The sequence below is a fragment of the Chitinophaga sp. genome, from assembly GCF_039596155.1.
Lineage (GTDB): Bacteria > Bacteroidota > Bacteroidia > Chitinophagales > Chitinophagaceae > Chitinophaga.
On record NZ_JBCNKF010000021.1, the window covers coordinates 57,672 to 115,342 of the forward strand.

General features: G+C 46.4%; 41 protein-coding genes (2 of these 41 cut by a window edge). 18 read left to right on the forward strand and 23 right to left on the reverse strand.

The features are described from left to right. Positions 1 to 1,054, forward strand: partial view of a sialate O-acetylesterase gene (locus ABDW33_RS19980; RefSeq protein ID WP_343691862.1) — the 3' portion only. Its footprint begins 341 nt before the window's first position; 1,054 of the gene's 1,395 nt are visible here — the last part of the coding sequence; the start codon falls outside the window, past its left edge; the stop codon is at positions 1,052 to 1,054. A gap of 195 nt (positions 1,055 to 1,249) precedes the next feature. Here ABDW33_RS19980 and ABDW33_RS19985 read toward each other — a convergent pair whose 3' ends face one another. Beyond that, positions 1,250 to 2,329: a metallophosphoesterase gene (locus tag ABDW33_RS19985; RefSeq protein ID WP_343691863.1), complete on the reverse strand. Its 1,080-nt coding sequence runs from the start codon at positions 2,327 to 2,329 to the stop codon at positions 1,250 to 1,252. Positions 2,330 to 2,581: 252 nt separating this feature from the next. On the opposite strand from ABDW33_RS19985, the gene ABDW33_RS19990 reads away from it, so the two are divergent. From ABDW33_RS19990 to bioA, 7 genes are all read left to right on the forward strand, one after another. Beyond that, entirely contained in the window at positions 2,582 to 3,571 is a 990-nt protein-coding gene (locus tag ABDW33_RS19990) for a histidine kinase (RefSeq protein ID WP_343691864.1), read from the forward strand. Beyond that, positions 3,552 to 4,304: a LytTR family DNA-binding domain-containing protein gene (locus ABDW33_RS19995; protein WP_343691865.1), complete on the forward strand. Its 753-nt coding sequence runs from the start codon at positions 3,552 to 3,554 to the stop codon at positions 4,302 to 4,304. The genes ABDW33_RS19990 and ABDW33_RS19995 overlap by 20 nt, the downstream gene beginning before the upstream one ends. A gap of 108 nt (positions 4,305 to 4,412) precedes the next feature. Further along, the gene (locus tag ABDW33_RS20000; RefSeq protein WP_343691866.1) at positions 4,413 to 5,753 is read left to right on the forward strand and encodes a TolC family protein; all 1,341 of its coding nucleotides are present in this window, start codon (positions 4,413 to 4,415) and stop codon (positions 5,751 to 5,753) included. Positions 5,754 to 5,761: 8 nt separating this feature from the next. Next, positions 5,762 to 6,820, forward strand: coding sequence for an efflux RND transporter periplasmic adaptor subunit (locus tag ABDW33_RS20005; RefSeq protein WP_343691867.1), 1,059 nt, complete (start codon positions 5,762 to 5,764; stop codon positions 6,818 to 6,820). A gap of 12 nt (positions 6,821 to 6,832) precedes the next feature. Further along, entirely contained in the window at positions 6,833 to 9,952 is a 3,120-nt protein-coding gene (locus tag ABDW33_RS20010; protein WP_343691868.1) for an efflux RND transporter permease subunit, read from the forward strand. Beyond that, on the forward strand, positions 9,936 to 10,922 hold the full coding sequence (locus ABDW33_RS20015; RefSeq protein WP_343691869.1) for a DUF6268 family outer membrane beta-barrel protein: 987 nt from the start codon (positions 9,936 to 9,938) through the stop codon (positions 10,920 to 10,922). The genes ABDW33_RS20010 and ABDW33_RS20015 overlap by 17 nt, the downstream gene beginning before the upstream one ends. Before the next feature lie 186 nt (positions 10,923 to 11,108). Beyond that, positions 11,109 to 12,371, forward strand: a complete 1,263-nt coding sequence (gene bioA, locus ABDW33_RS20020) for an adenosylmethionine--8-amino-7-oxononanoate transaminase (RefSeq protein ID WP_343691870.1) — start codon at positions 11,109 to 11,111, stop codon at positions 12,369 to 12,371. Here bioA and ABDW33_RS20025 read toward each other — a convergent pair. From ABDW33_RS20025 to ABDW33_RS20035, 3 genes are all read right to left on the reverse strand, one after another. Next, entirely contained in the window at positions 12,346 to 12,921 is a 576-nt protein-coding gene (locus tag ABDW33_RS20025; RefSeq protein WP_343691871.1) for a Crp/Fnr family transcriptional regulator, read from the reverse strand. The genes bioA and ABDW33_RS20025 overlap by 26 nt on opposite strands. A gap of 61 nt (positions 12,922 to 12,982) precedes the next feature. After that, positions 12,983 to 13,654 carry a type 1 glutamine amidotransferase domain-containing protein gene (locus tag ABDW33_RS20030; protein ID WP_343691872.1) on the reverse strand — a complete coding sequence of 224 codons (672 nt, stop codon included), beginning with the start codon at positions 13,652 to 13,654 and terminating at the stop codon, positions 12,983 to 12,985. 869 nt (positions 13,655 to 14,523) lie between these two features. Beyond that, complete coding sequence (locus ABDW33_RS20035) at positions 14,524 to 14,901, reverse strand: helix-turn-helix domain-containing protein (RefSeq protein WP_343691873.1); 378 nt, start codon at positions 14,899 to 14,901, stop codon at positions 14,524 to 14,526. A gap of 135 nt (positions 14,902 to 15,036) precedes the next feature. Here ABDW33_RS20035 and ABDW33_RS20040 point away from each other — a divergent pair, with 135 nt between their 5' ends. The 3 genes from ABDW33_RS20040 to ABDW33_RS20050 all read left to right on the forward strand — a co-directional run bounded on the left by ABDW33_RS20040 (position 15,037) and on the right by ABDW33_RS20050 (position 21,625). Then, entirely contained in the window at positions 15,037 to 15,897 is an 861-nt protein-coding gene (locus tag ABDW33_RS20040; protein ID WP_343691874.1) for an SDR family oxidoreductase, read from the forward strand. A gap of 974 nt (positions 15,898 to 16,871) precedes the next feature. Continuing rightward, positions 16,872 to 20,009, forward strand: coding sequence for a TonB-dependent receptor (locus tag ABDW33_RS20045; RefSeq protein ID WP_343691875.1), 3,138 nt, complete (start codon positions 16,872 to 16,874; stop codon positions 20,007 to 20,009). Between the two features lie 65 nt (positions 20,010 to 20,074). Next, complete coding sequence (locus ABDW33_RS20050) at positions 20,075 to 21,625, forward strand: RagB/SusD family nutrient uptake outer membrane protein (RefSeq protein ID WP_343691876.1); 1,551 nt, start codon at positions 20,075 to 20,077, stop codon at positions 21,623 to 21,625. A 230-nt stretch (positions 21,626 to 21,855) separates the two neighbouring features. Here ABDW33_RS20050 and ABDW33_RS20055 read toward each other — a convergent pair whose 3' ends face one another. Both ABDW33_RS20055 and ABDW33_RS20060 read right to left on the reverse strand, forming a co-directional pair. Beyond that, positions 21,856 to 22,863 carry a glycoside hydrolase family 43 protein gene (locus tag ABDW33_RS20055; protein ID WP_343691877.1) on the reverse strand — a complete coding sequence of 336 codons (1,008 nt, stop codon included), beginning with the start codon at positions 22,861 to 22,863 and terminating at the stop codon, positions 21,856 to 21,858. Positions 22,864 to 22,955: 92 nt separating this feature from the next. Beyond that, positions 22,956 to 25,505, reverse strand: coding sequence for a glycosyl hydrolase 115 family protein (locus ABDW33_RS20060; RefSeq protein WP_343691878.1), 2,550 nt, complete (start codon positions 25,503 to 25,505; stop codon positions 22,956 to 22,958). 218 nt (positions 25,506 to 25,723) lie between these two features. On the opposite strand from ABDW33_RS20060, the gene ABDW33_RS20065 reads away from it, so the two are divergent. Further along, the gene (locus ABDW33_RS20065) at positions 25,724 to 26,851 is read left to right on the forward strand and encodes a tetratricopeptide repeat protein (protein ID WP_343691879.1); all 1,128 of its coding nucleotides are present in this window, start codon (positions 25,724 to 25,726) and stop codon (positions 26,849 to 26,851) included. A 104-nt stretch (positions 26,852 to 26,955) separates the two neighbouring features. Here the strand turns inward: ABDW33_RS20065 and ABDW33_RS20070 are convergent, their stop codons facing one another. The 9 genes from ABDW33_RS20070 to ABDW33_RS20110 all read right to left on the reverse strand — a co-directional run bounded on the left by ABDW33_RS20070 (position 26,956) and on the right by ABDW33_RS20110 (position 41,790). After that, positions 26,956 to 28,404 (reverse strand): TlpA disulfide reductase family protein, encoded by a 1,449-nt coding sequence (locus ABDW33_RS20070; protein ID WP_343691880.1) that lies wholly within the window; start codon positions 28,402 to 28,404, stop codon positions 26,956 to 26,958. A gap of 26 nt (positions 28,405 to 28,430) precedes the next feature. Continuing rightward, entirely contained in the window at positions 28,431 to 29,783 is a 1,353-nt protein-coding gene (locus tag ABDW33_RS20075) for a RagB/SusD family nutrient uptake outer membrane protein (protein WP_343691881.1), read from the reverse strand. Positions 29,784 to 29,798: 15 nt separating this feature from the next. Further along, positions 29,799 to 33,107, reverse strand: coding sequence for a SusC/RagA family TonB-linked outer membrane protein (locus tag ABDW33_RS20080; RefSeq protein WP_343691882.1), 3,309 nt, complete (start codon positions 33,105 to 33,107; stop codon positions 29,799 to 29,801). A 215-nt stretch (positions 33,108 to 33,322) separates the two neighbouring features. After that, the gene (locus ABDW33_RS20085; protein WP_343691883.1) at positions 33,323 to 34,273 is read right to left on the reverse strand and encodes a FecR domain-containing protein; all 951 of its coding nucleotides are present in this window, start codon (positions 34,271 to 34,273) and stop codon (positions 33,323 to 33,325) included. A 231-nt stretch (positions 34,274 to 34,504) separates the two neighbouring features. Continuing rightward, positions 34,505 to 35,053 (reverse strand): RNA polymerase sigma-70 factor, encoded by a 549-nt coding sequence (locus tag ABDW33_RS20090; protein WP_343691884.1) that lies wholly within the window; start codon positions 35,051 to 35,053, stop codon positions 34,505 to 34,507. A gap of 229 nt (positions 35,054 to 35,282) precedes the next feature. Further along, positions 35,283 to 35,852 carry a lipocalin family protein gene (locus tag ABDW33_RS20095; protein ID WP_343691885.1) on the reverse strand — a complete coding sequence of 190 codons (570 nt, stop codon included), beginning with the start codon at positions 35,850 to 35,852 and terminating at the stop codon, positions 35,283 to 35,285. 192 nt (positions 35,853 to 36,044) lie between these two features. Then, positions 36,045 to 37,571 (reverse strand): RagB/SusD family nutrient uptake outer membrane protein, encoded by a 1,527-nt coding sequence (locus ABDW33_RS20100; protein ID WP_343691886.1) that lies wholly within the window; start codon positions 37,569 to 37,571, stop codon positions 36,045 to 36,047. Between the two features lie 23 nt (positions 37,572 to 37,594). Next, a complete protein-coding gene (locus ABDW33_RS20105; protein ID WP_343691887.1) occupies positions 37,595 to 40,669 on the reverse strand; it encodes a TonB-dependent receptor in 3,075 nt (1,024 codons plus the stop codon). Between the two features lie 497 nt (positions 40,670 to 41,166). After that, positions 41,167 to 41,790, reverse strand: coding sequence for a response regulator transcription factor (locus tag ABDW33_RS20110; RefSeq protein ID WP_343691888.1), 624 nt, complete (start codon positions 41,788 to 41,790; stop codon positions 41,167 to 41,169). A gap of 841 nt (positions 41,791 to 42,631) precedes the next feature. On the opposite strand from ABDW33_RS20110, the gene ABDW33_RS20115 reads away from it, so the two are divergent. Further along, complete coding sequence (locus tag ABDW33_RS20115; RefSeq protein WP_343691889.1) at positions 42,632 to 43,045, forward strand: EamA family transporter; 414 nt, start codon at positions 42,632 to 42,634, stop codon at positions 43,043 to 43,045. Positions 43,046 to 43,606: 561 nt separating this feature from the next. Here ABDW33_RS20115 and ABDW33_RS20120 read toward each other — a convergent pair. The 3 genes from ABDW33_RS20120 to ABDW33_RS20130 all read right to left on the reverse strand — a co-directional run bounded on the left by ABDW33_RS20120 (position 43,607) and on the right by ABDW33_RS20130 (position 46,552). After that, positions 43,607 to 44,872: a HAMP domain-containing sensor histidine kinase gene (locus ABDW33_RS20120; protein ID WP_343691890.1), complete on the reverse strand. Its 1,266-nt coding sequence runs from the start codon at positions 44,870 to 44,872 to the stop codon at positions 43,607 to 43,609. After that, positions 44,869 to 45,546 carry a response regulator transcription factor gene (locus ABDW33_RS20125; protein ID WP_343691891.1) on the reverse strand — a complete coding sequence of 226 codons (678 nt, stop codon included), beginning with the start codon at positions 45,544 to 45,546 and terminating at the stop codon, positions 44,869 to 44,871. Before ABDW33_RS20125 ends, ABDW33_RS20120 begins: the two co-directional genes overlap by 4 nt. A 586-nt stretch (positions 45,547 to 46,132) precedes the next feature. Next, complete coding sequence (locus ABDW33_RS20130; RefSeq protein WP_343691892.1) at positions 46,133 to 46,552, reverse strand: hypothetical protein; 420 nt, start codon at positions 46,550 to 46,552, stop codon at positions 46,133 to 46,135. A gap of 426 nt (positions 46,553 to 46,978) precedes the next feature. Between ABDW33_RS20130 and ABDW33_RS20135 the strand changes: the two genes are divergently transcribed. From ABDW33_RS20135 to ABDW33_RS20145, 3 genes are all read left to right on the forward strand, one after another. After that, positions 46,979 to 48,820 carry a sugar-binding domain-containing protein gene (locus ABDW33_RS20135; RefSeq protein ID WP_343691893.1) on the forward strand — a complete coding sequence of 614 codons (1,842 nt, stop codon included), beginning with the start codon at positions 46,979 to 46,981 and terminating at the stop codon, positions 48,818 to 48,820. A gap of 56 nt (positions 48,821 to 48,876) precedes the next feature. After that, on the forward strand, positions 48,877 to 49,125 hold the full coding sequence (locus tag ABDW33_RS20140; RefSeq protein ID WP_343691894.1) for a hypothetical protein: 249 nt from the start codon (positions 48,877 to 48,879) through the stop codon (positions 49,123 to 49,125). 149 nt (positions 49,126 to 49,274) lie between these two features. Next, the gene (locus tag ABDW33_RS20145) at positions 49,275 to 50,213 is read left to right on the forward strand and encodes a VOC family protein (protein ID WP_343691895.1); all 939 of its coding nucleotides are present in this window, start codon (positions 49,275 to 49,277) and stop codon (positions 50,211 to 50,213) included. On the opposite strand, the gene ABDW33_RS20150 is transcribed toward ABDW33_RS20145, so the two are convergent. From ABDW33_RS20150 to ABDW33_RS20165, 4 genes are all read right to left on the reverse strand, one after another. Next, positions 50,199 to 51,800, reverse strand: coding sequence for a sigma-54 dependent transcriptional regulator (locus tag ABDW33_RS20150; RefSeq protein WP_343691896.1), 1,602 nt, complete (start codon positions 51,798 to 51,800; stop codon positions 50,199 to 50,201). The genes ABDW33_RS20145 and ABDW33_RS20150 overlap by 15 nt on opposite strands. 53 nt (positions 51,801 to 51,853) lie before the next feature. Further along, on the reverse strand, positions 51,854 to 52,747 hold the full coding sequence (locus ABDW33_RS20155) for a helix-turn-helix transcriptional regulator (protein WP_343691897.1): 894 nt from the start codon (positions 52,745 to 52,747) through the stop codon (positions 51,854 to 51,856). A gap of 453 nt (positions 52,748 to 53,200) precedes the next feature. Further along, on the reverse strand, positions 53,201 to 53,914 hold the full coding sequence (locus tag ABDW33_RS20160; protein ID WP_343691898.1) for an SDR family oxidoreductase: 714 nt from the start codon (positions 53,912 to 53,914) through the stop codon (positions 53,201 to 53,203). Positions 53,915 to 54,042: 128 nt separating this feature from the next. Further along, on the reverse strand, positions 54,043 to 55,134 hold the full coding sequence (locus ABDW33_RS20165) for an alpha/beta hydrolase (RefSeq protein WP_343691899.1): 1,092 nt from the start codon (positions 55,132 to 55,134) through the stop codon (positions 54,043 to 54,045). A gap of 96 nt (positions 55,135 to 55,230) precedes the next feature. Between ABDW33_RS20165 and ABDW33_RS20170 the strand changes: the two genes are divergently transcribed. After that, the gene (locus tag ABDW33_RS20170) at positions 55,231 to 56,049 is read left to right on the forward strand and encodes an SDR family oxidoreductase (protein WP_343691900.1); all 819 of its coding nucleotides are present in this window, start codon (positions 55,231 to 55,233) and stop codon (positions 56,047 to 56,049) included. 41 nt (positions 56,050 to 56,090) lie between these two features. Beyond that, positions 56,091 to 56,981, forward strand: coding sequence for an AraC family transcriptional regulator (locus tag ABDW33_RS20175; RefSeq protein ID WP_343691901.1), 891 nt, complete (start codon positions 56,091 to 56,093; stop codon positions 56,979 to 56,981). On the opposite strand, the gene ABDW33_RS20180 is transcribed toward ABDW33_RS20175, so the two are convergent. Next, positions 56,961 to 57,671: the 3' portion of a hypothetical protein gene (locus tag ABDW33_RS20180; RefSeq protein ID WP_343691902.1), read on the reverse strand. 75 nt of this gene lie beyond the right edge of the window; 711 of the gene's 786 nt are visible here — the last part of the coding sequence; the start codon falls outside the window, past its right edge; the stop codon is at positions 56,961 to 56,963. The genes ABDW33_RS20175 and ABDW33_RS20180 overlap by 21 nt on opposite strands.

A 57,671-nucleotide genomic window follows, 5' to 3' on the forward strand; every position in this document is an offset into this window, starting at 1 on the left:
GGAGCGGCAGCTGGGGCCCCGCCCGCCGCAACAACCCATCTATAACTGGGAACAGGAAAGGGATGCCGCTAATTATCCCCTCATAAGAGAATACTATGTGCCCCTGAAGTACGCCAAAGAACCCATCAGTGATGTCAATGATCACTGGACTGTCTGTAGTCCGCAAACGGTGAGCGATTTCAGTGCTGTCGGCTATTTCTTTGCTAAGAACCTGTATGCAAAAATGCAGGTGCCAATTGGTATCCTCTTTTCTGCTTTTGGCGGCACGCCCGCGGAAGACTGGACCAGCCTTGCTGCCAGTGAGGAGAATCCTAAACTGAAAGATATGGTCGCAAATTATACGAAGACAATGTCCGGTCCGGGCTGGAAACCACAAGGGCAGTGCATTGGTGGGTTGTACAACGGGATGATAGTTCCTCTCCTGCCATATGCCATCAACGGGGTGGCCTGGTACCAGGGAGAGTCCAATGCCGGCCGCGCGACAGAATACCAGGAAATTCTGCCTACGATGATCAACAACTGGAGAACCGCTTTTAAAAGGCCTGATTTAGCCTTTTTAATAGTACAGATTGCCCCTTACAAGGGAATGGGGCCTGAGATCAGAGAAGCACAGCTTTTGGTGGTAAAAAAGGTTAAAAACACCGCTTTGATAGTGACCACTGATTGCGGAGATTCTGCCGATATCCATCCGGCTTATAAACAACCGGTAGGAGAGCGGCTGGCCATTGCGGCAGAAGGACTGGTGTACGGCATGAAAGGAGAGTACAGCGGACCCATGTTTGAGCACGCCAGCCAGGAGGAAGATAAGATAACCGTCACTTTTTCTCATACGGGGAAAGGACTGGTCGCCAAAGATGGCCCTTTGAAAGGATTTGAGATCAGTAACGGAGAGAAATGGTGGCCGGCAGAAGGAGTGATTCACGGTAATAAAGTCACTTTAACCAGCGCCCAGGTACCCCATCCAACAATGGTCCGATACGGATGGAGTTATGTACCGCAGGTGAATTTATACAACAAGGAAGGGCTCCCCGCTTCGCCGTTCAGAAATATGTAGACCTGTAGAAAAAAGAAAGCGTCTGAAAAAAAATCCATGATACCACTGCATACAGTCAGCGCACCCGAAGAATAAACTCATATATAGTTCAAAATTGCCTGACCAAGCAGTCTATCAACACCCCTCCGCAGGTACCGGGAACAGTTCCCACGAACTTCTTCCGGTACCTGCTTCTAATTCCGGCAATATTTAATTCTAAGGCAACTTTATCCTGAACTCATCTTCCATTGTCACTTTCCCATCATCTGCCACCGCATAATAATTGCCTGACAACTCCAGCTGTTCTCCCGTCTTTTCTATTTGAAACCGCAGGAACCCATGCGTTTGATAATAATAACTCTCCAACGTCACCTGCTGAAAGAGTGCCAGTTCATTTGTAAACCTGTTATCTGTTAGCTCTGCTATCGGATGTAATTCATCATATCCGCCCCCGCCAGCTACAATATAGCACACCGGCCGTCCACTGTCATATCGTTTTAACAGCCGCTGGTAGTTGTGTACATGCCCGCTGAATACAATGTCCGGTCTTACCCCCGTCTCTTCATAGATCCCTTCCAGCAGCGTGATCATGGGAATACTGGAACCATGGTTGATATCAGCAGAATAAGGCGCATGGTGAATACAAAGGATCAGGGCTTTCCCCGGCCGTTCTCCATCAGCCCTGCGTAGTTCGCTCTTCAGCCATTCCTGCTGCTCAGGTGTGACAATACCGAATTTAGGTACATTGCTATGCATGCCGATAATATTTGCCAGCGGTGTATTCAACGTCCAGTATACATTCGGTTGTATCATACTCTTACGGGAAGACCCATTACTGAAAGGTACTTCCTGTGGCACCGTATCACAGAACACTTTTACAAAAGGCTCCAGGCTGTGATAAGGCGCGGCTGCAGGATTCACATCACTATCGTGATTCCCCGCTATCGCAAATATCGGCGCCGGGTAGTGTTGAAAAGGACCAAAGAATTGCCGGTGGTATTGACTGGCCTCGCCATGGTTGTATACGACATCACCCAGATGAAAAAGAAACTGTGGAGGATTGTCATGTTCGAACTGTGCCTGCATGGCTGTGATCACCTTTCGCTGAAAATCTATACTTCTGAGGCTTCCCGTATCGCCGGCAAGGTGAAAGGTCATTTTTTGAGTATTGATATCCGGGATGACCTGCGTAATATCAAGGTGGTAGGGGAATTTTCCTGTTGGGGCTGGCAATGGCTGAAATTTATAAGAATCGTCTGGCTGGTCTTTCTTCTGAACCGGTGTACTATATTTCATGTCACAAAGATAATTAATAAATGACGGGGTAGGTTTAAGGGAATATTATAAATTTATGGCCGCCGCAATGCAACTTTCATTGCCCCTCCTGAGCATACCTGCCTATCAGCGCCCCGTAGAACATTTCACTATCCCTCCCGGCTCACTTCACCCTCCATTATGTGCATTTGAATCCATAAATTCCCCTGCAATTCCATTTTGTATGTACATTTGCAGATGTCACACAGATACCAGTTGAAATGGTGTTTCATCATGATATTCGTCCTCGCGGGCGGAACTATCCTGATGAGACTAAACGATTTTAGCATCCACAATTATAGGTATTACCTGCAGTACATTTCTATGGTTACCATCAATATATTCTGTTGCTGGATGGTCCATGGTTACCTCAGGGTACACGAACCCCAGGGAGTCAGTAAACAACTCCGTCCTATCGTTCGAATAGCACTTGCCATGGCAGTGTCATTTTGTATTAGTTACATGTCGGCACTCTTCATGCCACATAAGTACTTATTCCCGGAATACGTATTTAACCACACCTATGCAGATTTTCTGCGTATCACTATCGGTGCATTCTTTATCAGTATGATCTGCCACATAGTATGGAGTTCCCTGGCAGTGAGCATCATGCTGCAAAACGCACAGCTGGAAAATGAACACCTGAAGCAGGCACACCTTCGTGCACAGCTGCTCTCCTTACAACAGCAGATCAGCCCTCACTTCCTGTTCAATTCTCTCAGCACGCTCAAGCACATCGCCCACGATAAAGGTACCAAAGACTTTGTAGTGCAGCTCTCCCATGTATACCGTTACCTGCTGAACATCAATGAACAACAGGTTACAAAACTCTCGGACGAACTGCATTTTATCGATTCTTATTTATACATTCTTTACCAGCGTTTTGAAGGGGATCTGAAAGTACAGATCGACATCCCGGAGCAATATCACAATTACCTGATACCGCCATTAGCTATTCAGCTCCTGATTGAAAATGCGATCAAGCATAATGCGTTATCACCGGAGATGCCTTTAGTGATAGAGATCTTTATTCAGAACGAAACTGTAACAGTAAAAAATAGACTGCAACCTAAAAAGATTCCCGTAGAGAGTACTAAATTAGGCCTGCAGAACATCAACGAACGATTCCAGTTACTGTTCAATAAGCAGATCAGCATAGCGCATTCAGACGATAGCTTTACTGTACATTTACCAGTTATTACCCATGAACGTTATTATCATTGAAGACGAGCGTAAGACAGCCAGAGAACTACAAGACATTCTTACCAGTATAGACAGCGAGATCCGCATCATGGAAGTGTTGCCCTCTGTGGCCTCCGCTACCCGCTGGTTCAGGGATAATCCTGCACCTGACCTTATATTCTCTGATATACAGCTGGGCGATGGACTCTGCTTTGAGATCTACCGGGAAGTCGCTGTCAATGCCCCCATTATTTTCTGCACAGCTTTTGACCAATACGCCATTCAGGCCTTCGAATCTAACAGCATCGACTACCTGCTGAAGCCACTGGAAGAAGCAATGGTAGAAAAGAGTCTGAAGAAATACCACCGGATCAAAGAGCACTACAGCACCTATCAGCAAAACCTTACGAAGGCCATGACCCAGATGGAAAATGCCTATCGCCAAACGATCCTCGTACACTACAGAGAGAAAATGGTTCCTGTCAAGGTCGCAGATCTGGCCTATATTCATGCCGCCAATGGGGTGGTGACCCTCCATACCCGCAATGATCAGGATTATAGTGTGCAGTATACCATCGACCAACTGGAGAGCATGTTGAGCCCCAGCGACTTCTTCCGGGCCAACCGGCAATTCATCCTCCACCGCGAAAGCATCACCGATATCGAGCATTACTTCAATCGCAGATTGATCATCAAAACGAACTGTAAAACACCCGGGAAGATCATCGTCAGCCGCCTCAAAGCACAGGACTTTCTGCGCTGGATAGAGCAATGACACTTCATTTCCCCTTTTGCTCATTTCATTTACCTATTTGTTCCGTTCATTCATATTTAAATAATTGACTTGTGGGATGTAGGTAGTTTTGTCTCATTGCATAGTTATATGATGAAGAAAAAACTACTTATTGCAGTATTTATTTTAATCAACGGTGCCTCCTATGCCCAGCAAAACTGGACGCTGAAGAGCTGCATTGAATACGGTCTGAAAAACCACCGTAGCAATGTCGTGTACGCCAATGAGAAGAAAGCTGCCGACGCCAAAGCCCGGGAAGCATTGGCCGCCTACCTGCCAAGTGTCAATATCACAGGTTCTATCGATGACAACCTAAAAGTACAGGAGACCGTTATTCCTGCCGGTGTTTTTAGTGACCATGACATTCGCGTTGCGTTTACTAAAAAGTTCAATACCAATCCAGCGGCACAGCTGGACCAGACGATTTTCGACCAGTCCCTGCTCACCGGCCTTCAGGCTAACAAATACAATAAAGAATCTGCCGAACTGAACTTACAGCAGAACAACGAGACGATTATCTATAACATCAGCAGCGCCTTCGCCCAGATATTTGTTTACAGGGAACAGCTATCACTCCTGCATACCAACCTGGTCAACTACCACGAACAGATGGATATCACCAGTCTGCAGGTAAATAAAGGAACCGTATTGCAAAAGGAACTGGATAAAGTAACCGTGGACTACAATAACACTGTTTCGAAAATACACGTTGCCGAAAGCAATCTGACCCTGTCTTACAATCAACTTAAATACGCAATGGGTTACCCTCTCACTGATACGATTACAGTAGACAGTGTGGAAGCGGCGCAAACCTTTCGCAGCCTTGCTATTGCTACACCGGATGCCAATACCTTTGCTGCTGCGAACCGGCTTGACTTCCGCATCTCCCAGGTCAATGAAAAATTACTGGCTATCGATGAGCAACGCCTGCGCAATGGCATTTACCCAAGACTTACTGCCTATGCCCGTTATGGTGCTATCGGCTTCGGTGATAACCTCAACGAGTCTTTCAAATCACTGGCCACCTATTCTGCCGTAGGTATCAAACTCAGTATTCCCATCCTGGATTTCTATAAGCGCAATGCCCAATCTACCCAGGCAAAGTATAAACACCTGAATGCCATTGAACAATTAAAAATAGACGAAGGTAAATATGCGCTTGAATACCAGAACGCCCGCACCAAAGTAATACAGGAACAGGGTAATATGGACAACAACCGGCGTAATATTGAACTGGCACAATCTGTATTCGCCACTACAAATCTGCAATACCAGAAAGGTACCACAGATATGACGGATTGGCTCAATGCCCAGAACTCACTCAAAGAAGCACAGAACAATTACCTGAGCGCTCTATACAATTTCTTCCTCGCCCGCATCGATCTCGAAAAGGCAGGAGGCTCACTCAAGACCTTTTACCTGGCTCTATAAATAGCAATATGAAAACGAAGTACATCGTAAGTTTAGTCGTTATCCTGATCATTGGATTGATCGTTTATAAACTGGCTGTCAATAAAAAGAAGCTGAATGAAAAGAATAAACAGGCGCCTGTTACCCAGGTTCAGATTCCGGTAAAGGTTGCAGTAGCTGCCGAACAACTACAGGAAATCAACATTATAAAGACGGGTAACATTGCCCCGTTCAAAGAGGCAAAGGCCGTAGCGATGAGTGCCGGTACCCTTACTCAGGTACGCTTCGAACTGGGCGACCAGGTCAAACAGGGACAGGTACTCGCCATTACAGATACACGACAGGCACAACTGGAACTGCAGAAAGCAGAGACTGATGCCGCCAAACTTCGCAATGATCTCGATACTTACACGGAACTGCTGAAAGGAAAAGCCGCCACACAGGAGAAAGTGAACGATATCCGGAACAATTACCAGAATGCCCTCAACCAGGTAGACCAGGCCCGTAAAAAGCTCTCCGATGCTGCCATCAAGGCACCCACCGGTGGTATTATCAGTGCAAAACCGGTTGAACAGGGCATGTTTGTAAACGCAGGTACTGATATCGCAACCATTGTCAATCTGAATAAAGCGAAGGTACAGGTCAATCTTACCGAAGCAGAAGTATACAAGGTGACCGCCGGGCAGAAAGTAAAGATCACGACCGATGTATATCCGGGAAAAGAATTCTCCGGAACTGTCAGCTTTATCAGTCCACAAGCCGACCAGACACACAACTACCTAGTGGAGATCATGACCGGCAATGCCACTCAGTCTATCCTCCGCTCCGGTACTTTCGTATATGCCGACTTCTCCAGGAAGACGCAGGAACAACTGCTGGTGATTCCCAGAGAAGCCCTGACAGAGAGCGTGAAAAACGCATCTGTCTATATAGTGAAGAACAACGTTGTTCATCAGCAGGCCATCCAGACAGGTAGTGAGATGGGCGCCATGATCCAGGTAATCAGTGGTTTGCAGGCAGGCGACTCGATTGTCACTTCCGGTCAGATCAATCTGAAAGATGGTACACCTGTCACTGTGTCAAAATAAAAAAGCACCCTCATGTCAATAGCAGAAATTGCCGTAAAACGGCCTCTATTAATACTTGTAATATTTACGGTGCTGATACTTTTCGGACTGGAATGTTATCATAGCCTGAATTATAACCTGCTGCCCAAAATGGAAGTGCCTACAGTTACTGTGAGCACAGTCTATGCTGGGGCCTCTGCATCTGAGGTGGAAACATCCGTTACAAAAAAACTGGAAGATGCCTTTGCTTCTGTTGAAGGATTGGATAAGATCACCTCCAAATCTCAGGAAGGGGTGTCACAGGTTGTCATTTCCTTCAAGAGCGGTACCAATATCGACGAGGCAGAAGCCGATATCCAGCGTAAAGCTGATCAGGCGCAGAATAACCTGCCCAGGGATATTGACAAGCCGCTGGTCAATAAAGTGAACCTGGAAGAAGCCCCGGTAGTGAAGGCCGGTGTCACTTCTACACTTGCACCGCGTGCGCTCTACGACCTGGTAGACAAACAACTGCGCCCCATCCTGCAAAACGTAGCAGGCGTAGGGCAGGTGAATATCATTGGTGGTGATGAACGGCAGATCCAGGTGAACGTAGATCAACGTAAACTGAACGCTTACGGTATTACCATTACACAGGTGACGGACGCAGTGAACTATGCGAACCAGTCATTTCCTGCTGGTAGTATTGAAACCCGGAACCAGCAGGTGACCATTCAGTACGATGCAAACGTAACATCCGTATCACAGATCCGGGATCTGATCATTCTACAAAGGCCGGGTGGTGGCAGTATATATTTAAAAGATGTAGCCGAGGTGATTGATGCTACTGCAAAAGCAACTGCTATCAACCACATCAATGGCCTGCCTTCTATCGGTATCCAGATCGTAAAACAATCGGATGCGAACACGGTGAATGTAAGCCGGGATGTGAAAAAGGCGTTTGCCAACCTGGAACAACAGTATAAAGACAGCAATGTAAAATTCACCATATCTTCTGACCAGTCTACCTATACCCTCCGTTCTGCTGATGCAGTAATGGAAGACCTGGTGCTGGCCGTATTCATCGTAGGTATCGTGATGCTGGCCTTCCTCCACAGCTTCCGCAGTTCTATGTTCGTGATGGTGGCATTGCCATCGTCTATGATCCCAACATTCATCGCCATGTACCTGATGGGATTTTCCCTGAACCTGATGACGCTGATGGCACTCTCACTGGTAGTAGGTATCCTGGTGGATGACTCCATCGTGGTACTGGAAAACATCTATCGGCACCTGGAAGCAGGCACTGACAGGAAACAGGCCGCATTGGATGGTCGTAACGAGATCGGCTTTACTGCCATGGCGATCACACTGGTAGACGTTGTGGTATTCCTGCCACTGGCCCTGTCTGGCGGAATTATCGGAATGATCCTAAGGGAGTTTTCTTTGGTGGTTGTTATATCCACTTTAATGAGTCTGTTCGTTTCCTTCACGGTAACGCCTATGTTAGCCAGTCGTTTCGGCAGACTCGAACACCTGACTAAAGAGACCTGGTGGGGCCGTTTGAATCTCGGCTTTGAGCATATCATCGATGTGATTAAGGAAAATTATGGGAAAGCCCTGAAGGTAAGTCTGCACAAAAAGCGTTACCTGTTATCAGGTGTGATCGTGCTGATCATCGGTTCTATCATGCTGGTTGCCAAGGGGTTTGTAGGTGCTGCTTTCATTCCTGCAGGAGATCAGGGGGAGCTCATGATCAATCTGGAACTCTCACCGGATGCTTCCATTTACCAGACAAATATGCTTACCCAACAGGTGGAGAAACAGCTGATGGCCAGACCAGAAGTGGACAAGGTTTTCTCCTCCATCGGATTCCTGACAGGTGGTGTCGCCGGGACAGGTAATAATAGTAACAGGGCCGAACTGACCGTCACCCTTGTAGATGCGAAGAAAAGAAATATGACGGCAGAGGAATTCGGGCTCATGATGCAACGCGAGTTGACCGCCAGTGTGCCTGGTGCAAAAATAACAGCATCTCCTACCTCTATTACCGGTAACGCCAGCACGGCACCTATCCAGATCGCCGTAAAGGGTGTGAACCTGAAAGATGTGCGTAGTGTGGCGGAGCAGTACATGCAGATCACTGCCAGTGTACCCGGCACGCAGTTCGTGCAGTTGTCAGTAAAAGATCCGAAGCCACAGATCGAAGTTAAACTCGATCGGGAGAAGATGACATTGTTGGGTTTGAATGCAAGTCAGGTAGGGGGCGCTTTACAGAATGCATTCAGTGGAAATGACAAAAGCAAATTCAAACAATCCGGGAACGAATACGACATCCTCGTCAGTCTGGATCGCTTCAACCGTTCAGATATCAATAATGTAAAGAACCTTTCGTTTACCAATAATGATGGAGAGAGCTTTAATTTGAGCCAGTTTGCCGAAGTGAAGCAGGGGATAGGGGAAAGTGTGCTGGAACGTAGTGACAGGCTCAATTCCATTACCGTAAATGCGAACGTAGCAGGTAGACCGACAGGTACCGTTGCTGCGGAGATCAAAGAGAAGGTAGCCCGCGTAAAATTGCCGGAAGGTGTATCCATCGAATACCTGGGAGACGTAAAGAACCAGGGTGACGCATTTGGCAGCCTGGGACTGGCATTGATCACAGCGATATTGCTGGTATACCTGATCATGGTGGCACTGTATGAAAGTGTGATCTATCCGTTTGTAGTATTATTTTCTATACCGGTGGCGTTGATCGGTGCACTGCTGGCGCTGGCATTAAGTATGGAGACCCTGAATATCTTCTCCATCATCGGTATGATCATGCTGCTGGGGCTTGTATCCAAGAATGCAATCCTGATCGTAGACTTTACCAATCACCTGAAAGAAAAAGGTGCAACGGTCGAAGATGCGCTGGTAGAAGCAGGAGAGGAGCGTTTACGTCCGATCCTGATGACAACATTGGCAATGATCTTTGGTATGTTGCCTATTGCGCTGGCCAGGGGAGCAGGTTCTGAGGTGAAGAACGGGATGGCATGGGTGATCATTGGTGGGTTGACCAGTTCTATGATCCTGACCTTATTCGTAGTCCCGGCCATGTACCTGATTATTGATAGACTCAAGATACGTCTACAAAAGAAAAAACAACCCGCATACCATGAAGCTCATCAGTAGTACCCTGATTTGTACGTTGGCATTCGCTGTTACGTCAAATGCGCAGGACTCGCTTACAAGAGCCCGGATGGCCGATTCTATCAAAAAAGCCATCATCGTGGATGCGCTCCTGAAGAATCCGGGCCTGAGACCAGCGATGATCTCCACGACATTCATCAGCAGGGGACAACTGGAAGGAAGCTATAAAGGCAGGAATATATTGAGTGGGGATTTTGGCCAGCGGCGAACAGAAGTTTTGCTCAATCTCCCTGTCAAAAACTGGGGGAAGCATGGAATGGTAGTGTCAACTATCACCTATGTGCGTACGAATTTTGAGCTCTCTCATGTAAAAGGTGTGGAGGTCCAGGAACCGTCTCTCTTCAAAAATACAGTTGGCCTCTCGACCACTTATCGCCGGATAGATTCTTTGTTCGGCCGGGTGTTTGTCTCTTCTGCCAGTTTGGTCTTGCTGGCGGGTGATGGGGGTGGCATCAATAAGTATTCGGTGATGGGAAATGGTATGTTTCTCTTAAGGAAAACACCTCGAACTACATTTATGCTGGGCTTGCAGGTGATCATAGACCCCACAGTGACCATGCCGGTGGTTCCGTTGATAATATATCAGAAGCAGTTGCAGAATGGATTTGACCTGAATATTATGATGCCGCAACAGGTGACATTGAGGAAGACGATCAATAAGAATTGCTGGGCTAGTTTTGGAACGATCTTATCATCATCTGTGTCTTTCTTTAGCTTTAGTTCTCCTGAAATACCGCGTTATGCGAATTTCAATTCACTGGATTTGAAGACGGGACCGGGCATAGAATATAAACTGAATAAGTTACTGCTGGTAGGGGTGAGTGCGGGATTGTGGACGCCGTTGATGTACAGGCAGTATGGCAGGTGGGAGAAGTCGAATCATTATTTCTTTGAGGGAAAAGTGGATACGACACCTTTTATCAATCTTAATTTATCGGTTATATCTTTTTGATAGTTACAAATGTGTAACGCAGTTGTAGGTTTAAGCTATGAGCCCGGTAGTCATACCGGGCTCTTTTTGTGAATTGAAATTAGAAAACAGCATCCTGGAATCCCCGTAATGCTCCGATGCTACCAAAAGAAGCACCACTATTTTCGGCAACTATTCAGATACTTATAAAATAGTACATTTGTGCCCATGAAATTATGGTATCCCTACAAGCAGATGAAGGATCTTGGACAGGTCCCTGTAATGGTTGCCGGACAAGGCACGCAGATGATGCTGGAAGATGGCCGCAAGCTAACAGATGGCATTTCTTCCTGGTGGGCGGTGATCCATGGGTATAACCATCCTGACATCAATAACGCGCTGGTAGACCAGATCAATAGCTTCTCGCACGTCATGCTCGGCGGACTCTCGCATCCTCCTGCACTGGCGCTGGCCGATAAATTAGTAGAGATTTCACCCGCAGGGTTAAATCATGTATTCTATTCCGATAGTGGCTCCGTAGGTGTAGAAGTCGCACTCAAGATGGCATTACAATTCTGGAAGAATACAGGACACACCGGCAAAACAAAAATAATCTCCCTCCGGAATGGCTACCACGGTGATACTTTCAAAGCAATGGAAGTGGGAGACGATTCTGATTTCTCTAATGCTTTCGTAGATGTACTACATCGCGGCTATTTTTTAGATACTCCATCCGGTGGCTTTGATGCAGATGCACCTACGATACAAAAAGAAGCTGCAAAACTCGAAGCCTTGTTGCAGGCACACAGTCAGGAAATTGCCTGCTTCATACTGGAACCCATCGTACAATGTGCCGGTGGTTTCCGGATCTATTCACCATTATACCTGAAAGCAGCACGGACACTCTGTGACCAATATAACGTACTTTTAGTCCTGGATGAAGTGGCTACCGGCTTTGGCCGCACCGGCAAATTATTCGCTGCAGATCATGCCAATATTACTCCCGATATCATGATCGTAGGAAAAGCCCTTACGGCTGGTTATATGGGACACGCCGCCACTTTGGCCACCACCCGTATATTCAACGGGTTTCTCGGAGAATCTTATGATAAGGCCCTGATGCACGGCCCCACATTTATGGGTAATCCACTGGCCACCACTGTCGCGCTAAAGAGTATAGAGATTATAGAAAGAGATCATTACATCACCCGCATTGCAGCCATCAATGCGCTGATCCGGGATGAATTTTCGAAGATCGCCTCAACGGCCATCGCCGACAAAAGGGTAGTAGGAGCCATTGGTGCGATCGAAGTGAAAGAAGAGAGTATGATGGTCGGCTTCCGGGATTTTGCCATGGCTAACGGTGCATGGCTGCGGCCTATCGGGAAAGTGATGTATGTAATGCCTGCTTATATCATTACTGATGAAGAGCTGATTCACCTGATCGGCATTATGCGTGACTGGATCAGTCGTATTTATGCAAACGGCTAAGGGTTTCTCTGGACACGCCCAGATAGTGGGCGATCATCTTTTTAGGCACCCGCTGAAATAATTGCGGATATTGGTCTAAGAGCAATTCATACTTTTCCTTTGCGGAGTTACGCAGCAGCGAAAGCACTCTTTTCTGGGTGGCTACATATCCGCTAAGTGCTTTTCTTTCCCAGAAGGTCATCATCTGTGGTACCTTTGTAGCCAGCTCCGCCCGTGCTTCCATGCCTAATCCCAATACGAAGCTGTCTTCCAGTGCCTGGACATCCATTTCCGCATTCCCCTTTTTTACATAGGCAGGATAGTCGGATACCCACCAGTTCTCCATGGCAAACTGCATGATGTGTTCCTTATCGGCATCGTCATAAGCAGCTGTTTTCAGGCATCCTTTTACCACCAGGTATTCTGCACTCACTTTCTGACCGACACTGATCAGGTATTCCTTTTTAGAAAGGGTATGCGGCACGAAAGCATTGAGCACGATCTCAAAGGCTTCGTCGGAAAGTGGTACCAGATTTTCGATATGTTCACGTAAAAAAGAGGCATATTCCATTTTGTAAAAGTACAAAAAGAATATGCCTCTCTAAAAAAGTCTGCCTTCAAAACAGTCCCGTCTATTTCTTTAATGCGGCTTTGATGGCTTCACCCACTTCCTTTGCAGACTGGGGATTCTGCCCGGTGATCAATCGCTGATCTACCGTCACATGCTGCTGCCATGGGCCTGATTTTTCATAGATCCCACCTCTTTCTTTCAGCTTATCTTCCAGCAGGAATGGTACCACCTTTGTCAATTTCACTATCTCCTCTTCCTCGTTAGAAAACCCATTGATCTTTTTTCCGGCTACCAGGTACTGTCCATTACTCAGCCTGATATTCACTAATCCTGCCGGTCCGTGACAATCTGCTGCTACCACACCTTTGGCTTCGTAGATCTTCGCCGCAATCGCCGCTAATTCCTTATTCTCCGGCAAATCCCACATGGCTCCATGCCCACCTGCATAATAGATGGCCGCATATTCCTCCGGAAGTACCTGAGCAGGCTTCATGCTATGAGAAATCTTATCCTGGTATTTCCCATTTTCCCAGAATTCCTTATTGACCGGATCATTCAGATCAAACCCATCGACCGGCGGATTTCCACCTTCCGGGCTCACAAAATCAATTTCATATCCTGCCGCCGTCAATACCTTCCAGGGATGGGAGACTTCACCTAAATAGTACCCTGTTTTTTCACCAGTGCTACCCTTGGTCGCGTGACTGGTCACTACAAATAATATTTTTTTCATCTTTTGTGCTTTTAAGAGACCGCTGCTCATCATTAAAAGGGCGGCTAATAACCATTTCATTTTCATTGTATGTATTCTTTAGCGGCTTAACCCGCATTGAAAATTTATAATGCAAAGTTGAGGCGCCGGCACTCAAATAAAAGTGATGTAGGTCACCAATCTGGCCCGGGGCATAGTGCTTCTGAAAAATGTAATACACACTTGCCGCAGGGGAGGCATACCTTTCTCATCTGGTCAATTTCATGCGGGCATCACTGGCAGATCATCAAAAGAAAATAGCAAGTTTGTCCCTTCTTTTTCCATACAATCGTTGATAGAAAATGCTATCAAACATAATGAAGTAACCGAAGCATCTCCATTGAAAATCAGGATTTACCTTGAAGAGGGGAGGATCATTACGCAGAACAATTTACAGCTCAGAAGAGTGATTCATGGTTCCAGTGGGAAGGGGTTGATCAACCTGATGGAGCGGTATCGGATCTTTTCGGATCGGCTCCAGGGTAGTGTATCAATTTTAATTTCCTGTAAAAAAGCCTGATTCCTAAACAGCCACTAACGTTAACCCGTGGGAGTTTAGTAATAGCCTGCCGCCAGCTGAATTCATTCAGATTGATACACCAAAGCCTGTAGGTTACTTTTGAGTTTGTATGTTTGAAAAAGAAACATGGCCTTGAGATAGCCTCTTTTTTTTCTAATTTTACAGAATGAGATCATTTATCACCACATTCATTTTCTGCATTATTGTCGGCATTATTTTCAAATGGATACTCGACCCACCACTTACCTGGGCCAAGATACCACCTATCATTACCGTTTCTCTGCTCATGTCGTTATTTTTCACCCTGCTTCTCAGGCCCAGAAAGAAATAACTACTTCTCAAACAATTGTTTCCGGTAGTTGATGCCCCATTTAGCCATGGCCTCAATTACCGGGTAGAGACTTTTTCCCTGCGCTGTCAGGTCGTATTCTACCGTAATCGGCATTGTATCCAGCACAGTTCTGCTGATCAAATGGTTCATCTCCAGGTCCTTCAGCTCTTTGGACAATACTTTCGGTGCGATCCCTGACAACTGCCGCTTCAAGTCCATAAACCGCAATTTGCCTCTGTAGTATAGGGCACCAATGATCTCGGTTTTCCATTTACCGCTCAACAACTCCTGTGTATCCCTGATTCCAGTGATCATTTGCTGACATACAGGCGTCAATGAAGGAGAAGGAGTTACTGACTGCGAGAGAGCTGTTTTCAAGGTGTCAATTTTTGCCACAAAAATAAGAACATTACCAATCAGTTACAAATTAGTAACTAGTTACCAGAAGGTAATGAGTAACTATTTGTAATCAGCTTGTACTACTTTTGATTAAACAAATTTAAAAACTGGAATATGATACTAATAACAGGAGCAGCCGGACATCTTGGCTCAGCTATTATCAATAGCTTATTAAAGACGTTCCCTGCCAGTCAGATCGCCGCATTTGTAAGAAGCGAACAGAAAGCTGAACAGCTGAAAAAACTTGGCCTGAATATCCGTATTGGTGACTATAATGATATTGCCTCCCTGGACAATGCTATGAAGGGCATTGAAAAGGTCCTCCTGATTTCCGGGCTATCTATGGAAAGATTGAAAGAGCATACCAATGTAGTGGATGCGGCAAAGAAAGCGGGTGTAAAACACATTGTTTATACCGGCGTAACCATGAAGGATGCGGCAGCCAGTCCTTTGAAAGCACTCATGATATCTCACTTCCAGACAGAAGATTATATTAAGGCAAGTGGTATTCCTTATACCTTTCTGCGCAATACACTGTATGCAGAAGTGATTCCTTTCTACATCGGTGATCAGGCGCTGAATACTGGTATTCATTACCCTGCGGGTGCTGGTAGAGTACCTTACGTTTACCGGCCGGATCTGGCTGATGCGGCAGCTGTAGTCCTGGCAAATAAAGGCCATGAAAACAAGACCTACCAGCTGACCGGTGATCAATTATATTCATTTGCAGATGTTGCAGGCATGTTGTCAGAAGTATCTGGTAAACATATTGCCTATACAGATGCAGATCCGGTAGCATTTGAAAAGCACATGAAGGAGATTGGCGTGCCGGAAGTTGGAATAATGATCAGTACAGGTTTTGCTGCGGCAATTAAGCAAGGTGATTTTGAGGTGGTGACAAATGATCTTGAGAAATTGCTGGGCAGGAAGCCGACGCCGGTGAAGCAATATCTGAAAGCGCATTATGTAGGATAAGATGAAATCATGGAAAAGCGATCTGTCAGGCAGATCGCTTTTCCATGAGTTGTGCAATACGCAATTGTAGTCATCCTGGTGTAAGGGTAAATATGATAGTGTCTCCCCGACATTTACAGCGTAAACGTTTACATAACAGTTACGCACAGCATCTTCTCAACAGAAATAATCCCCTGCATAAGTGCAACTATCCCATTTGCACTACTAAATAAAGGATAGTGTCTCCCCGACATTTACAGCGTAAACGTTTACTTATCGGTTAATCGCATCATTTCTTAAGCAAAACACTTCTCCTTCTTAACTGCAACCATCCCATTTGCACTGCTAAATAAATTATAGTGTCCGTCCGACATTTACAGCGTAAACGTTTACTTAGCAGTTAAGCGCATCATTTCTTAAGCAAAACACTTCTCCTTCTTAACTGCAACCATCCTATTTACACTGCTAAATCAATGATAGTGTTTACCCGACAATTACAACGTAAACGTTTACATACCTCCTGCCAACAAATTTTTCTTATTATTTAAACAGAAATTTTCCCATTTTTAATTCCATATTTTCATCATTAGAAAGGTGCGTTTTTTCCAACTATCTGTAAGAAAAATTGCCTGCTACTTACTTTTAACCTACCCTTTTTTGTAGTCGGATAATCTCATGAAACGTAATGTCAGTAGGCGTTATAGCAGATCTTAATTAAGCCCTTTCCGATGTTGTAATCTCCACTTGATATTTAGTCATCTGAAAGCAACCTACTCTTCCATCATGCTTTGCTTCGTAATGGAGCTTTTAAAATTAGGACTCCTTCCAAAATAATCATAGTGTCCAACCGACATTTAAATCAAAAAAAAACTAAATTGCACCACGTCGTATCTGATGTGACAATTCCCGTTAGAATAACTGTAGCCGGTAATAGGACCCTGATAGACCCGATTCATTGTCACATCCTCATTTATTTTTTAAACCCTTCAAGCGTTATGAATCAACACCCTTTGCCACTGGCATTGAAGAGGATCCTGTGTGTTCCTATCTTCTTACTTTTCCTGTTCCCGTTGACCACCTTTGCCCAACGTGCCATCAAGGGTAAGGTCACCGATGAAGCAAAAAATCCACTTGCCGGGGTCTCGATAGCGATCAAAAACACCCAACGTGGTACCGTCACTGCGCCCGACGGTTCTTATACTATCACAGCTGCTAACGACGAAGTCCTCGTATTTACCTACATCGGTTTCAATAACCGCGAAGTCGTAGTCAGTAATACCACCGATTTTAACATCGCGCTTTCTCCCAATGTCAGAAACCTGGAACAAACTGTAGTAGTTGGTTATGGTGTTCAAAGAAAGGCAACCGTTACCGGGTCCGTTGCTTCTGTAAACGGTAAGACACTCAATGAGTTGCCCGTAGCCAGCGTACAACAGGCCCTGCAAGGCCGCGTACCAGGTCTGACCGTTACCAACAACGGCTCTCCGGGTGCTGACCCCATCGTCAGGATCAGAGGTATCAGCTCTATCAGCTATGCTTCCGATCCTTTGTATGTGATCGATGGTTTCCCGACCTCCAATCTTGCCAGCTTTGACAGCAAAGATGTATTGTCTGTCGAAGTCCTGAAGGATGCGAGCGCCGCCGCCATCTATGGTTCCCGTGCTACGAACGGCGTTATCATCATTACTACTAAAAAAGGTAATAGTCTTGGTAAACTGGACGTCAGACTTGACACCTACACGGGTGTACAGACTGCCTGGAAAAAGATAGACCTGCTGAACACGCAGCAGTACCTGCAATACGAACGCGCCCTCAATGGTGCCGCCGGCATTGCAAAGCCTCCACGTCTTGAAGATGCAAACTGGAATTCTCCTATTTATGATGGTACTTCACAGACCTACGCGCAAACCAATACTGACTGGCAGGATGCTTATTTCAAAAGCGGCCTGATCACCCAAACCAATCTCTCCGTTAGCGGCTCCAGTGAGAAGTCAAGTTTTTATATGTCCAGCGGCTACTTCAAACAGGACGGGATTGCTCAGGGCGTGAACTATGAAAGAGGTAATTTCCGCATCAATTCCGAACATCATATCAGCAATGTGTTTACAGTAGGAGAGAACCTGCTCCTCGCTTTTTCCAACCAACGGTATGATAACACTTCCGGCAACAGAACCCGCCTCGCAAACGTAATCCGTTCGCTGCCTTACCTGCCGGTTCACGATCCTACTACACAAGGTGGTTTCCGCAACGCAGAAAACAGTGTTGATGGTGCAGACCCAACCAACCCCGTAGAAGATGCTTTGCTCCTCGGAGATGCACATCGTAAAACATTTAAACTCCTGGGTACTGTTTACGCACAGGTGAACTTCACGCCATGGCTCAGTTTCCGCTCTGTATTCGGCACAGACTACGTTGGCCAGTTCCAGCATGAGTTTGCCCCTATCTATAATGATAAAGGACGGAATGCCACTGTTGCCACTATTACAGACCAGCGTTCTAACAGAACGACCTTACTCTATACAGAACAGTTGACCTTCGATAAATTGTTTGGCAAACACCATCTCAATGCCATTGCTGTATTTGAAAGACAACCCTCTAATAGTTTCGGAGAATCCCAAAAAGGAAACCAAAGTACCAATGAACTCGAAACGCTGGTAGGCGCGACCAACGTGTCTGCCTTTACTGCTACAACAGCCACCCTGATACAGTCTTATATCGGACGTGTGAGCTACGATTATAACAGTAAATACCTGTTGACCGCGGCCATTCGCCGTGATGGTTTATCAGTATGGGCGCCAGGCAAGAAGTTCCAGAACTTCCCTTCTGTATCTGCCGGCTGGCGGGTGCACAAGGAAGCGTTTATGCAGTCTGTCAACGCCATCTCAGAACTGAAACTCCGTGGTGGTTGGGGTGTCACCGGACTAAATGCGATCGGTATTTTCCCGGCTCTGCAGAACTCGATCCTGGCAAACGAATATCCATGGCAGGCGGTCGTACAGGCTAACGGTGCCACCTATCCGTTTGGCAATACGATCAACGTGGGCAATGCGTCTTATTACAACCAGCTGACCAGCGCAGACCTGGAGTGGGAAAAAACCAAACAGGTTAACGTAGGTCTCGACCTGGGTCTCTTTAATAATAAGATCACCTTTACTGCTGAATGGTACCGTCGTCTTACTGACAACCTGATCCTCACCATTCCTACACCGCTCAGTTTCGGTTACGGTGGCGCCGGTTCTTACCTCAACGCTGCCAGTATGAAGAATACAGGTGTTGACTTACAGATCGGGTACAACCATACGCAAGGGCAATTTACTTACAACGTAACCGGTAACATCGGTTTTATCAGGAACAAGATATTGAGCCTGAATACACCCAATGCGACCATCGATGCAGGTGCTGACGCTGACTTCGGAAATGGTAACATGACCCGCACAGTGGCAGGTCAGCCCATCCAGTCATTTTATGGCTATGTTACTGACGGCATCTTCCAGAACCAGGGAGAAGTGGAAAAAGGACCTGTTCAGTTGCAGGGCACAGATCCGGCCAAGAGTACCGCACCTGGTGATATCCGTTTCAAAGACCTGAATGGAGATGGTGTGATTACCTCTGCAGACCGTACTTTCCTTGGGTCTTATATTCCTAAGTATACTTATTCCCTGAACTATGCTGCTAACTGGAAGCAATTTGATCTCTCTGTCTTTTTCCAGGGGGTACAGGGCAATAAGATCTTTAATGGTACCCGTGTACTCCGTGAAGGAATGGCCCGCTTATTTGGTGCAGGCACAGAAGTACTGAACGCCTGGACACCAGAGCACACGAATACTGATGTGCCACGTGCCATCAGTGGTGACCCCAATTCAAACCTGCGTGTATCTGACAGATGGATTGAAAGTGGCTCCTACCTGCGATTGAAGAACCTGATGATAGGTTATACATTGCCCCGCAATTCAATACACTTCATTAGTAGTCTCAGGATATATGTGTCTTCCCAGAACCTGCTCACCTTTACAAAATACAAGGGCTGGGATCCTGAAATCGGTTCCAAGAATACCACACTGACAAATGGTATAGACTATGGGCAGTATCCGGCAGCGAGGTCATTCCAGTTGGGCTTACAGGCCGGTTTTTAACCGGCAGGTGTAGCGACCCGCATGTGGAAACATCCATCTAACTCTATTATATAAAAACAGAAAACATGTACAAATACATATTCATCGCTTGTCTACTTCTGGGTGGTATAAGCTGTACAAAAGACCTGGACAAAAACAACCCGTCTTACGTGCCCCTCGATAAATATTTCAAGAACAGTTCAGAACTGCAAAGCGGTACAAATGCTATCTATTCCACTTTTCACGCCAGCACCCTCATTGGTCGTGAATGGTTCTTTGTGCACGACCTCCGTAGCGACGACGTCTCCTCGGGCGGCGGCCAGCTGGAAGTACCCCGTGGTCAGATCCTGAACGGCGCAACCACTGCCGATAACCCGGTTATGAGTTCAGTATGGCAGGGATTGTATATCGTTATTCATCGTGCCAATACGGTGATCGGTAGTGCACCAAATGTAACCGACAACGATGCGTTACGTGACCAGTGTGTGGCACAGGCTAAATTCTTCCGCGCCTGGGCCTATTTCGAACTTGTCACCCTTTGGGGACCTGTTCCTATTTATACGCAGTCGGTAAGCCTGTCAAATCAGTTCCAGGCACGCGCTGCGGAAACTGCTGTGTACGACCAGATCATCAAAGACCTGACAGATGCGGCAGGTGTGTTAAGCGCCACCTATTCAGCTGCTGACCAGGGTAAAATTACTGCCGGTGCTGCCAATGCAATGCTGGGGAGGGTATACATGCAGAAAGGGGACTATGCTGCTGCCAAAGCGGCTTTGTTGAAAGTAGTCAACTCTAACCTTTATCGTTTGGTTGACAATTATAGCGATAACTTCCTTGAAGAAACAGAATTCAATGCTGAATCCATCTGGGAAGCGGTTTTCGTGGACAAGGGTGACAATGCCTTTGACTGGGGCGGTACCGGTGATGGGGCTGCCAACTCACAGTCTACAATTCGCAACCAGGAGTATTCCCCGGTAGCATGGCGTAACCTGATTCCATCTAATAAATTCCTGAACGAATTTGAAAATACAGCAACAGGCGCTGCTAAAACAGATCCCCGCTATAAATCGACAGTGTATGAAACAGGTGATCGTTTTAATAATGATGCAGATGTGCTGACTGATGCCATGCAGAATGGTAACTCCTCTACAGTGAACGGTGTGACAAAAAAGATCAGCTGGCGTAAGTTTATGCTGATTTATAAGCAAAGTCTTTCTACGGCATCTTATCACCCCGGCGGGAATAATCAGCGCATTATTCGCTATGCGGATGTACTGCTGATGTTGGCAGAATGTGCGAACGAAACGGGGGATCTGGGAGGTGCGGTCGCGTACCTTAACCAGGTAAGAGATCGGCCGAGCGTAGCAATGCCACATTATCCCACTGCCCAATTCCCTGTAGGATCAAAAGACCAGGTGACGAAGGCGATCATGCATGAGCGGAGTGTGGAATTGGGAGATGAGGAAGTGCGCAACAGGGATATTTTAAGATGGCGTAAGATGGGGTATTTTACCACGGATCCAATTAGTTATTTCAGGAAGAACCGTGATGAATTGTTGCCTATTCCCCAGGCGGAGATAGATAATAACCCTGCATTAGCCGATGGCGGAATTGCTGCGCAAAATACAGGTTACTGATGATGGCCGGTTTTTTGAATAACATGCCCTCTGGGAACTCACAAAGTTGCTTATTGTCTATATGAAATTAAAAGGAAGTAAATGTTAAATGTTGTGACGTGCGCCGATGAGCAATCGTTTCAACATTTAATATTTACTTCCTGCTTTTTTATCCTATCTCTGAGCCAGATCTTGTTTTTTATTCCTGCTCTTTGTTCCTTTTGATTTACTTCAGCCCGATATAAGCCTTATTACTTGCTGTCCGGGTGTATCGTCTCAATACTTCCATCTGCCTTATAATGTAACTCCGTCACCTTCACATTTCTCAGATAAGTTTTGCCAGATAACTCTACATCGTGGTAAAACAAATACCACTTTCCATCTTTTTCAACAATAGAATGATGGGTTGTCCAGCCGGTAACGGGTGTCATGATCACTCCTTTATAGGTAAATGGTCCGTAAGGTGAATCTCCTGTAGCATAACAGAGGTTATGGGTATCTCCTGTGGAATAAGAAAAGTAATATTTTCCCTTGTACTTATGTACCCATGAAGCTTCAAAGAACCTTTTATCATTATCCTTTTCGTAAAATGGTTTCCCGGTTTCATCCAACAATACCACTTCTTTTACCTGACCATCAAAACCAGTCATGTCTTTTTTCAGCTTCGCCACTCTTGGTAGCGCTGCTGCCTGATCAGCGGCGCGGTTCCCGGCACTGCTGTTGTATTTGTTGTGATCCCATTTCTGTAACTGTCCTCCCCATATGCCTCCGAAGTACATATAGTAGCTGCCGTCTGCATCTCTGAATACACAGGGATCGATACTATAACTTCCTTTAATAGGTTTAGGCAGTGCTTTAAAGGGCCCTTCTGGTTTCCTGCTGGTAGCAACGCCAATGTGAAACACGCCCGCACTGTCTTTCGCCGGGAAATACAGGTAGTAAGTATTATTTGCATAAGCGGCATCGGGCGCCCACAATTGTTGCTTTGCCCAGGGTACGTCTTTGATGCTTAATGCAACGCCATGATCTGTTACTTTACCGCCTACGTGATCCAGGGATAATACATGGTAGTCTTTCATATCAAAGTGACTGCCCAGATCATCTTCCGGTACACCGGTGGCGGTATCATGCGAAGGGTAGATGTAGATCCGGCCATTGAACACGTGAGCAGAAGGGTCTGCTGTGTAGATGTGCTTTACTAATGGTTGCGCCGTTGCCTGCAGGCATGCGCAGAGACAAATAATTAAAATACGGGTCATGGTTTTTTATTTCGTGGATGCAAATTTTATTGTTGGATTCAATGGTTTGAGTTGAAATTAATATTATTTGATGAATTTGAAATTACTCAATATTATTTCGCCACTGTAGTGTTTTCAAGTTCAATACTTTGCAATACAATTCCCGGCGACCGCTGGGAATAGACCAATCGATGCAGTCCGGGTTTGAATACAGGTGACATCTTTATCTGAATAATATTATTCGCTACCCATTTCTCCCACGCCTTTTTATTATCATCATTCGCATTAATCGGGATCTGCACTTCATGCTCCCCATCAATAGCTACTGCGATTGTCAACCCTTTCCCATGCGTGAAATTCAGGGTAGGAGAGAAGTTCAGATAAATATTTGTGTTCCCCGTTGCCTGGAATTCATACGTCAATTCGTTTGTCAACGCAGACTGGCCAGCGTTGTCCGTCTCGTCAGTCCTATTAGTCCCTGCATCGCTATGAGCGTTCCCATCCTCAACAACTGCAAAGCTGGTCACCCCATCTCCAAACTTCCCGATCCCCTTGATCACGCTCCAGTCACCCCGTTTCGCCACATATCCTGTAGCAGGAATCGTTTTGTAGATATCAGGAAATACAGGTGGCGTATATGGGCCCGCCAAATCAGGCATTTTATTAGTTTCAGGTTGCTGCCAACCAGTATATCCTATATGTGTCTGGTCCATCATATGATTCCACTTACCATTTGCGATGTGATGATAAGCGATTGTCAGTAATGAATCCTGCAGATAATACTTCCTGGCACTATCTGCCCACGTTTTATTTTGAACACGATCGCTTTTATACAATGCAACCGCATAATATAACCTGTGTAGATTGTACATTGCCTCTACAGGGTATTGCACCAATTGGTAATACGCATCGGAAGACTTGTGAGCGCATACTTTTTCAGCCAACGCCGCCCATTCAGCTACAATCTCCTTATACTGCTTTAATGAATAACTATACTCATCCAGTAACTCCGGCTTACGCCTTGCTGCCATCTCGCTGTATTGCCTCAAATAGTCGCCTATCAGCTCTTCCCCAAAGTTTTCCCTGGCAAACGCTGTATACCCATTCCTCATCGTATCTCCTCCCGACCAGGCATAGTCCATGAAAAATGAGATTGGTAATTCCATTGGCTTCAGGTCCCCCACATTTACAATCCACACTTTATCTGCCCCATATATCTTTGCCAGATGCAGCTGTTCCCACACGCGCGCCAGGTTATTTGTATTCACCCATTTATAATTCCTCGGATCACCGACATAATCAAAATGATAATAAATTCCATATCCACCTTTTCGTTTCCCTGTTGTTGAGCCATTCGTGTTGGGGCCCAGCCCGTCTCTCTGTACTGCACTTACGTCGTCCGCTGTACTGACCTTCTTTCCCTTACTCACTTTCTTCCCCGCTCTTACATTCGTCACCGTACCCGCCATCTTCACCATACCCACGTTTTTCACTGCCCCCACGTTTTTCACTGCCCCCACATTCTTCACCATACCGTGCTCCGGCAATCTCCTTATATTCCCCCAATTATCATCACACAATAACAAGGTCACATCATCCGGCACGCGCATTCCCTTATCATAATAGTCCTGCACCTCCTTATACAACGCCCACATCTGCGGGGTCTCCTCCGCCGGCCGGCCGGTCACTTCGCTGATTATCTTCCGCTGGTCCTTCACGATCCGCTCCAGCAACTCCGTCGCTGTTTCATTGCTCATGGGCATGTCGCCATCTCCCCGCATTCCCACTGTGACTATGCTCTCATGCTTTCCCATATGCTCAATTCCCTTTCTCCAGAAATCCCGCAACACGCTATCATTCGTTACATAATCCCACGGACCTTTACCGTACCGCTTCCACTCCGCCTGTGCCCTCAGCATCGGCTCATGATGACTCGTCCCCATCACAATACCCCACTTATCCGCCAATACAGGATTCAATGTATCATCATCATTAAACGCATTTCCCCACATCGCCGGCCATAAATAATTCCCTCTTAACCGCAGCAACAATTCAAACACCTTCTCATATACCAGATGATTAAACCCGCCAAATTTCTCATGCGTCCACCTGGAGAATGCCGGTGCCTCATCATTGATAAAGATCCCTCTGTACTGCACCGATGGCGGCCCGAAATCATACCGTCCTTCCTGCACATATACCCGGTCCTTCGTCTTTACCGGTACATCCGCCCACCAATACCAGGGTGATACCCCCAATTGCCTTGACAATTCCAGCGCGCCATATGCCGCACCTCTCTTATCACTGCCCAGTATCACAATCCTTCCGGGAGAAGCCACTATGCGATACGCTTCCCATTTACCACTTAAATCAGTAGTATCCAGCTGTAATTGATGAACAAATGAAGATTTTACCGTGCCAATAACGATCAATGGCGAAGACGATATCGCTGTTTTAATGGCAGGTCGTTTACCAGTGACCGCAAATATATCATCCCTCAATAATTCTGCAGCCTTTCCGACGAGCCAGTCATCCTGCTGATCGATACAAATAATTCCCGGTAATGGAAAACTATGCTGTGATGCCTGTACGGTTATCATATGCTGCGCACGTACATAGGTTCCCGCGCACAACAGGATTAACAATGGTATTAGTTTTTTCATAACGATAACCAATATAATAAATATTCTGACGCTTCACGGAAATAGGAGAGATATTTTTCTTCAGGTAGGTGGTTTTGCTCACTATTGTAGGCCGTCTTTCCAAAAAGGGCAATATCGGTTTGGAATGAACTTATGATAGTCGCCCCCGGTTCGCATTAAAAGAACATTTCTTTATATAAAACTAATTACTTAGTTTTGAAACTAATTAATTAGTTAATATGCGTAAAACCCTTTTATTGCTATTGTTCCTGCCGGCCGGTTCACTTTGGGCACAACAGGCGGACTCCGTGATGGAATACCTGCAGGAACAGGATTATCCACGTGCCATTGCTTACCAGCAGGCCCACTCAGACACGAATAATATTAAACAGCAGTCATTACTGGCATATACTTTTTACCAGTCAGGAAATAATAACGAGGCCATTAAAACTTATCAGCGGGTATTGACGCTGGATAGTAACAATGTGTCCGCGCATCAGTATATTGCAAATATCTGCCTGGCGAAGCATGCGGACATCCTCGCTATTCCTCACCTTCGCCGTATTGCCGCTTTACGGCCTCAAAATTCAATTGTTATCCGTCAACTGGGCTTCGCCCTTTTGGACAATGATCAGACTGAAGAAGGCCGCGCTTTATTGTTACAGGCTTATACAATGAATCCCGATGATCCGAAAACCGTTAACCGGCTTGCTGATGAACGCATCGGGCAGGAAATGTATATCGCTGCGGATTCCATTCTCAATGCCTGCCTGCAAAAAGATTCGACCCGGTTTTACCTGATCGGTACTGCCATCAGGGCTAAATATTTTCTTAAGAATTATAAGGACTGCCTTGCCCTTGGCAAATACCTGATGGCGCATGCAGTCGTCCTGCCGGGTGCCATGAGCTATGTGACCGCTGCCAGTTTAGCGCTGAAGGAATACCAGTACTGTATTGACATCAACACCTACCTGGAAAATCATAACAGTCCTTCTGAGCAGATCATGTATTACGCAGCGCTGGCGCAAACGAAATTGAAACACTATGAGGAAAGTAACCAGTTGTTGAATGCCTGTATAGATCTGGCGCGGTCTAAAAATCTGCCGGACTACTATGCTGCCATGGCTGCCAATGATGAAGAATTGAAAATGTATAAAACAGCTATTGCCAATATGGATACCGCTTACTACCTGGGCCGGGCGCCCATGCACTTATACAGTATCGGAAGAATGTATGATGTGAATATGAAGAATGCAGTAGTGGCGAAGCGATATTATAAGCGATACTTACAGGAAGGGGATAGTACTGACAAACAGGAAGCGATGATTTACAAATATCTGAAAGAGACTTACTTCACAACTAAGTAAAAGAGAAAGAGCCTGTATCAGGTGATACAGGCTCTTCTTATGCAACTACCTGATGGATACAGGTACCGTTTTTAATGAAATATTCCGGGCAGATACGGTTGTTATTATCCCCTGATCAGTGAAATCATCGCGGAGATCTCTTCCAGCGCTGCATCTTCACCACCTGAGAACCCGGAGAACTTAAACCGGATATTCCCTTCTTTGTCTATCACAAATTTTGCAGGAATACTGCTGACCTTATAAGCTGTCGCAGCTTTGTGTTCATTCAGGTCCATCAGCACTTCAAACGGGTAGCTATGATCAGCAATAAACTTTTTAGTATCTGCTACTGCCTTGTCATCCCTTTCCCAGGTATGAATAAACAGGAACTGTACATCGTTGTCTTTTTGATAGCGCTCTACGGCCTGTTTCATGACAGGGAAGGATCTCTTACAAGGTCCGCACCAGGTAGCCCAGAAGTCCAGCACTACGATTTTACCTTTCAGTTCACTTAGTGATACATTCTTTCCGTTCAGGTCAGTTAAGGTGAAGTCAGGCGCCGGTGTATTGATCATCTGTTTGGTCAGGTCCTTTTTGATCTTCGCCACCAGCTGCCGGTTCAATTCCGCCATATATGCATCGTAGCCTTCATTGCCCTTTACTTTTGTATACAACGTTTTCAGCTCTGCCTTCATACTTTCGTTTCCCTGGCCAGCTCTCACTGCTTCATCGATCTTTTCAAAAGCTTCTTTATCGCGGCCCAGGGCGATCAGTGCTTTGGAATAGATGCCCATTACCTCACCATTTACCTCATCACTCTCTTTGTATGCTTTATAGGCATTTTCTGCATATTTCAGCGATTCTTCATAGTTCTTGTCGTCATACAGTATCCTGGCCAATAGCGCATTATAGGAACGGTATCCGAGTGCTGCAAATTGCGCCCCTTGTTCCTTTGCCCTGGTTGTTCTGAATGAGTTAGCAGTATCTATTGCCTTTCTCATGAGCATTTCCGCTTCTTTGAAGTGGCCTTTGTTGGCCAGTACCCTGGCCACACCAACGGATCCTTCTGCTTTCCAGGCGGGGGTCTCTATCATATTCGCAAACTTTACAGCTTTGGCTACGCTATCGACATCAGCATATGCCGTTCCTATGGCATTCCTGACGTAATCGTACGTAATCCTGTTGTCCTGGCCAAATTTAGCAGGAGGGAAGCGTTTGATCAGCTCGTGATACATAGCTTCTTTCTTTACAGGATCCTTCTGATCGTAAATGAGTCGTGCATAATCTTCCCGTACTAAGAGACCTGCAGGAAACTTTTTCTTTTCGGCCTTTGTAATAGAATCTACGACATCCTTTTTATTCAGGCGGTAAAAAGTATTCGCAGCCAGCTGCCAGTCAGTTTCCTTGTTGCTTTGCAGATGTTTATATAACTCAGCTTTTAAGTAAGCCTGGTCTTTTTCATCTTTTGAAGCAGCCAGCTTGTCATAAGCTTTGTAAAGGCTATCCATACGCTGTGCCTTCACCGAGGCACAACTGATAGCAGCGATAACGCACAATGTTGTAATCTTTCTCATTTGAATACTTTTTAGCAAATAGATCTTTAGTAACCCGGGTTCTGGGTCAGTTTTTGGTTAGTCAGGATTTCTCCTGCAGGAACCGGCATCAGCGTATCTCTTGGTACCCAGGTTGATTTTGCCTGGCTGAGTACTGCATTTGCCTGCCCGGTACGTACAAGGTCGAACCAGCGATGTCCAAACTCGCCAAACAGTTCAATTCTGCGCTCCTGTGCAATGGCCGTGAGCAGATCGTCCTTAGTGGCAGCAGTGGTATTCCCCAGACCTGCACGGTTACGGATGGCATTCAGATCGGCTTGTGCTGCTCCTGTATTATTCAGTTGTGCATTGGCCTCTGCACGAATCAGGTATTGTTCTGCAAGACGCAATACGACATTGTACTCGTCGCCTGCAGTGGCAGAGCCCAGTTTGTATTTATTTACACGGCGATAAGTAGTACCTCCGGTCACAAGACTGTCGGTCCACGATGTTTTCCTGTTATCTCCTGTCTCAAACTGGTTCATGAAAGAGTTGTACAGGTAGTAGTTAGGAATCGTAGTTGCGGAAGATGCCCTATAACCAAAGCTGCTTAAACCATAGTAGGTAGCAAACTGTAAAATAGTTTCTGTGCTGGAATTCTTAAACGTTGTGGCAAGGTCAGAAAGTGTATAAGTGACATCTGTCGCGCCGATCACTTTGGTCGCATAAGTTACCGCATCTGCATAATCTTTCTGGTACAGATATACCCTTGCCAGCATGGCTTCCACGGCATGTTTGTTCACTCTTGCATGGAAGTTGCCGGTATAGGTGCCTGGCAGCAACGCTTCCGCGGCTTTCAGGTCACTGATCACCTGGGCATATACTTCAGCTTTTGTAGCTCTTGGCAGGTTCGCATTGTTTAATGCGGTCGGATCGAGTGACAATGGTACACCGCCAAAGAAATTTGCCAGGTAAAAGAAATGAAAGGCCCGCATAAAGTAGCTCTCACCCAGTAGCTGGTTCTTTACAGAAGACGTCAGGGTTGTCGATTTGGAGAGTCCGTCGATCATGGTATTGGCCTGGGCCACGACATAAAACGGATAATACCACTGGTAATTACGAACGTTGTTATTGGTCGTTGTAACATTCCCGTTCTGGAACTCTGCCATGAGGGGGGTGGAGCTATAATAGCGGTATTGTATATTATCTGCCAGCAGTTCTGCCGTCCAGGTGTAATACTGCAGGCAGTTGGTGGTAATATAGTAGGAATACATGGCGACTACAGCGCTGGTAGCTGTCCCGTCAGCTGCAAACACGTCAGACGAAGCCAATGAATTTGGTGCGTTGTCTATTGTTACAAACTTCTTGCAAGATGTGGCGGTAAGCCCCAATGCGAGTAATATATATGATAGTTTCTTCATTATCTCTCTGCTTTTTTATAATGATAAATTCACACCTACAGTCATCGTACGCAGCTGTGGTACGGCAATATACTGACCAGTACCCAGGCCTGCACCTGTACCAGGTTGAGTGGTTTCCGGGTCCAGTGTATACTTTTGCTTTGTCCATGTGTAGAGGTTCTGACCTCTTGCATAGATAGATGCATTGGCGATTTTCACCTTGCTTAACAAGGCTCTGGGCAGATTGTAAGTCAGGCTCAAAGTTTTGAACTTGATGAAAGATGCATCCCCCCAGTTTGCATCAGAGTTAGCATAGTAGTAATAGTTGCCTGAATAGATCTTGCTCGCCCCCGGGATATTGCTTCCATCTCCCGCACCGTGCCAGCGGTTCAGAACAGCAGTGCTCTGATTCGTCATATCATATCCAAACGGATAGAAATAATTGTTCAGCGTGCTGTTCAGATAGCCGTACCTGTGATTGAACTGGAAGGTGAAATCCAGTGTAAACCCTTTGTAAGTAACTGAGTTGGTCAGACCACCGTAGTATGGTGTGCCTATTTTAGCTACGCTTCTATCACTGAAATCGACAGCACCACTCTTATTGAGGTCTGCCAGTATCGGTGCACCGGTGGTAGGATCTACACCTGTGAAATGAAACAGGTTAGGTGCATCGATCGATTTACCTACAGTATAAGTAGTGGCATAGGATGAATTCTGAATATTGTCAAACGCCAGCAGTTTGTTTTGATTGATGGTCAGGTTCAGGGTCGTGGTCCACGAAAAGTTTTTGGTAGCAATATTGGTTGTATTCACTTCGAACTCCCAACCTTTGTTCTGAATGGTAGCAGGCAGGTTACCGGCATAGGAATTGACACCGATCTGCATTGGAGTCGTAATATACGCCAGCATGTTCGAGGTCCTGTTCTGGTAGTAGTCTGTTTTCAGCATAATGCGGTCTTTCAGGAAGCCCAGTTCCAGTGCGATATCCAGCTTTTTTGTCGTTTCCCATTTCAGGTTAGGATTGGCTAAGCCATTCGCCACCAGTCCGGAAATGCCCATGTAAGAATAAGTAGTACTGAGCGTATTGTAGATAGGCGAATACATATAGTTCGCGATCTGGTCGTTACCTGTTATACCGTAGCTGGCGCGTAGTTTACCGAAGCTGACCGGCTTAATATCCGCCATGAAATCTTCCTGTGAGAAGATCCATGCAGCACCCAATGCACCGAATGAACCAAACTGGTTGTTAATACCGAAGCGGGAGGAACCATCTCTTCTGAAGGTACCATCCAGGTAGTATTTCTCCTTGTAGTTGAAATTGAAGCGGCCAAATCCGGCAGCATATTTATACAGGGAGTAGTTACTGCCATATACGATCACCGTGCTGGCTGCGCTGATGGCGTGCAGGAGCGCTTCGCTGCTGTAGCCGGTCCCTCTCAGTGTAGTACTGGTGGCTTTGGTCTGCTGGAAGGTTGTACCTCCAATTACCTGCAAGTGTGCATCTCCGAAAGATCTATTGTACTCAAGGAATGGCTCAGCGATCCAGTTTTCGTTCTTGCTTTTCGAATCCTGCAACTGGTTATCTGAGGTTGCTGTAGAATTCACAGAGCGGTTAGGCTGGATACCCTGCTGCTCAAGGTTGGTCTGCGAGAAACCGAGGTTGGCTTTGATTGCCAGGTCCTTCATGATATTGTAGCGCAGGTTCAGGTCAGTGATCATGTTGTAAGTCTGACCGGTATATTTCTGCAAAAGCAGGGCCGCAGGGTTTCTACCTACACCCAGGTCCCAGTTGAACGTACCATCCGTGTTATAAGGATTGAAGTTCGGCGGCAGGCTGTACACGGCAGAGAGATCTGTTCTGGGCATATCGCTCTTCATGTAGGTATAATTGGCGGAAAGAGTGATATTGAACCGGTTGTCCTTGCTGCTATGGCTTGCATTCATCCTGTTGGAGAAAGTGATGGTATTGTTTTCACCCGGAAATACGGTTCCTTCTTTACGGTAAGAAGTAGAGTAGAGGAATGTATTCTGAGAGTTACCGCCTGACACAGAAGCCATGGCATTGGTTGTTTTGGCTTTTCCACCGATGGCCCATTTCTGCCAGTCAGTATAGGCTGTCTGATCCCATTTGGTCAGGTCGAAATCTGTCGCACCAGGGGTAGTACCTGCATTGGTAAAGGCATCTTTACGCATGGCCAGGTATTCCTGCGTGTTCATCATAGGAATGTAGCGGCTTACTTCACCATATCCATGGCTTACGTTTGCACTTACTTTGGTATTACCATGGCTCCCTTTTTTGGTGGTGATGAGGACAACGCCGTTAGCACCTTTGGAACCATAGATGGCGGTAGCATCTGCATCTTTCAGTACATCAATACGCTCAATGTCTTCGGGAGCGATCATACTGAAAGGGCTGAGACTACCACTGGCACCGGAGATACCATAGGCGTTCAGCGCATCTGTAGCCGGTGTACTACCATTGAACAGCGTGAAGGGAACTCCGTCTATTACATACAATGGGAGATAACCACTCATGATGCTGGCATTACCGCGGATACGTACGCGAACGCCGCCGCCAGGTAAACCATTGTCCTGTGTGATCTCCATACCGGCTATGTGACCCTGCAGGGCAGTGAGCGGGTTAGAAACCGTTTGCACGCCGATTTCACTTGCTTTTATAGAACTTACCGCACCGGTATTATTTCTTTTGGTAGTGGAGCTGTAACCCAGCACCTGTACCTCGCTCAGACTGCTGAAGCTGCGTTGCATGGTGACAGGGAAAGAGGTCTGACCTTTCAGGGCCACTTCCTGGGTGGTAAAACCTACGATACTGAATATCAGTACGCTATTAGGATCTTCTACTTCGATAGAGAAATGACCATTTTGATCAGCAGCCACATATTTTTTACCATTTTTTACATGGATGGTAGCACCTGGAATCGGGTCGCCTGTTTCATCTTTAACGATGCCATGTATCATGATGCCATTGGATGGCGCTGATGTATCCCTGGCGGTTACGATTATTTTCTTTTCCTGGAGTATCACTTTACTACCCTTGTCGATATAGACCAGGTTGGTACCATTCAGGATCAGGTCCAGTACCTGCGCAACGGAGCGGGTACCCCCACTGATCGTTACCTTTTTGTCTTTATTCAATAGGTTAGAGGAGTAGAAAATGCTGAAGCCGGACTGCTCCTGCAATTTCTCGAGGGAAGTCTTCAGGTTCACATCATGAACCTCAAAATTGACCATTGTTTCTTTGATGCTTTGTCCGGATGCATTGGCAGCTGCTAGCAGATGTAAACACATGACTAATGACAGGCATACACACACAGTGACTCTCATGATAAACAAAAAAATTGGTTGCGTTTTTTCTTTTGGCAGCGGGTGCACGATTCCCCCTTGCAAAAGCTGAACTTTTGGCATAAATTTGAAGACGTTTAAATGATCAATAAGTTTTTACGTAAACTCCTCATTGCTTCCTACGGCCGGAGGAGTTTTTTTTGTGTGTTTGCGTTCTAATTAATTCTGGTTGGTTTTTGACATTTTTAAATTTGATTTTAGTTGATCTGATTAAAACAAGCTGTACCGTCGAGTTCTACAATGCGTCCGTTCATTGAATAAGTAGTCCCCATTGTTTGTGAGAGGATATCCAATACCTCGTTGAGTGATTCTGTCCCTGAGAACCGGCCCGTGATAGGGCAATGTTGTAGTGCCGGATTTTTGAATACGATGCTTACATCATACCTTCTTTCCAGTCTTTGTGCCAGCTGCTCGTAAGGCATATCCTGAAATTGCATATCTGATTTTGCCCAGTCGATCACAGTGGCCTGAATAATTTTTACCTGCTGAATGTTGTTGGTGTGCTGATTATAAACTACCTGCTGGTTGGGGGTCAGGATCGTTTTTTGCTGATTGGCATCGGTGACCTGGACTTTTCCAGAGAGTACTGATACAGATACACTGTCTGATTGATATGTTTTGATATTGAGAGAAGTCCCTAATATGGTGGTGGAAATCTGACCGGTATGAATAATGAATGGTTGGTCCGGATGAGTGGTGACGTCAAAATACGCTTCGCCTTCCAATGTCACTTCACGATTGTTGCCTTTATACTGGTAGTCCATCTTGCTCCCCGGATGCAGTACCACTTTACTACTGTCTGGCAGGTAAATGAAGCGGTTCTCGCTGGCGGCGGCAGGAATATTGGCGACGAAATTCTGGTTTTCCGGCGTTGTGGTCCAGTTCATATATATAACAGCACCTAGCATACATGCTGCAGCCAGCGAGGCAAATACTGCCACAGAAGGGCGTTTTTTGCGCTGAATGCGACCCTGAAGGTAGGAGAGCATTTCTTGTCCGGCAACGGCTTCCTGCTCATCCGTCATTGGAAACGGATCTTCTTCCCCGGTAAAATCCCTGTACCAGTTATTTAGCTCCTCCTGTTCGGCAGGTGTAGCTGTACGATCAATATATTTCTGAATAAGGCGGTCCAGGTGATTGCTGTCCATGCTATTTTAAGGCGTTATAATAGTATGTACCGTAACACTACCCTTTACCCTTAGTCGGAGGAAAAATTTTTTTTCAGGGACGGGGATGTATGTGAATGGACGATTCCCCCCTGTCTGGGCGGAAAACATTTCATGATAATGATAACCTGATGCCTGTAAAAATATAAAAACACCCTGTTTGAAGGGAGAAGACCGGTTTCGGTGAACTCAAAACGGAAAGGCATTCTTTATTTAGAAGAAGAACAGCATATTGATATGCCGCAAATTGAGGCGAATGGTACGCAGGGCTTTGGTGAGGTGGGCTTCTGCGGTCTTTTCAGAAATATTCATAACGGCAGCGATCTGTTGGGCATTTTTCCCTTCCAGCCTGCTTAGTTTATATACCTGCCTGCATTTTTCCGGCAGTTTTTCTACAATTCCATTGATATAGTCGTCCAGCAGCCTGGCATAGATCTTCTCTTCGTCCGCACTATCGGAGGAACGGAAGATGCTGTGGAGGATATTTTTTCTCCGTTGTTGCTGGTGGTAATGTTTAAATACGGAAAACTTGATAGCGGTTGCCAGGTAGCTGGAGAGCTGTTTGATTTCCTGGGTGGCCCGTCTGTCCCAGAGATTGATCAGGACTTCCTGCACGATTTCCTTGGCCGAAGATTCGTCATGGGTGTGCTTCCACGCTATGGACAACAACTGCTGCCAGTAGCGGTGATAAATTTCAGTAAAAGCAGCTTCATCTCCTGTTGTGAGGGAGGTAAGTAGCTCATTGTCACTAAAATCCTGCATAGCCATGAGTTGAAAATAGTAAAATTATTTGCAAAAATAAAATAATCTACTAGAATGGTAGAGTATTAGTGGGGGATAATATAGAGATAGTGAAGATAGTATGCGACTATGATATTAAAACATCATCAGAAGGGTATCAATAGGTCACTAAAAGGTCACCTCAATATCCCAGAGATATCGAGGTGACCTTTTAGTGACCTTATAGTAAGGTTATAATGATAGGATAATGCTATATCTCCAGTGGAACTTCACTATGCTCAGTCCATATCAGTTCATCGGTTTCAAAGCCGATATTCCGGGCAATCTCCAGGTAGTTTTCTTTAATATGATCCGGAATAGTCGTTTCCCGGGACAGTATCCACATATAATTGAGGTTATCACCTGCCACCAGTGCGTAGCGATACTCATCATCCAGCGCGATTACATTATACCCGGCGTAGAACGGCCCGAAAAAGGAGACTTTCAGTCTGCCCACATCTGAACTACCCACGAATCTGGCTTTACCCACACTTTCTTTCCATTGCTGGCTTTGGTAGTTATATCCTTTGTTATCTACCCGGATAGTGCCGTTATCGTTGAAGCTGTAGGTAGCGGTCACATTATTCATGTTTTTTTCAAACTTGTAGTCCAGCCGGGCTATTTCGTACCATTTACCCAGGTAGCGTTCTACATCAAAAGGACTGACAGCTTTGGCGCCGCGGGGGATTGATACACTGGTGACTGATTTATACAGGATCAGGCCGGCAGCAACACCAGCTCCTGCCAGGAGTGCGATGGGAAGTTTCTGAGGTTTTGACATAAATTTTTGAATTGACTGATGAGGGTAAATCAAAATTGGTGCCTGCTGCCGGATGTGGGGAATAGGGTTATTACAACTGAAACCTTCATGAAGCGGCCATTCGATAAAGCCCTTGAAAATAACCTGAAAGAAAGGGGCCTGTATCTTTCTATGGATACAGGCCCCTTTTTATAATTACAATATTTTCAAAAATTACCAGTTACTGTTTTGTTTCATCTGTGGATTAGAATTCACCTCATCCTGCGGGATGGGGAAGAAATCATGCTTAGGTGTCACAAAGTACAATTTACCCACCTTATCACTATTCGTTATCTCCTCTTTCAGCAATCCCCAGCGTTGTAAATCATAAAAGCGCTGGCCTTCTCTTGCAAACTCCAGGAAGCGCTGGTGCCTGATCTCCTTCATCATCGCAGTCTGGTCCAGGCCTGCGGTCAGGGCCGGCAGACCTGCACGGTTCCTGATGGCTGTGACATAAGTATACGCATCCTGCGGCCTGCCCTGCATCGTTACACTCTCTGCCAGCAATAACAATACATCTGCATAGCGGAGGGCTTTTTCATTGATATCGGACTGGTAGTCGGACGCACCACTACTGCCGGTCAACTCATTTGCCTGCGTATAGTTCTGGTATTTCTTATAATACGACTTAAATCCGAATGGCAGGGTATATGCAGAAAATGGTTTTTGATAGAAAGTAGCTCCCGGGTAGTTCCAGAACAGTGTCGCATACATTCTCGGATCGAAGTCTCCACTGGTTGTTTTCTCATTCTGAAACTCATTGAAGAGTTTATCTGTAGGTGCTACTTCAAACCATCCACTGGCTTCTGCCGGGGCAAATTCCTGTGCGGTAGTGACACCCAGGCTTTCGTTGGCATTTTCACCTGCCCATGGATTAGTACCGCCTACGTCTGCCAGCTGAATTTCAAATAGTGACTCTACATTGTTATCGTGGGCAGCTACGAAGTTGTCGCCATAGTTGGTCATCAGCTGGTATGTATACGGAGCGGCTGTGAGTTGTTTTAATGTCGCCTCTGCGTTGGCCCAGTCTTTTGTGTATACGTACGATTTACCGAGAAAGCCTAATGCTGCGCCTTTGGTAGCGCGGCCTGTATTGCTGGCGTCATAACTCAGTGGCAGACCTGCCGCCGCTTCGGTGAAGTCTTTGATGACCTGTGCCCATACTTCCGTGGCGGGAGATTTGGGTACAAAATATTCTGCGGTAGATGCAGGAATGGTGGTACGTAGAGGTACGTCGCCAAAGTTGATCACCAGAATGTATTCATTCAGTCCTCTCAGGAATTTGGCTTCTGCCATGTAGGCACTCTTTGCCGCATCGCTCAGCCCACTGACCTTATCGATATTGGCCATGATCTGGTTGGCCCTGAAAATGGCACGGTACGCGATGTTCCATACATTGGTAGAAGCTGAATTATCAGGCGTATTAGTGAAGGTAGACAACTGGTAGAGGTAACTTACGTCATTGCGGATGAAGAAGTCATCGCCCCTGCCATTGGAAAGTTCGATACCTCTTACTCCCCAGAAGCCGCCGTCGACATTTTTGAAAAGCGCATAAGTAGCGGCCAGCGCACTTTTTACATCGTCTTCATTTCTCCAGTAAGTTTCAGAGGTGATCTGATTGGGATTTGTCAGTTCCAGTGAGCTCTTCGAGCAGCTGGCCAGCAGCACGCCTGCAAGAAGAATATATTGTAGCTTTTTCATAATGGTGTCGTTGTTTAGATGAATTAGAAGGATAACTGGATGCCGGCAGACAGTACGCGGGCCAGTGGATATGCCACGTGGCCATAGTCTACGCCCCTGTCAAGGATGGTACCGGTACGGCCAAGGTCTGGGTTGAAACCACTATATTTTGTGACGGTAAACAAATTGTCTGCACTGATATACGCCCTCAGGGAATTTGTGTGCAGGGTAGCATTCACACTTTCAGGTAAAGTATACCCCAGTTGCAGGGTCTTCATCCTGAAGTAGGACCCGCTCTCCAGGAAACGGGAGGATGTCTGTGAGTTCAGGTTAGGATCGTCGATCACTGCTCTTGGCATATTGGTATGATGCTCCGGCGTCCATGCCTGCAGTGTGGTTTTAGCATAGTTGTATTCCAGGTTCATGCCTTCCATATCCTGTCTTACACCATTGTAGATCTTGTTGCCGGACACACCCTGCATGTATACATTCAGGTCGAAATGATAAGCGGACAGATTGAATCCGATACCATATTCAAACTTAGGGAATGGGCTACCCATGTGCACCCGGTCGGCGCTGCTGATGATACCATCGCCATTGGCATCCAGAAACCTGATATCACCGGGTCTGGCATATGGTTGTATCAGGTTGCCATTTTTGTCTTTGTAGGCATTGATTTCGTCTTGTGACTGGAAGATACCTTCTGCCTTGATGAGATAGAAACCAGTGACCTCGCCACCTGCTTCCGTCAGGGTAGAAGAAGCGCCGTGGTGGGTAGGCTGACCACCAAAGATCTGTTGTGTACCTGTCCCCAGTTCGATCACCTTGTTCCGCACAGCAGAGAGGGTACCATATACATTGTAGTTTAATACGCCGATATGGTTGGTGTAGTTCATGCCGAGTTCAAATCCTTTGTTCTGGATGGTACCGGCGTTGACTACCGGGGAAGTGGAAGAGCCGGCAGACCCGGGGATCGGTACATTCAGCAATACATCGGTAGTTTTCTTGTAGAAGTAATCAAAGCTGGCATTCAGGGCTCCTTTCAGGAAACTGATATCCACGCCGACGTTTGTAGTGGCGGTATTTTCCCATTTGATGTTGGGAGAGGAGTAGGCCGTCTGGATGGCGCCAAACCATTTCTGTTGTGCATCGCCGATCACGTAGTTGATGTTGGATGCAATAGCAGCACTATACTGGTAATCGCCTATTTCCTGGTTACCGAGTATACCATAGCTGGCTCTCAGTTTCAGGGAAGAGATTGTTTTCGGATCTACGTTCCAGAAGTGTTCATTGTTGATGTTCCAGCCCACAGCTACAGAAGGGAAGTTACCGTAGCGGTTGGACGATGCAAAGCGGGAAGAGCCATCACGGCGGAAGCTGGCGGTGAGCAGGTAGCGGTTATCGTATGCATAGATCACCCGTCCTAACGTAGAGAGGAGTACGCTTTCGATACTGTTGCCGCCCACGGTAGCGGTACCTGAAGCTGCATCCAGTTCCTTGATACCGTCGGGGAGGTTGGTCTTAGCCATCCGGTTGTAGTTGTACCGGGTCTTTTGGTAGCTATAACCTACCAGTGCCTGGATGGAATGTTTACCATAATCCTTGTTGAAGTTCAGGGTATTTTCCAGCAGAACCAGTTGATTTCTTTCCTGAACACGGCTCATGTCGTTGGTCGGCTGAATGAAGAGGTTGCCTACTTCATGGCGGCGTGTATAGTCGTCAGTAGTACCGAAGGAGGTGGTATAGCCGAGGTTGAACCGGTACTTCAGGTAAGGACGAAGGGCTACTTCCGCATAGGCGTTTGCCAGGAAGGAAGTAAGTTCGTAGCTGACATCTTCGAGGTGCAGCAGGGCAACGGGGTTCGGAATATTCACCACGGAGCCGGAAGCGCCGCTATAACCACCAATGGCGCTGGAGTCGTAAATTTTGTACACTGGGATCATCTTCATAGCGGAGCCGACGGCGTTACCACCCTGTCCGCCCCAGCCGGTGCTCATCTGGTTCCATTTTTCGCGGGTAGCGAGGAAGGTCTGTCCAAATTTGATGATGCCTTTGGTGGATTCTGTTTTTGCACGAACGCCGTATCGTTTATAGCCGGTCATGTCTACTATACCTCTCTGGTCAGTGTATTCGCCGGATACGCTATAGCGGGAGTAGTCGGAGCCACCGGATACGCTGAGGTAGTATTGCTGAATGGGGGCTGTTCTGTAAATCGCATCCTGCCAGTCGGTACCCGCGCCCAATGCAGCGGGGTTGGCGGCGATATCGAGTCTTGGAAGGCCGGCACCGCCATTACCTGCGTCATGTGCCGCATTGCTCACGGTCGCCCATTCCTGTGCATTGAGCACTTCATATTTTTTGGCCAGTTTCTGGGCACCGAGGTTGGTTCTGAAATTGAAGACAGGTTTGCCGGCTTTACCATTTCTGGTGGTAACCAGTACGACCCCGTTTGCGGCTCTGGAGCCATAGATGGCAGCGGCCGAGGCATCTTTGAGCACATCCATGCTTTCGATGTCACCGGGGGCGATGTTATTGATATTTGCCACCTGTACGCCGTCTACCAGGTAGAGCGGGTTGGCATTGTTCAGGGTACCGACACCTCTGATGAGGATACGTACGCCTGCGCCGGGATCGCCACCGGCAGATTCCACGGTCACGCCGGGGAGTTTGCCCTGCAGGGAGCGACCGATGTTGCTGACACCTTCTGTTTTGAGGTCAGCGCCTTTGAGGGAGGCGATGGCGCCGGTAAGGTCTTTCTTTTTCACTGTTCCGTATCCGATCACTACGACTTCGTTGAGGCCGGATACTTTGGGTTTGAGCGTGACGTTGATGGTGGCATTGTCGCCAACGGGCAGTTCTGACTGTTCGTATTCCATGGAGGTGATGAGCAGGGTGCTGCCTGCGGGGGCGTCGATGGAATACCGGCCTTTTTCGTCCGTGTAGGTACCTTTTTGAGTGCCTTTGATCATGACGGCTGCTTTGAATACCGGGTTATTTGTTTCAGCGTCGGTGACCTGGCCGGTGATCTTTTTCTGGGCGACGGCCAGAAAAGGGAAGAGCAGCAGCAGTAGTAAAATAGGAGTTTTGCGCCGGGTCAGGCGCAGCTGGCTGTTTGTCATAAGGGAATTCAATTTAATTGATGAATTGGTTACAGTTGAATATCGTCCATCTGCCCGATGGCGAGTCTGGGCATAGTTTGTTATTGTGCGTTATAACATGGAATAATAGATGTACAAATGACACTTCTACAATGTAGAGATAATTTTTTAAAAACAAAAACCTACATTTTTAGGTGGGGAGGGGATGGGTGTTTTATGTGGGAGGTGTTGGTAAGGGGGATTAGGTGGTAGTTTGTATAATGGTAGCATGGGCTGTGGAGGTTTTGCAAGGGGAGGTGTTGGTAAGGGGGATTGGGGGGTAGTTCGTATAATGGTAGCATGGGCTGTGGAGGTTTTACGTGGGGAGGTATGGAGTAAAGTAAAAAGTTAGTTCGTGTGATGGTCTTATGCGCTGCTTAGATCTTACTAAGTTTGAAATATAGGTAATAAACCAATGGTAGAACATCCTCAGGATATCCTACCATCGGTTTTATTAGGTTTGAAAAATATGTAATTATCTAATGATAAAACATCCTGAAGAGTTCTGCTTTGGTTTTAATACCAAGTTTGAAAAATATATTTTTCATGTGGTATTGAATAGTATTTAGACTTAAGTTCAGGTTTGCTGCGATGGTTTTATAGGGTAATCCTTCCAGTACAAGGTCTGTGATTTCCCTTTCTTTTTTTGTCAGGTTATTTGATTGCACTGGTTTTTCAGGTTTGTTACGGTAGAGCATGTACCTGAAGAGCTGTTGACTCACTACGGGTTGATCATATTCCAGCATATGCACCAGTTTGCGGGTGATGTTGTGGAACATGTCTGTTTTGAGCAGGTAGCCGTCTGCGCCTTTTTCAAAGGCTTTTTGAATCACCTGTGGATCTTCGTCAGGTGTCATTACTACGAGCAGCATAGCTGGCTGTAATGCCTTCAGCAATTGGATGTCTTCCACCCGTTGTTGGGAGGTGGCGGACATACCTAATAATAGTAAGTGTGGTTGCAGCTGCATAAAACTTTGGGCAGCTGCGGTAGTTGCGGTGTGTAAACATACGGAAAGGTCTGTATGACGTGAAATGTTTAGGACAAGTTCATGGCGGTAATTCGTATCTTCTTCGATTACGCCTACTTTGAATCTTGGGGACATTGACTGTTGCATTATTAGCTTGAATTGAGGGTTTTCTTATTTAGGGGATGCTCTGTGCGCAAATATCAGAATTTATCCAGAATTGACCTATACTTTTATTTTATGGATGGTACCCGTGTACGTTATCTTATGTTTGGAGGCATTGTTATTGCTGTGGTCTGTAGTGTGGGGATGTGGTAGATGCATGTAGGAGGTATTGGGGGGCATTATGAATGCCATCGGTTGCGGTATGGGCGTGTTTTGTTTGGCGTGATAGCCGGGTGTTATCGGTTCTTATGAATGCCATCGTTTGCAGTATAGGGTATGGGTATGTTTGGTTCATGTAGCAGGTAGCCGGGTGCATCATGAATGCTAGCTATCTGTTGTGATATAGGTGCGTGTTGTTTGATGTGATAGCCGGGTGTTATCGGTTCTTATGAATGCTATCGGTTGAGATATGGGGTATGGGTATGTTTGATTCATGCAGCAGGTAGTTGGGTTCATCATGAATGCTATCTATCGGTTGTGATATAGGTGCGTGTTGTTTGATGTGATAGCGGGTGTTATCGGTTCTTATGAATGCTATCGGTTGAGATATGGGGTATGGGTATGTTTGATTCATGCAGCAGGTAGTTGGGTGCATCATGAATGCTATCTATCGGTTGTGATATAGGTGCGTGTTGTTTGATGTGATAGCGGGTGTTATCGGTTCTTATGAATGCTATCGGTTGAGATATGGATATGTGTTGTCTGACCAGGTCATAGGTGTTATTGGTTCTTATCGATCCCATCGTTTGCAGTATGGGAATGTATCATTGGGCCCATAGATGGCTGTTCCAGAATATTGAAAATTTCAAAGGCTATGTGGAGATACTATGCACTGCTGTCGGCGCTTTTTGCAGGACTGACAGCCGTTCTTGCCAAGTTTGGCTTACAGGGCATCAGCAGTAATGTGGCGACAGCTATACGTACCGTGGTAATACTGTTTATTGCGTGGGGGATTGTTTTTGCTGGTGGGGAGGTGAAGGATCTGCAGGCATTGACAAGGAAACACCTGTTGTTTTTGACCTTGAGTGGATTGGCCACGGGGCTTTCCTGGATCTTTTATTTTAAGGCACTTTCTACCGGCCCGGTTTCCAAGGTGGCACCGATTGATAAATTAAGTGTGGCTATTGCTATTGTTCTCTCTGCTATATTTCTAAAAGAAAGTCTGGATTATAAAACCATTGTAGGTGCGGTATTGATTATGGCGGGTACTTTCGTATTGATTCGTTAGTAGTAGGATTTATTGGCAGGATCTCGTTTTGTGATTTGGGATAGGTTTTATCAAAATAGTTGTGGTTATATGTTGGTTGTGCCTGTAGCTATCTGTGAGACTGGTTTAATTCTTTGGGGCCGGGTTATCAAGATAATTGTGGTTATATGTGGGTTGTACCTGTAGCTATCTGTGAGACTAGTTTAATTCTTTGGGGCCGGGTTATCAAGATAATTGTGGTTATATGTGGGTTGTGCCTGTAGCTATCTGTTAGACTAGTTTAATTCTTTGGGGTCGGTTTATCGAAATAATTGTGGTTATATGTGGGTTGTGCCTGTTGCTATCTGTTAGACTAGTTTAATTCTTTGGGGTCAGGTTATCGAAATAATTGTGGTTATCTGTGGGTTGTGCCTGTAGCTATCTGTTAGACTAGTTTAATTCTTTGGGGTCAGGTTATCAAGATAATAGTGGTTACATTGAGTTGTACCTATAGCTATCTGTGAGACTAGTTTAATTCTTTGGGGTCGGTTTATCGAAATAATTGTGGTTATCTGTGGGTTGTGCCTGTAGCTATCTGTGAGACTAGTTTAATTCTTTAGGATCGGTTTCAGCAAAGGTAATCGTGAATACATGCAGCTCATCCCTGTACTCATATTCCACTTTAAACCCCGATGCATTACAGATCTGGTGAATCACCGCCAATCCCAGCCCATTGCTGGTGCTACTGTTAGAAGGATTGTAGAAACGCTGGAACAGGTGTTTCCGGTTCAATGGAGCTTTATGCCCTGTATTTGAAATAGAAAGTCCCTGCTGGCTCAGTGTAATATAAATATTCCCATTCTCATAGTTGTGCCTGGTTGCATTGCTGAACAGGTTGTTCAGCAACAGCTCTATCAATTCCTTATTGGTATGCAGCTGTACAGGTTGGACGTCCAGCGAAATATGCAGCGCTTTATCCTGCCAGATCTCATTGAACTGTGCTGCTTTTTGTTGTACGATATGCGTCAGGTCGACGGGCGATTTACAGGCAAATTGTTCGTTTTCTATTTTGGTCAGCAGTAGCAGGGACTGGTTCATGCGTGCCAGTCTGTCGAGCGCCTCAGAGGCACTTTGCAGGGAGCCGAACTGGTATTCTGTAAGATTGTCGCCCTGCATCATCATTTCCAGCTTGGAACGGATAATTGCCAGTGGCGTTTGTAATTCATGGGAGGCATTTTCAGTAAACTCCTTCAGCCGCTCATAATCCTGGATGGCTTTGGCGGTGGTGCGTTCCAGGATGCTGTTCATGAAAGTAAATTCATCAATAGTGCTGGCGGGCAATAGAAGTGGTTCACGATTATTGACCTTGAATTGTTGTAAAGAATTCAGGGAGGCGTAAAATGGTTGCCAGAGTTTCCGGAGAATAGTACTGTTAATGACTACGGTCAACAGCAGCACCAGTAATATAGTGGAGAAAGTAATGCCAAATACAGTTTTGGTAATATGTTCTGTCGCTTCCAGTGATTTCCGTACATCTACATTATACCAGTCATTGCCTACTTGTATTGCAAATGACAGTTGCCGGTAGCTTTCGTCATGTTTTACTTTGACTGTTTTAAACTTTTCCTTCTTATAAGGAGTGTTTGTTTTTTCTATTTCCGTTTCCTGGTCTTTTACTTCAACGGGCGTGAAAAGTGTACCATGGATGGCTACATAATTGGTAATTTCCCGTTGTTCAATCCTAAGGTCTTCATCCATCTGCTGCCGGAGAGTAAAATGGAGCGCAAAGAAAAACGCAATACCAGATAGTAAGAAGATGACAATGGTGGAAAGCAGGTTGATGCGGTTGTAACGGGTCAGTAGTTTCATGAGAGGGATAATTTATAACCCATGCCATATACCGACTTAATGTAGTCAGGACAACCAGACTGCAGGAGTTTTTTACGCAGGTTCTTAATGTGGCTATAGAGAAAATCATAACTGCCGGAAAGGTCCATTTCATCTCCACAGATGTGTTCTGCAATAGCACTTTTGCTGATCACCTTATTTTTGTTGCTGATAAAATATAATAAGAGATCGTATTCTTTTCGTGTAAGGTCTATGACCTGCTGATTGACAATCGCTGTTTTTTCGCCCAGGTTCAGTTGTAGTTCTTCAAATACAATTACATTGCTGCCATTAAAAGACTTACGGCGAATGATGGCCGCAACGCGGGCAGATAATTCGGGAAGATAAAAGGGCTTGGACAGGTAATCGTCGGCGCCGGCTTTGAGACCATATACCTTATCATCCAGGGAATTCCGGGCAGATATGATCAGTACGCCGTCGTTTTTATTGTTTCTCTTTAACTCTTTTAATAACTCGAGCCCGCTACCCCCCGGTAGATTAATGTCGAGGATAATGCACATGTAATCATACAGGGATATTTTTTCCATGGCAGTATCAAAATTGTCTGCTACCTCACATAGAAAGTTTTCATCTGCCAGGTATTGACACATGCTGTCTGATAGGTTCTTCTCGTCTTCGATAATCAATACTTTCATATGATATGATTGCTGCTTCAGCGAAAGTATCGGATAAAACTGTAGAAATTCTGTAGAGAGCGGCGTTTATGCAGGGTCGTACCTGCTGTTTGTAGTTGTCTTATTGAGTGCGATGGCGGTAGCTTTTTGTCGTCAAACGATCAGATATAGAAGGACTTGATAACAGGGAGGAGCATTTGACGTATTATAGCTACCGGAGGGTAGCGCATACCGATTGCGCTACCCATACCGATAATTAACTTATCCAATATTCCAGGTGTATTTTGTGCCAAAACCAGCAGAGTTGTCTGTCAGTGTCAGGGTTGTAGAAGTAAGCAACTACAGTGTATCCTGTTAATGCCTGATCATTGGAAATTGTTACACGTTTATCCCCCAATTATATACCGGTTGCGCTACCCATACCGATAATTAGCTTATCCAATATTCCAGGTGTATTTTGTGCCAAAGCCAGCGGAGTTGTCTGTCAGTGTCAGGGCTGTAGAAGTAAGCAACTACAGTGTATCCTGTTAATGCCTGATCATTGGAAATTGTTACACGTTTATCCCCCAATTATATACCGGTTGCGCTACCCATACCGATAATTAACTTATCCAATATTCCAGGTGTATTTTGTGCCAAAGCCAGCGGAGTTGTCTGTCAGTTTCAACGCTGTAAAAGTAAGCACCCACAGTGTATCCCTGTGATGTTGTGCCATCGGAAATTGTTGCATGTATATATCCTGCGCATCCTGTGTGTCCACAATGGTCACTATACCGGCATATTGCAGCCCTTTCAACTGCGCTACATCGCGGGTCTGGTCGCAGATGGTACCCACCACCTGGCTGTTTGCCAACATCATGATCCCATGTCTGGTATTGACCTCAGAGGTCATGAACACTAGCCTTTTCCGTTCATAATCTACCGCGTAGAACATATTGGCTGCCCAGCTATCTCCGTTGTGGAAGCTGGTGATACTGAGTACATGATTGGAACGGATGTAGTTCCAGATGATTGATTCCTGATTCATAGATACTATTTATGCCATTCAGTTAAGCGAGGTCTCCAGAGGTACCGATCGTTCCCGGCCGGACCGCAGGCCTGCCTGCACACGGGTATGCCGGTGACACCTGAGAATATTCAAAACGATTGCAGAGTCCTGTCATATAGCAATTGCCACCGTGCATGCGACTACCATTTGTTAGTAAACGCCCGCAGGATTATTTATACATCAGCGTCGCAACACACCTGTGAAAGCGTCTTCAGCTGTGCCGCCACCCTTTGGAGAGCATTCACTTCGTCATTCCATAGTTCAAAGGTCGTAACAAGCAGGCAGACTGTGAAGGACTAAAATGTGAAATAATAGGATTTTTCGAACATGGCTCACCTTTGCATAATATTTTATATCTTTTGCCTTCATTTATTTCATGCACGTTATTACTCAGATCACGATTTTATGAAAAAATTCACATTCTCCTTACTCATGTTGGGTTGCATGAGTTACGCTGCACATGCGCAGCAGAACAACTGGCATTTAATCAGGGACAGGATCGTTACACCATGGGCGGAAAAAGTAGACCCCAATCATCCTTTACCGGAATATCCACGTCCACAGCTGGTGCGCGACAATAACTGGAAAAACCTGAATGGCTTATGGAGCTACGCTATCACACCGCTGTCACAGGAAAAACCCACGAAGTATGAAGGTAGTATCCTGGTTCCTTTTGCCGTAGAATCGGCGCTTTCCGGCGTTGGACGCACGGTGGGTAAGGATAGTCTTTTATGGTACAATACGTCCGTCACTATCCCTTCCAATATGAAAGGCAAGGAGATCCTGCTGCATTTTGGCGCGGTTGACTGGCAGACCGAAGTCTTCGTAAATGGCAAAAGTGCCGGAAAACATGAAGGCGGCTTTGATCCGTTCTCTATCAACATCACCGCTCTCCTGAAGAGTGGTGCGAAACAGGACATCACTGTCCGTGTATGGGATCCTACCGATGATGGCCCTCAACCAAGAGGAAAGCAGGTGAATAAACCGGAAGGGATCTGGTATACACCTGTAACGGGCATCTGGCAGACCGTATGGCTGGAGGCTGTACCTAAAACATATATCGCATCTACAAGGAATACACCCGATATTGATCATCATACCATCAGCGTCAGTACGAATATAGAAGGAGCACAGGCAGGTGACCAGGTGAAGGTAGAGGTATTGGAGGGTAACAATGTATTGGCCACACAGGAGGTAGCACCGGCTGCTACCGCGGTGCTGACATTGCAAAACGAGAAGTTGTGGTCTACTACCCATCCTTTCTTATATGACCTGAAGGTGACGCTTATACGTAAAAACAAAATCATCGACGCCGTTAAAAGCTACTTTGCAATGCGCAAGATTTCAATGGCGCCGGATCAGAATGGCATTCAGCGTATGCTGCTAAACAATGAGTTTGTATTCCAGTACGGTCCGCTGGATCAGGGCTGGTGGCCTGACGGCTTGTATACAGCTCCCAGCTATGAAGCGATGGTATATGATATTGACCAGCTGCAGAAGATGGGCTTTAACATGATCAGGAAGCATATCAAATTAGAACCTGCTACCTACTATGCCTATTGCGATAAGAAAGGCATGCTGCTCTGGCAGGATATGCCAAGTGGTGACCTGGGCAATGGCTGGGAGAACAGGCCAGGCGTGCTGGAACATGGTACAGACAAGGAGCGTACACCTGAATCAGCAGGTTACTACCGTAAAGAATGGAATGCAATTATGGATGCCGCTTACAACTTTCCCTGTATAGTGGTCTGGACACCATTCAATGAAGCATGGGGGCAGTTCAAAACGGTGGAGATCACTGAATGGACGATGAAAAAAGATCCTACCAGACTAGTGAACAGTGCAAGCGGTGGTAACTTCTACGAAACGGGGCATATCATTGACCTGCACAACTACCCGGCTCCTGCAATGCCAAGGCCGGATGTATTTGGTAAAAAACAGGTATTGGTATTAGGCGAATTTGGTGGACTGGGATTGCCACTGGAAGGTCATACCTGGCAGGGAAATAAGAACTGGGGCTACCAGTCTTTCAAGAGTAGCGAAGAAATGTTTAAGAAGTATACCACCTTTACACAACGGCTGGCTGAGTTGATCCCGCTGGGACTTTCTGCGGCTGTGTATACGCAGACTACCGATGTGGAAGGAGAAGTAAATGGTTTCATGACGTACGACAGAAAGGTGGATAAATTCCCTGTACAGCAACTGGGTGAAGAGAACCGGAAGTTATACCAGGTAAAAGTTAAGTAGGTAATTCATAATAGGATCCACGTAAATAGTTTTACCTTTATGAAAAATATATTACCGTGGAACCAGGCAAATTAATCTTACCAGGGGAATCATTCTACCCGCTCGTGATGGAGCTTTTTGAAAAGAAAGAGAAAGCGTCCATACTGTATGATGATAACGGACCGACAAGAGCGGGTGGTATTATTGAAAGTGTGTATGAGAAGGAGGGTAAACACTGGCTCCGGTTGCAAGACCAGACAGAAATAAGGATAGATCAGTTGCAGGCAGTGAATGGTAATTTTTCTTCAGATTTTTCAACTTGCTGATATCGTAAAAGGCCTCTCGTTTTGGGAGGCCTTTTTTATTGGCGGCGCTCAATTATACCTTCCGGGATGGCTTTGTATTTTCATCGGTATTGTTGTATATTTTATCGATTTGATTATTATTGCCTCCTGTGAGATTTAAATTACACCCCATGAGTAAAAATCAACTTGTAACAGGTATACACCACGTGACAGCTATTGCCGGTAGTTCTCAAAAGAACCTCGAATTCTACGCGGGCATCCTGGGATTAAGACTGGTAAAGAAAACCGTAAATTTTGATGCAAACAGTGTGTATCATTTATATTATGGAGACGAAACAGGCACACCCGGTAGCATTATGACCTTCTTTCCTTACGATGGATTGAAGCATGGCCGTCAGGGAAAGGGCATGTTGAACACTACGGCTTTTTCTGTTCCCCTTGCGTCCCTGGACTACTGGCTGGAAAGGCTGAAACGCTTTGGTATTGCCTATAAGCCGCCGGTTGAGCGCTTTGAAGGAGAGCTGGCAGTTTACCTGGAAGACACTGATGGATTAGGGCTGGAGCTGATCTTCAATGACAGGGATGACAGGCCGGGTGATGCGCATTCCATTCGTGGATTTTATGGTGTGGAAATATGGGAAGAAGGGTATGAGCGTACCGCGGGGCTGTTGACTACCCAGCTGGATCATGTACTGATTGCAGAAAAAGGCAATCGTTTCCGCTTTGCAGCAAATGATAAACCCGGGAATTATGTAGACCTGGTATGCATGCCTGATAGTCTGAAAGGCTTAGCCGGTAGTGGTACCGTGCATCATATTGCCTTTACCACCCCGGATGGTGAGGCGCAGACAAATATCCGTCAGAAGGTGACCGGTATCGGATTGAATGCCACGCCAATACTGGATCGTAAGTATTTTCAATCTATTTATTTCAGGGAGCCCGGTGGGGTATTGTTCGAAGTAGCGACGGCATTGCCGGGTTTCAGTGTAGACGAGCCAACAGCGCATTTGGGAGAGCACCTGATGTTGCCGGCGTGGCTGGAATCGCAGCGTAGTACGCTGGAGTCCCAGCTGGCACCTATTAGCATTGACTTGTCAGCTTACAAGTAGTAGTTCTTTTTTGATATTTAATTTCTGCATTTTAGAAATCAGCGTGGTGGGAGGTAAGCCCAGCATGATCGCTGCACCATTGGGACCGGAGACCTTTCCCTTGCAGGTCTTTAAGACCTTGAGGATGTACTCCCGTTCCATGGCAGCCAGCGGAATGATTTCGAAGTTATCCGTTGTCTGTGCAGGTTGATGTACCGGCAGGTTGACCTGGTTGATGGTCGTACCTGTGCAGAGCAATACAGCTCTTTCAATGTGGTGTTCCAGTTCCCTGATATTTCCGGGCCATGCATAGTTCAGCAGGCTATTAAGGGCCTTCTGGCTGATATTGGTGACCTTTTTGCGTGTTTGCTTTGCATACCGGTGAATGAAGTGGTTGACCAGGACAGGGATATCTTCCTTACGCTGGCGCAGCGGAGGGAGGGATACCGGGAATACATTCAGCCGGTAATACAGATCACTTCTGAAGCGACCAGCCTGTACTTCCTTTTCAAGGTTCCTGTTAGTCGCAGCAATGATACGTACATTGACGCGGATACTGCCTTTGCCCCCAATCCGTTCTATTTCCCGCTCCTGTAATACACGAAGCAGTTTCGCCTGTAGTTCCAGCGAAAGTTCGCCAATTTCATCTAAAAAGATAGTACTGTTATCCGCCTGTTCGAACTTCCCGATGCGTTTTTCTGTAGCACCGGTGAAGCTGCCTTTTTCATGACCGAACAATTCACTTTCAATCAGGCTGGCAGGAATGGCAGCACAGTTGATACGGATCATTTCCTGATGGGCACGGGGGGATGCCTGGTGGATGGCTGTTGCCACGAGTTCCTTGCCCGTTCCGGTTTCGCCGGTAATGATGACGGTACTTTCGGCCGTTGCAACCAGGGAAATGAGTTTATATATTTTTTGGATTTCAGGAGAAGAACCGATCAGTTGTGCATGGTGGTGCTGCTGGTGTACATAAATGCTGCTTCCCTTTAATTGTTCAATTTCTGCCTCCTGGCGGGCTATTTTCTCATTTGCAAGAATATTGCTGATGCCCATACCCATCATGCCAGCAATCCCGGTAAGGAGCGGAAACTGATTGGGCGAAAATGCGCCGTATTCATCGGCATACAGGTATAGCAAGCCCTTGGCCTGATTGGTATTGCTGATCTTAGAGACCATCATTTCCCTGATGCCTGTATTGTGCCAGTGGATGATGTAAGGCGGCACGTTCTTATTGCGGATTAGTTTTTTCAGGTCAAATATGATAGGTTCTTCGGCAGCAAGCGCGATATTAAAGATACCGTCTTCGATATCATGTGCTTTGTGCATAATGGGACTTTCATCCACTCTTCTTTTAATGGTTCCTTCCTGTGTATGGAGAAAAGGGGAATGCGTCTTGCCATCCTCATTGATCAGGCATAGTGTATAATACTTCCCTCCAAACAGTGAAAGCAGTTGATCAGTGATCACGTTCCATAGTTCATCCCGTTTTTGAGCAGCAGCAATTTTGTTACTGAGGTAGAGCAAAGTTGACTGTTCTTTTTCCTTGATGGTAAGTTGCTCTAACAAGTGATTATGCGATACGGTGATAGGTTGTTTCCAATCCATAATCGAATGTTGCATTGTGACGATACAACGAAAGTAGTAAATCCCTTGCAGATTTAATAGCCTGATTTTCGAAATGCGAGCGGAGAGGTGTTTGTTTTCTGCCGGAATAATTTGTTAAAAGATTGCGGATGTTCGAATCCTAACTGGTATGCAATTTCTGCAATGGTCGCATCGGTGGTAGTGAGAATCTCTTTGGCTTTTTCAATGAGCTGGTGATGGATGTGCTGCTGCGTACCCATGCCGGTTAAGGATTTGAGCATATCGCTTAAATAGCGTGGGGTGAGCTGCAAGTGGTCAGCAACTTCCTGTACGGTAGGAATGTGGGAAGACGTATCAAAAACTGCGGATATATACGTGTTCATCTGACATATAATATCGTTGAGGGGGATTTTGCGGGTGATGAACTGCCGGTTATAAAAACGATTACTATAATTTAATAATAGGTCAAGTTGGGAGACCATTACATCATGACTGAAATGGTCAATGTTGTTTTCTAATTCCAGCAGCATGGCATCGAAAATGGCAGCGATGATTTTCTTTTCTTTTTCGGAGAGATAAAGGGCCTCGGCTACGGCGTAAGAGAAATAACCATATTGTTGTATGGTTTTGGCTAAAGGATAGCCGCGTAGAAAATCGGGATGGAAGAACAGGGTGTATCCATCATAGTCGGCTACATCGCTGGTTGGAACGGAGAGTTGGTGAGGGCCTGTGAAGGAGAGACCACCTTCTTCGAAATCGTAGGTACCCCGGCCATAGGGGATTTTCCCCTTGAAATCAATTTTGAATGAGACTTTATATAGCGAGGTAATGACACCGCGGCCAATGTCTTCGGGTTTCACAACTATATTGCCGGTAGGCACCAGTGCGATCAGCGGATGCTGGGGCGCCGGGAGACTCAGGCGCTGGAGCAATGATGATATGCTGGTGATGGTGATGGGCGATTGCATGGGCTGAAGCTACGAATTTTATCGGGTCGTGAAAGGTTGCGTGCAGGAACATCCCGGGCTGTAGCGGGGGGCGGACAGTTTTTGTCCGGTTCCCTGAGCCGTGGGATAGATTGCAAAGACATCCCGGGCTGTAGCGGGGGGCGGACAGTTTTCGTCCGGTTCCCCCAGCCGTGGACACGCCGGGCTGTAGCGGGGACGGACAGTTTTTGTCCGGTTCCCCTGCCGTGGTCAGATTGCAAAGACACCCGGGGCTGTAGCGGGGGCGGACAGTTTTTGTCGGTTCCCTGAGCCGTGGGATAGATTGCGAAGACACCCCGGGCTGTAGCGGGGGCGGACGGTTTTCGTCCGGTTCCCCGAGCCATGGGATAGATTGCGAAGACATCATTAGCCGCGGTGGTATTTAGACAGGTGGTCTTATAAAAATATCCCCTGCTACGGTAGCACGTGACACTTTTATTGAGCGGTAGGCCGGATCACAATGTCATTGACATCTACGTCTGCCGGCTGGTCAATGGCAAACGCGATGGCACGGGCAATAGCATCCGGGGTGATGGCGATCTGTTCTGCCCGGGCGCTCATTTGCTCTCTGAGAGCCAGATTGGTCATTGAATCGGAGAAGTTTGTTTTGATAAACCCCGGCGAAACATTGGTTACCCTGATGGTCGGGCCCGCTTCCTGCCGCAGGATATCTGCCACCGTACGGGCTGCATTCTTGGTAGCGGCATAGACAGCCATACTGGGTACGTTTTGCAGTCCGGCAGTAGAGAGCGTATTGATAAAGTGACCGGAGTTTTGCTTTCTGAATACCGGTAGTGCCGCAGCAATGCCGTACAATACCCCGCGGAAGTTGACGTCGATCATGGCATCCCAGTCTTCTACGCGCAACTCATCCAGGGGAGAAATGGGGCCAATTCCTGCGTTATTGATGAGTACATCCAGGCGGCCATAATGATCGATTGCGAATTGAACAAAGTCAGCGAGGTTATCTCTCTTTTTTACATCGAGCGACATATAAATACCGCCGGTACGATTGGCAACTTCGGCGAGTCTGTCGGTTCTGCGGGCGCCTAAAACCACTTTGGCACCCTGGTCGGCCAGCAGCAGGGCAGTAGCTTCGCCTATGCCGCTGCTGGCGCCGGTGATGGCGATTATTTTATCTTTTATCATACGACAAAGGTGCGGCCTTCGCAGGTGGTAGTAGTAGCCAAAAATGTAAAATGTGTAGCCAAAATGTAATGCTACTTTAGCTGCAGTAGCAACCGTTTTTAACTGGAAATATTACCTGGTCGCCATTATCATTTCGCTGCCAGCGGCCGGACATACTTAACCAGGCTTACCAGCAGCTTCCCCGGCTCTTCAAACATCAACAGGTGGGAAGAATTTTCAAACCAGATCCCTTTTTTGACAGGCGCTTTCACCGCTTTTAACCACGTTTCAGTGGGCGCATTGGGCGTGGTGTAATCATGCCGGCCCATGAACATAAAAACTGGTATAGGGAACGATTTAATCCCTTTCAAATCCACCTCCAGGAATTCTGGTAATATTCTGCTCAGGGTAAACAGGTTGCCATTATCAATCGCATCGACGTCTTCAAAACTATATTCCGGGGATATAAACGGCCCTGCGAAGAAATAGCGGGATGAATTTCGGTAAGCGCTCAATCCACCATAATACTGCGCCCATTTCCTGGCGATGATGATCTTTTCTCGTGTAACCGGCTGATCGCCGGGATAAGGCGCGATACTTTTTAACTCAGTCAAGGCGGTATCGTTGTGGTGTTCCCGTGCGGTGTTTGCGGCATATTCATAGCTGTAATGCTCATTTTCCCGGGTATTGATCACCTGCCCTATACCAATGTAGGCATAGAACAGATCCGGCCTCTTTACGGCTGCCTTCATGCCGATAATCGTTCCCCAGCTATGCCCCATCAATATCACTTTCTTTTTATGATACCTTTTAAGAACCGCAGCTGCAATGGCAATGGCGTCGTTGACATAATTATCAATGTGAATGGTATTGGCAATGGAATCCGGATCTATATTCAGAAATGTTCTGCCTGCACCGCGCTGGTCATAGGTGACCATCGTAAAATACTCCTCCAGCGGCCGCTGGTACATCCACATCACAGGCGAGATAGGGGAGGCCGGGCCTCCGTGGATGAACAGGATGATGGGATTGTCTTTGTCTTGCCCGCGGGTATACACGCATTGATTAACACCACCCACAGGAAGGGTGAAATTTTCCTGGATGCCATTGGGACTGACAATCCTGCCAAGATCGGAGAGGTATTGTCTGGCGCGGCTGAGGCCGGGTTTGAGACTATCCGGTTGTGCAAAGAGTGATAATTGAGTGAATAGTAATAGAATGGTCCAAACTGTTTTATTCATAACTCGGTTTGATTTATACAAGTAATGGTTTCATGAAGACAATTTTCCCCCTGCAGCTGTGGCTAATTTTGTCTTGTTATCAAAAACAAACAAATCATGAACAAGACAATATTGATCACCGGGTCATCTGCCGGTATTGGAAAAGCCGCTGCACAGTACTTTGCTGCAAAAGGTTGGAACGTAGTTGCAACCATGCGTTCACCGGAAAAAGAAACAACATTAACGGAATTAAGTAATGTGCTTGTCACCAGGCTGGATGTACAGGAAAAGGCTGATATGCAGCGGGTGATCGCTGAAGGTATTAAAAGATTCGGAAAAATAGACGTGCTGTTGAATAATGCGGGCTATGGATTGTTTGGCCCGTTCGAACTGGCTACGGATGCTCAGATCAAACAGCAGTTTGACGTGAATGTGTTTGGCCTGATGCACCTTACGCAGGCTATATTGCCGCATTTCAGGGCAAACAAGGCGGGAACGATCATTAATGTATCCAGTATGGGGGGGCGGATTACTTTTCCGATAGTGAGTTTGTACCATGCGACTAAGTTCGCCGTAGAGGGGTTTTCTGAATCACTGGCATATGAGCTGTCCGCCCTGAATATAAAAGTAAAGCTGGTAGAACCCGGTGCTATAGTTACCGGATTTGATGGGGCGGCTAATTTTACCGGGAACCCTGACATTACTGACTATGATGATTTTGTAAAGGGATTCCTGGAACTCTGGGGATCTAAAACCCAGGAAAGAACAACAGCTATGCAGGTGGCAGAGGTGATCTATGAGGCTGCTACAGATGGGACTTCCAGGTTGAGATACGTGGCGGGTGAAGATGCGAAGGAACTGCATGGGATAAGGATGTCGGGGGAGGAGCCTTACCATGCCTATATGCAAAAGCACTGGATGCCTGCGCATGTTTAATAGATGGTGTGATGGTGAGGTGTTTTCTGTAAATTCGTATTATGAAAAAGCCTGAGTCAATAGAGGATTTCTATATAAACAGAGCTATCAATAGCCAGCCTTTAGTATTTAACCTGCTCCGGTACGATGATTGCCTTCGTATGGACCCGCAACCGTACCGGCGCAGGGATTTTTACAAAGTGAGCTTTATGCGGGGCCGAACCCTCCTGCACTATGGCGATAAATCGCTTGAAGTGAACGGGGACGCCCTGGCTATATTCAGTCCTGACATACCATATACAGTAGATATGCCCGATGGTCCTGCCATTGGGCAATATTTCATTTTCAAGCCTGCTTATCTGTCAGAATATTTCAGGAGAAATATTAAAGAGTTACCCTTATTTGCGCCGGGTGCACACCCGGTATATGAGCTGGATGCAACACAGGCGGCGGCCGTTGCAGGGCTCTTTGACCGCATGGCGCAGGAGTTCGATTCAGACTATGCGTACAAGGATGACCTGATCCGTAATTGTATTATTGACATCCTGCATTATGCCATGCGCATGGAGCCGGTGGCAAAGCGGTACCAGCATACGGATGCCAGTGTGCGTATTACCAGTGTATTCAATGAATTGCTGGACAGGCAGTTTCCGATTGAAAACCTGAGCCAGCAGTTTGAGTTGAAGTCGCCTGCAGATTTTGCAGCTCAAATGGGAGTGCATGTCAATTCACTCAACCGCGCCCTGCGGACGACTACGGGTAAATCTACCTCCAATCTGATTGCGGAGCGACTTGTAACAGAAGCGACGATTCTACTGAAGCATTCGGAGTGGAATGTAGCGGAGATCGGCTTTCGTCTTGGTTTTGAAGATCCTGCCCACTTTAGCCACTTTTTCAAAAAACACACGGGGCAGGCACCTTCCGGGTTAAGGTCAATCCCTGTCAATGCGTAGGGATAGGCCGAGAGTGGCACTGAATCCCCTGGAATTCTGTTCATAGATTGGCTGCGCTTTTTCGCTGAGGGGGATGGTGATGATCGTCCAGCTGGTTTTAGCATTGTTGTCATAAAACTGATACCTGTTCACGAAGTTCCTGCCAATACCTGCATTCAGCACCAGGCGTTTGACAAGGAGCCATTCCAGCCGGCACATACCTGTCCACTGATTATTGCGCAGAAATGTTGTTGCCATTCTATAACTACTGGCTTCGCCGGTGATCTCTAAACCGGCGCTGACAGCTTTGTTGATGTGGTACATGACCTTAGGCCGGATAGGGAATAAACCTGATATTGTCCATTTATCAGAAGGCTCATAGTTTACATCTAAGAAGGGAATGAGCTGGTTGCCGAAGAATTGCCTGTTGTACATCATGCCAATTCCGGATTTTACCTTTGCAGAGTGTTTATACATGTACCGGAACCCCGCGCCGTAACGCCATCCCTCATTATATCTACCTCCTGTTCCGATGAGCACCAGCGATTGTCTTTCTGAGAACTCAAATTTGTAGAAGAGTTGCATGGCCACAGACTGTAGCGTATGATCTTCCAGCGTCAGGTGGCGGTATATCACGTTGCCGAGTGTATGATTGAACAGTGGGAAGGCGACATTCGCATTGATGGTATGGGCACTGTAATCTCCGCTGTC

Bases quoted from the DNA above. Each gene is read 5' to 3' on its own strand.
- ABDW33_RS20000 (WP_343691866.1), top strand. From the start codon at position 4,413: ATGATGAAGAAAAAACTACTTATTGCAGTATTTATTTTAATCAACGGT.
- ABDW33_RS20015 (WP_343691869.1), top strand. From the start codon at position 9,936: ATGAAGCTCATCAGTAGTACCCTGATTTGTACGTTGGCATTCGCTGTT.
- ABDW33_RS20115 (WP_343691889.1), top strand. From the start codon at position 42,632: ATGTGGAGATACTATGCACTGCTGTCGGCGCTTTTTGCAGGACTGACA.
- ABDW33_RS20080 (WP_343691882.1), bottom strand. From the start codon at position 33,107: ATGAGAGTCACTGTGTGTGTATGCCTGTCATTAGTCATGTGTTTACAT.
- ABDW33_RS20105 (WP_343691887.1), bottom strand. From the start codon at position 40,669: ATGACAAACAGCCAGCTGCGCCTGACCCGGCGCAAAACTCCTATTTTA.
- ABDW33_RS19985 (WP_343691863.1), bottom strand. From the start codon at position 2,329: ATGAAATATAGTACACCGGTTCAGAAGAAAGACCAGCCAGACGATTCT.
- ABDW33_RS20130 (WP_343691892.1), bottom strand. From the start codon at position 46,552: ATGAATCAGGAATCAATCATCTGGAACTACATCCGTTCCAATCATGTA.
- ABDW33_RS20065 (WP_343691879.1), top strand. From the start codon at position 25,724: ATGCGTAAAACCCTTTTATTGCTATTGTTCCTGCCGGCCGGTTCACTT.
- ABDW33_RS20045 (WP_343691875.1), top strand. From the start codon at position 16,872: ATGAATCAACACCCTTTGCCACTGGCATTGAAGAGGATCCTGTGTGTT.
- ABDW33_RS19995 (WP_343691865.1), top strand. From the start codon at position 3,552: ATGAACGTTATTATCATTGAAGACGAGCGTAAGACAGCCAGAGAACTA.
- ABDW33_RS19990 (WP_343691864.1), top strand. From the start codon at position 2,582: ATGATATTCGTCCTCGCGGGCGGAACTATCCTGATGAGACTAAACGAT.
- ABDW33_RS20165 (WP_343691899.1), bottom strand. From the start codon at position 55,134: ATGAATAAAACAGTTTGGACCATTCTATTACTATTCACTCAATTATCA.
- ABDW33_RS20150 (WP_343691896.1), bottom strand. From the start codon at position 51,800: ATGGATTGGAAACAACCTATCACCGTATCGCATAATCACTTGTTAGAG.
- ABDW33_RS20175 (WP_343691901.1), top strand. From the start codon at position 56,091: ATGAAAAAGCCTGAGTCAATAGAGGATTTCTATATAAACAGAGCTATC.
- ABDW33_RS20030 (WP_343691872.1), bottom strand. From the start codon at position 13,654: ATGAAAAAAATATTATTTGTAGTGACCAGTCACGCGACCAAGGGTAGC.
- ABDW33_RS20055 (WP_343691877.1), bottom strand. From the start codon at position 22,863: ATGACCCGTATTTTAATTATTTGTCTCTGCGCATGCCTGCAGGCAACG.
- ABDW33_RS20025 (WP_343691871.1), bottom strand. From the start codon at position 12,921: ATGGAATATGCCTCTTTTTTACGTGAACATATCGAAAATCTGGTACCA.
- ABDW33_RS20040 (WP_343691874.1), top strand. From the start codon at position 15,037: ATGATACTAATAACAGGAGCAGCCGGACATCTTGGCTCAGCTATTATC.
- ABDW33_RS20145 (WP_343691895.1), top strand. From the start codon at position 49,275: ATGAGTAAAAATCAACTTGTAACAGGTATACACCACGTGACAGCTATT.
- ABDW33_RS20075 (WP_343691881.1), bottom strand. From the start codon at position 29,783: ATGAAGAAACTATCATATATATTACTCGCATTGGGGCTTACCGCCACA.
- bioA (WP_343691870.1), top strand. From the start codon at position 11,109: ATGAAATTATGGTATCCCTACAAGCAGATGAAGGATCTTGGACAGGTC.
- ABDW33_RS20060 (WP_343691878.1), bottom strand. From the start codon at position 25,505: ATGAAAAAACTAATACCATTGTTAATCCTGTTGTGCGCGGGAACCTAT.
- ABDW33_RS20090 (WP_343691884.1), bottom strand. From the start codon at position 35,053: ATGCAGGATTTTAGTGACAATGAGCTACTTACCTCCCTCACAACAGGA.
- ABDW33_RS20160 (WP_343691898.1), bottom strand. From the start codon at position 53,914: ATGATAAAAGATAAAATAATCGCCATCACCGGCGCCAGCAGCGGCATA.
- ABDW33_RS20050 (WP_343691876.1), top strand. From the start codon at position 20,075: ATGTACAAATACATATTCATCGCTTGTCTACTTCTGGGTGGTATAAGC.
- ABDW33_RS20110 (WP_343691888.1), bottom strand. From the start codon at position 41,790: ATGTCCCCAAGATTCAAAGTAGGCGTAATCGAAGAAGATACGAATTAC.
- ABDW33_RS20070 (WP_343691880.1), bottom strand. From the start codon at position 28,404: ATGAGAAAGATTACAACATTGTGCGTTATCGCTGCTATCAGTTGTGCC.
- ABDW33_RS20170 (WP_343691900.1), top strand. From the start codon at position 55,231: ATGAACAAGACAATATTGATCACCGGGTCATCTGCCGGTATTGGAAAA.
- ABDW33_RS20100 (WP_343691886.1), bottom strand. From the start codon at position 37,571: ATGAAAAAGCTACAATATATTCTTCTTGCAGGCGTGCTGCTGGCCAGC.
- ABDW33_RS20135 (WP_343691893.1), top strand. From the start codon at position 46,979: ATGAAAAAATTCACATTCTCCTTACTCATGTTGGGTTGCATGAGTTAC.
- ABDW33_RS20120 (WP_343691890.1), bottom strand. From the start codon at position 44,872: ATGAAACTACTGACCCGTTACAACCGCATCAACCTGCTTTCCACCATT.
- ABDW33_RS20085 (WP_343691883.1), bottom strand. From the start codon at position 34,273: ATGGACAGCAATCACCTGGACCGCCTTATTCAGAAATATATTGATCGT.
- ABDW33_RS20155 (WP_343691897.1), bottom strand. From the start codon at position 52,747: ATGCAATCGCCCATCACCATCACCAGCATATCATCATTGCTCCAGCGC.
- ABDW33_RS20125 (WP_343691891.1), bottom strand. From the start codon at position 45,546: ATGAAAGTATTGATTATCGAAGACGAGAAGAACCTATCAGACAGCATG.
- ABDW33_RS20005 (WP_343691867.1), top strand. From the start codon at position 5,762: ATGAAAACGAAGTACATCGTAAGTTTAGTCGTTATCCTGATCATTGGA.
- ABDW33_RS20010 (WP_343691868.1), top strand. From the start codon at position 6,833: ATGTCAATAGCAGAAATTGCCGTAAAACGGCCTCTATTAATACTTGTA.
- ABDW33_RS20095 (WP_343691885.1), bottom strand. From the start codon at position 35,852: ATGTCAAAACCTCAGAAACTTCCCATCGCACTCCTGGCAGGAGCTGGT.